The sequence below is a fragment of the Leifsonia sp. ALI-44-B genome (assembly GCF_001984125.1).
Taxonomy (GTDB): domain Bacteria; phylum Actinomycetota; class Actinomycetes; order Actinomycetales; family Microbacteriaceae; genus Okibacterium.
The window spans coordinates 840776-898078 of sequence record NZ_MTQL01000007.1; the positions used below are offsets into that span (position 1 = coordinate 840776).

50 protein-coding genes and 2 pseudogenes (2 of these 52 only partly in view) are annotated in these 57303 nt (G+C 68.4%); 33 read left to right on the forward strand and 19 right to left on the reverse strand.

All coding sequences use genetic code 11. The features are described from left to right. Positions 1-658, forward strand: partial view of an L-fuconate dehydratase gene (locus tag ALI44B_RS11005; protein WP_077054706.1) — the final stretch only. It extends 671 nt beyond the left edge of the window; the window shows 658 of its 1329 coding nt (coding positions 672-1329); its start codon lies beyond the left edge, outside the window; it ends in the stop codon at positions 656-658. Here the strand turns inward: ALI44B_RS11005 and ALI44B_RS11010 are convergent. Beyond that, on the reverse strand, positions 610-1422 hold the full coding sequence (locus ALI44B_RS11010) for a FadR/GntR family transcriptional regulator (protein ID WP_083709893.1): 813 nt from the start codon (positions 1420-1422) through the stop codon (positions 610-612). The two genes, ALI44B_RS11005 and ALI44B_RS11010, sit on opposite strands and share 49 nt — an antisense overlap. Positions 1423-1608: 186 nt before the next feature. Here ALI44B_RS11010 and ALI44B_RS11015 point away from each other — a divergent pair, with 186 nt between their 5' ends. The 8 genes from ALI44B_RS11015 to ALI44B_RS11050 all read left to right on the forward strand — a co-directional run bounded on the left by ALI44B_RS11015 (position 1609) and on the right by ALI44B_RS11050 (position 9650). Further along, positions 1609-2001 (forward strand): L-rhamnose mutarotase, encoded by a 393-nt coding sequence (locus ALI44B_RS11015; protein WP_238592185.1) that lies wholly within the window; start codon positions 1609-1611, stop codon positions 1999-2001. Beyond that, entirely contained in the window at positions 1998-2885 is an 888-nt protein-coding gene (locus ALI44B_RS11020; RefSeq protein WP_077054707.1) for an amidohydrolase family protein, read from the forward strand. Before ALI44B_RS11015 ends, ALI44B_RS11020 begins: the two co-directional genes overlap by 4 nt. Positions 2886-3140: 255 nt before the next feature. Then, positions 3141-4487: an ABC transporter substrate-binding protein gene (locus ALI44B_RS11025; protein ID WP_077054708.1), complete on the forward strand. Its 1347-nt coding sequence runs from the start codon at positions 3141-3143 to the stop codon at positions 4485-4487. Positions 4488-4649: 162 nt separating this feature from the next. After that, positions 4650-5642, forward strand: a complete 993-nt coding sequence (locus tag ALI44B_RS11030; protein WP_083709895.1) for a carbohydrate ABC transporter permease — start codon at positions 4650-4652, stop codon at positions 5640-5642. Continuing rightward, entirely contained in the window at positions 5642-6616 is a 975-nt protein-coding gene (locus tag ALI44B_RS11035; protein ID WP_083709896.1) for a carbohydrate ABC transporter permease, read from the forward strand. Before ALI44B_RS11030 ends, ALI44B_RS11035 begins: the two co-directional genes overlap by 1 nt. 3 nt (positions 6617-6619) lie before the next feature. After that, positions 6620-7882, forward strand: a complete 1263-nt coding sequence (locus ALI44B_RS11040) for a Gfo/Idh/MocA family protein (RefSeq protein WP_083709898.1) — start codon at positions 6620-6622, stop codon at positions 7880-7882. After that, the gene (locus tag ALI44B_RS11045; RefSeq protein ID WP_083709899.1) at positions 7879-8796 is read left to right on the forward strand and encodes a fumarylacetoacetate hydrolase family protein; all 918 of its coding nucleotides are present in this window, start codon (positions 7879-7881) and stop codon (positions 8794-8796) included. Before ALI44B_RS11040 ends, ALI44B_RS11045 begins: the two co-directional genes overlap by 4 nt. Then, positions 8793-9650 (forward strand): SDR family NAD(P)-dependent oxidoreductase, encoded by an 858-nt coding sequence (locus ALI44B_RS11050; protein WP_083709901.1) that lies wholly within the window; start codon positions 8793-8795, stop codon positions 9648-9650. The genes ALI44B_RS11045 and ALI44B_RS11050 overlap by 4 nt, the downstream gene beginning before the upstream one ends. Before the next feature lie 88 nt (positions 9651-9738). Here the strand turns inward: ALI44B_RS11050 and ALI44B_RS11055 are convergent, their stop codons facing one another. Then, positions 9739-11073 carry an MFS transporter gene (locus ALI44B_RS11055; RefSeq protein ID WP_077055550.1) on the reverse strand — a complete coding sequence of 445 codons (1335 nt, stop codon included), beginning with the start codon at positions 11071-11073 and terminating at the stop codon, positions 9739-9741. Between the two features lie 333 nt (positions 11074-11406). Continuing rightward, positions 11407-11979 carry a TM2 domain-containing protein gene (locus ALI44B_RS16425; protein WP_077054709.1) on the reverse strand — a complete coding sequence of 191 codons (573 nt, stop codon included), beginning with the start codon at positions 11977-11979 and terminating at the stop codon, positions 11407-11409. Between the two features lie 257 nt (positions 11980-12236). Between ALI44B_RS16425 and dnaK the strand changes: the two genes are divergently transcribed. From dnaK to ALI44B_RS11110, 10 genes are all read left to right on the forward strand, one after another. Then, on the forward strand, positions 12237-14111 hold the full coding sequence (gene dnaK, locus ALI44B_RS11065) for a molecular chaperone DnaK (RefSeq protein WP_077054710.1): 1875 nt from the start codon (positions 12237-12239) through the stop codon (positions 14109-14111). A gap of 3 nt (positions 14112-14114) precedes the next feature. Continuing rightward, positions 14115-14819 (forward strand): nucleotide exchange factor GrpE, encoded by a 705-nt coding sequence (locus tag ALI44B_RS11070; protein ID WP_077054711.1) that lies wholly within the window; start codon positions 14115-14117, stop codon positions 14817-14819. A 5-nt stretch (positions 14820-14824) separates the two neighbouring features. Continuing rightward, positions 14825-15814, forward strand: coding sequence for a DnaJ C-terminal domain-containing protein (locus ALI44B_RS11075; protein WP_077054712.1), 990 nt, complete (start codon positions 14825-14827; stop codon positions 15812-15814). 107 nt (positions 15815-15921) lie between these two features. Continuing rightward, entirely contained in the window at positions 15922-16350 is a 429-nt protein-coding gene (locus ALI44B_RS11080; RefSeq protein WP_077054713.1) for a heat shock protein transcriptional repressor HspR, read from the forward strand. A gap of 70 nt (positions 16351-16420) precedes the next feature. After that, on the forward strand, positions 16421-17182 hold the full coding sequence (locus ALI44B_RS11085; protein WP_083709902.1) for a DsbA family protein: 762 nt from the start codon (positions 16421-16423) through the stop codon (positions 17180-17182). Positions 17183-17230: 48 nt separating this feature from the next. Continuing rightward, positions 17231-18472, forward strand: coding sequence for a class I SAM-dependent methyltransferase (locus ALI44B_RS11090; RefSeq protein WP_077054714.1), 1242 nt, complete (start codon positions 17231-17233; stop codon positions 18470-18472). Positions 18473-18557: 85 nt separating this feature from the next. After that, a complete protein-coding gene (locus ALI44B_RS11095) occupies positions 18558-19763 on the forward strand; it encodes a mannosyltransferase family protein (protein ID WP_077054715.1) in 1206 nt (401 codons plus the stop codon). 90 nt (positions 19764-19853) lie between these two features. Then, positions 19854-21443, forward strand: a complete 1590-nt coding sequence (mptB, locus tag ALI44B_RS11100) for a polyprenol phosphomannose-dependent alpha 1,6 mannosyltransferase MptB (RefSeq protein WP_077054716.1) — start codon at positions 19854-19856, stop codon at positions 21441-21443. 4 nt (positions 21444-21447) lie between these two features. Continuing rightward, complete coding sequence (gene clpS / locus ALI44B_RS11105; RefSeq protein ID WP_077054717.1) at positions 21448-21744, forward strand: ATP-dependent Clp protease adapter ClpS; 297 nt, start codon at positions 21448-21450, stop codon at positions 21742-21744. Beyond that, positions 21741-22673: a DUF2017 family protein gene (locus ALI44B_RS11110; protein WP_077054718.1), complete on the forward strand. Its 933-nt coding sequence runs from the start codon at positions 21741-21743 to the stop codon at positions 22671-22673. Before clpS ends, ALI44B_RS11110 begins: the two co-directional genes overlap by 4 nt. An 87-nt stretch (positions 22674-22760) precedes the next feature. On the opposite strand, the gene ALI44B_RS11115 is transcribed toward ALI44B_RS11110, so the two are convergent. Further along, positions 22761-23408, reverse strand: coding sequence for an NADPH-dependent F420 reductase (locus ALI44B_RS11115; RefSeq protein ID WP_077054719.1), 648 nt, complete (start codon positions 23406-23408; stop codon positions 22761-22763). 68 nt (positions 23409-23476) lie between these two features. Here ALI44B_RS11115 and ALI44B_RS11120 point away from each other — a divergent pair, with 68 nt between their 5' ends. Next, positions 23477-24745, forward strand: coding sequence for a glycosyltransferase (locus tag ALI44B_RS11120; RefSeq protein WP_077054720.1), 1269 nt, complete (start codon positions 23477-23479; stop codon positions 24743-24745). A 170-nt stretch (positions 24746-24915) separates the two neighbouring features. Then, positions 24916-27075, forward strand: a complete 2160-nt coding sequence (locus ALI44B_RS11125) for an ATP-dependent Clp protease ATP-binding subunit (protein WP_077054721.1) — start codon at positions 24916-24918, stop codon at positions 27073-27075. Between the two features lie 144 nt (positions 27076-27219). On the opposite strand, the gene ALI44B_RS11130 is transcribed toward ALI44B_RS11125, so the two are convergent. The 4 genes from ALI44B_RS11130 to ALI44B_RS11145 are packed head-to-tail and all read right to left on the reverse strand — an operon-like array spanning position 27220 to position 32240. Further along, positions 27220-28242 (reverse strand): LacI family DNA-binding transcriptional regulator, encoded by a 1023-nt coding sequence (locus ALI44B_RS11130; RefSeq protein WP_077054722.1) that lies wholly within the window; start codon positions 28240-28242, stop codon positions 27220-27222. A gap of 43 nt (positions 28243-28285) precedes the next feature. After that, positions 28286-29827 (reverse strand): GMC oxidoreductase, encoded by a 1542-nt coding sequence (locus tag ALI44B_RS11135; RefSeq protein WP_083709904.1) that lies wholly within the window; start codon positions 29825-29827, stop codon positions 28286-28288. Continuing rightward, positions 29824-31344 carry an alpha/beta hydrolase gene (locus ALI44B_RS11140; RefSeq protein WP_077054723.1) on the reverse strand — a complete coding sequence of 507 codons (1521 nt, stop codon included), beginning with the start codon at positions 31342-31344 and terminating at the stop codon, positions 29824-29826. Before ALI44B_RS11140 ends, ALI44B_RS11135 begins: the two co-directional genes overlap by 4 nt. Then, positions 31341-32240, reverse strand: a complete 900-nt coding sequence (locus ALI44B_RS11145; RefSeq protein WP_077054724.1) for an SDR family oxidoreductase — start codon at positions 32238-32240, stop codon at positions 31341-31343. Before ALI44B_RS11145 ends, ALI44B_RS11140 begins: the two co-directional genes overlap by 4 nt. Positions 32241-32461: 221 nt before the next feature. Between ALI44B_RS11145 and ALI44B_RS11150 the strand changes: the two genes are divergently transcribed. The 6 genes from ALI44B_RS11150 to ALI44B_RS11175 all read left to right on the forward strand — a co-directional run bounded on the left by ALI44B_RS11150 (position 32462) and on the right by ALI44B_RS11175 (position 40065). After that, positions 32462-34000: a SulP family inorganic anion transporter gene (locus ALI44B_RS11150; RefSeq protein WP_077054725.1), complete on the forward strand. Its 1539-nt coding sequence runs from the start codon at positions 32462-32464 to the stop codon at positions 33998-34000. Positions 34001-34262: 262 nt separating this feature from the next. Further along, positions 34263-35927, forward strand: a complete 1665-nt coding sequence (locus ALI44B_RS11155) for an FAD-dependent oxidoreductase (RefSeq protein WP_077054726.1) — start codon at positions 34263-34265, stop codon at positions 35925-35927. Between the two features lie 18 nt (positions 35928-35945). Further along, the gene (locus tag ALI44B_RS11160) at positions 35946-37226 is read left to right on the forward strand and encodes an ABC transporter substrate-binding protein (protein ID WP_077054727.1); all 1281 of its coding nucleotides are present in this window, start codon (positions 35946-35948) and stop codon (positions 37224-37226) included. Positions 37227-37229: 3 nt separating this feature from the next. Continuing rightward, on the forward strand, positions 37230-38135 hold the full coding sequence (locus tag ALI44B_RS11165) for a carbohydrate ABC transporter permease (RefSeq protein WP_077054728.1): 906 nt from the start codon (positions 37230-37232) through the stop codon (positions 38133-38135). Beyond that, positions 38125-39078, forward strand: a complete 954-nt coding sequence (locus ALI44B_RS11170) for a carbohydrate ABC transporter permease (protein WP_083709906.1) — start codon at positions 38125-38127, stop codon at positions 39076-39078. The genes ALI44B_RS11165 and ALI44B_RS11170 overlap by 11 nt, the downstream gene beginning before the upstream one ends. Before the next feature lie 12 nt (positions 39079-39090). Next, on the forward strand, positions 39091-40065 hold the full coding sequence (locus ALI44B_RS11175) for an acetylxylan esterase (protein WP_077054729.1): 975 nt from the start codon (positions 39091-39093) through the stop codon (positions 40063-40065). 131 nt (positions 40066-40196) lie between these two features. On the opposite strand, the gene ALI44B_RS11180 is transcribed toward ALI44B_RS11175, so the two are convergent. Beyond that, positions 40197-43289 carry an alpha-mannosidase gene (locus tag ALI44B_RS11180; RefSeq protein ID WP_077054730.1) on the reverse strand — a complete coding sequence of 1031 codons (3093 nt, stop codon included), beginning with the start codon at positions 43287-43289 and terminating at the stop codon, positions 40197-40199. Between the two features lie 58 nt (positions 43290-43347). Beyond that, positions 43348-44856: a hypothetical protein gene (locus tag ALI44B_RS11185; RefSeq protein ID WP_077054731.1), complete on the reverse strand. Its 1509-nt coding sequence runs from the start codon at positions 44854-44856 to the stop codon at positions 43348-43350. Positions 44857-44962: 106 nt separating this feature from the next. Here ALI44B_RS11185 and ALI44B_RS11190 point away from each other — a divergent pair, with 106 nt between their 5' ends. Both ALI44B_RS11190 and ALI44B_RS11195 read left to right on the forward strand, forming a co-directional pair. Further along, the gene (locus ALI44B_RS11190; RefSeq protein WP_077054732.1) at positions 44963-45955 is read left to right on the forward strand and encodes a LacI family DNA-binding transcriptional regulator; all 993 of its coding nucleotides are present in this window, start codon (positions 44963-44965) and stop codon (positions 45953-45955) included. Between the two features lie 179 nt (positions 45956-46134). After that, a complete protein-coding gene (locus tag ALI44B_RS11195; protein ID WP_077054733.1) occupies positions 46135-47433 on the forward strand; it encodes an SGNH/GDSL hydrolase family protein in 1299 nt (432 codons plus the stop codon). A gap of 217 nt (positions 47434-47650) precedes the next feature. Here ALI44B_RS11195 and ALI44B_RS11200 read toward each other — a convergent pair whose 3' ends face one another. The 3 genes and pseudogenes from ALI44B_RS11200 to ALI44B_RS16535 form a co-directional block, all read right to left on the reverse strand. After that, complete coding sequence (locus ALI44B_RS11200; RefSeq protein ID WP_077054734.1) at positions 47651-48244, reverse strand: GrpB family protein; 594 nt, start codon at positions 48242-48244, stop codon at positions 47651-47653. A 15-nt stretch (positions 48245-48259) separates the two neighbouring features. Continuing rightward, positions 48260-48373 (reverse strand): annotated as a pseudogene (locus tag ALI44B_RS16430) (DivIVA domain-containing protein); the annotation flags it as partial. 45 nt (positions 48374-48418) lie between these two features. Continuing rightward, positions 48419-48514, reverse strand: a pseudogene (locus tag ALI44B_RS16535) (DivIVA domain-containing protein); the annotation flags it as partial. A 156-nt stretch (positions 48515-48670) separates the two neighbouring features. On the opposite strand from ALI44B_RS16535, the gene ALI44B_RS11210 reads away from it, so the two are divergent. Beyond that, on the forward strand, positions 48671-49708 hold the full coding sequence (locus ALI44B_RS11210; protein WP_077054736.1) for an ABC transporter ATP-binding protein: 1038 nt from the start codon (positions 48671-48673) through the stop codon (positions 49706-49708). Continuing rightward, positions 49705-50517, forward strand: coding sequence for an ABC transporter permease (locus ALI44B_RS11215; RefSeq protein ID WP_077054737.1), 813 nt, complete (start codon positions 49705-49707; stop codon positions 50515-50517). The genes ALI44B_RS11210 and ALI44B_RS11215 overlap by 4 nt, the downstream gene beginning before the upstream one ends. Before the next feature lie 62 nt (positions 50518-50579). Here ALI44B_RS11215 and ALI44B_RS11220 read toward each other — a convergent pair whose 3' ends face one another. The 5 genes from ALI44B_RS11220 to ALI44B_RS11240 all read right to left on the reverse strand — a co-directional run bounded on the left by ALI44B_RS11220 (position 50580) and on the right by ALI44B_RS11240 (position 55833). After that, entirely contained in the window at positions 50580-51092 is a 513-nt protein-coding gene (locus ALI44B_RS11220; RefSeq protein ID WP_083709908.1) for a DUF805 domain-containing protein, read from the reverse strand. Positions 51093-51138: 46 nt separating this feature from the next. Then, on the reverse strand, positions 51139-54165 hold the full coding sequence (locus ALI44B_RS11225) for a DUF2207 domain-containing protein (protein WP_077054738.1): 3027 nt from the start codon (positions 54163-54165) through the stop codon (positions 51139-51141). A gap of 31 nt (positions 54166-54196) precedes the next feature. Continuing rightward, positions 54197-54643 (reverse strand): hypothetical protein, encoded by a 447-nt coding sequence (locus tag ALI44B_RS11230; protein WP_077054739.1) that lies wholly within the window; start codon positions 54641-54643, stop codon positions 54197-54199. Between the two features lie 137 nt (positions 54644-54780). Next, positions 54781-55131 (reverse strand): hypothetical protein, encoded by a 351-nt coding sequence (locus tag ALI44B_RS11235; RefSeq protein ID WP_077054740.1) that lies wholly within the window; start codon positions 55129-55131, stop codon positions 54781-54783. Positions 55132-55245: 114 nt separating this feature from the next. Beyond that, positions 55246-55833: a DUF1349 domain-containing protein gene (locus tag ALI44B_RS11240; RefSeq protein WP_077054741.1), complete on the reverse strand. Its 588-nt coding sequence runs from the start codon at positions 55831-55833 to the stop codon at positions 55246-55248. Positions 55834-55895: 62 nt separating this feature from the next. On the opposite strand from ALI44B_RS11240, the gene ALI44B_RS11245 reads away from it, so the two are divergent. Both ALI44B_RS11245 and ALI44B_RS11250 read left to right on the forward strand, forming a co-directional pair. Beyond that, the gene (locus tag ALI44B_RS11245) at positions 55896-56489 is read left to right on the forward strand and encodes a sugar O-acetyltransferase (RefSeq protein ID WP_077054742.1); all 594 of its coding nucleotides are present in this window, start codon (positions 55896-55898) and stop codon (positions 56487-56489) included. After that, the gene (locus ALI44B_RS11250) at positions 56486-57049 is read left to right on the forward strand and encodes a TetR/AcrR family transcriptional regulator (protein WP_077054743.1); all 564 of its coding nucleotides are present in this window, start codon (positions 56486-56488) and stop codon (positions 57047-57049) included. The genes ALI44B_RS11245 and ALI44B_RS11250 overlap by 4 nt, the downstream gene beginning before the upstream one ends. A gap of 100 nt (positions 57050-57149) precedes the next feature. Here the strand turns inward: ALI44B_RS11250 and ALI44B_RS11255 are convergent, their stop codons facing one another. Beyond that, positions 57150-57303: the final stretch of a hypothetical protein gene (locus ALI44B_RS11255; RefSeq protein ID WP_238592187.1), read on the reverse strand. It continues 878 nt past the right edge of the window; the window shows 154 of its 1032 coding nt (coding positions 879-1032); its start codon lies off the right edge, out of view; it ends in the stop codon at positions 57150-57152.

A 57303-nucleotide genomic window follows, 5' to 3' on the forward strand; every position in this document is an offset into this window, starting at 1 on the left:
CGACGACGACATCCGCCGCTGCCGCATCGCGCGCGAGGTGTTGGGCGACGACGCCAACCTGATGATCGACGCCAACCAGGTGTGGGACGTGCCAGAGGCCATCGAGTGGGTGAACGCCCTCGCCGAGTTCAAGCCGCTGTGGATCGAGGAACCGACGAGCCCCGACGACATCCTCGGCCACGCGGCCGTGCGCCGCGCCGTCGCGCCCATCGGCGTGGCCACGGGCGAGCACGGCATGAACCGCGTGCTCTTCAAGCAGATGTTCCAGGCCGAGGCCATCGACTTCTGCCAGCTCGACTCGGCCCGCCTCGCGAGCATCAACGAGATTCTGTCGGTCTACCTCATGGCCAAGAAGTTCGGTGTGCCGGTGTGCCCGCACGCCGGCGGGGTCGGCCTCTGCGAGCTCGTGCAGCACCTGTCGATCTTCGACTACGTGGCCGTCTCGGGCTCGCTCGAGGGTCGCGTCACCGAATACGTCGACCACCTGCACGAGCACTTCGTCGACCCGTGCATCGTTGAGAACGGCGCCTACCGCCTGCCCACGCTTCCCGGCTACAGCGCCGAGATGCACGAGGCCTCGCTCGCCGAGTTCGCGTTCCCGGCGGGCAGCTACTGGGCGGGGAGGTCGGCCGCGGCGTCGCTCGTCTCGGCCGGGTGAGTGTGCATGAAGTCCTCGACCGCGAGCAGGTGCGATCCCATCGCCAGGCGCGCGCGGTCGGGGTCTCCCGCCAGAAGGGCGGCGAGGATGGCCCGGTGCTCGCGGTGCGTCTCGCGGATGGCGCCCTGCTCGCTGATCGCTCGCCACATGCGGCCGCGGATGGTGCGTGACGACAGAGCCTCGATGAGCGCCGCCAGCGCGGGGTTCGAACTCGCGCGCGCGATGATGCTGTGGAACGCCAGGTCGGCGTCGAGCACGCGGCGGTGATCGACGGGTTCGTCGCCCAGGGACATGTCCTCGATGCCCGCGAGCACGGTCTCGGCCTCGGCCAGCGCCTCGGGCTGGGCGTGCAGCGCGGCTCGGGCCGCGGCCTCGGATTCGAGCACGCGTCGCACCGATTGCAGGTGCTCGGCTCCATCCGGGGTCTGCAGGTCGACCATGAAGCTCATGGGCGCGAGCAGCAGGCTCGAGTCGAGCGAGGTCACGTAGGTGCCGTCGCCCTGGCGGGTCTCGAGCACGCCCATGATGCAGAGCGCGCGCACGCCCTCGCGCAGCGATCCGCGCGAGATGCCCAGCTCGGCGGCAAGATCTTTTTCGACCGGAAGCCGCGATCCGGCCTGCAGCGTGCCGTCGGTGATCATCTTCTTGATGCCGTGCAGCACGACGTCGGTCTGCGAGCGAGCCGCCGCCGCGGGGCCGGTGTGTGGCGCGCGGGCCGGTGTCGCTGAAACGCCCTGCCCTGCCGAACCGCCCTGTGCTGTCATCCGATCATTCTAGCCAGGGGGCGTCGGCTGGGCTGGAAACCTCGGCGATCGGGTCGCCCTATGGCTAGATTAGACATCCGGATGGCGTGAACGTCAGATGTTTCGCCGTCGGCCGCTCGCGAGGCCCGACCCGCCGCGCTATCCCGCTGCCCCACCCCGCCGCCCGGCCCAACGAAGGAGTTGCCCGTGGAAACGATCGCCCTGCACACCCGACTCGCCCCCGGCAAGGAGGCGGACTACGACCGCATCCACGCCGTGATCCCGCCCGAACTCGATGCCGCCCTGCGCGAGGCCGGCGTGCTCGACTGGCGGATCTGGCGCTCGGGGCTCGACCTCTTCCATGTGGTGGACTGCGAGGACTATGCGGCCATGCGGGCGTTCCTGCGGGAGCATCCGGCGAACATCCCCTGGCAGGCGCGCATGGGGGAGTTGCTCGACGTGCCCGACGATTATTCGGGTGGCGATAGCGGTATTCCGCAGGTGTGGCAGCTGCCGGCCGAGCCGGTCGAACCCGCTGCGCCCGCCGCGTCCGCTGCGCCTGTCGGGCCCGATGCGCCTGCCGACGGGAGCGCCCGGTGATCATCGACGCCCACCAGCACGTCTGGAACCTCGACCGTGCGAGCTACCCGTGGCTCGGCGCGGAACACGGGCCCATCAACCGCTCCATCGAGTTCGACGAACTGCGCCCGCACCTGCGCGCGGCCGGCGTCGACGCCACGGTGCTCGTGCAATCCGCGGACAACGACGCCGACACCGACTACATGCTGGATGTCGCGGCGCGGAACCCCGAGGTCGCGGCCGTCGTCGTCTCGGTTCCGCTCGAGCATCCGCGCCGCGCGGCCGCCCGCCTCGACGAGGTGCGCCGCAACCCGCACGTCGTGGGCGTGCGCAACCTCATCCACGACTTGCCCGATCCCGAGTGGCTGCTGCGCCCCGATGTCGACGAGGGCCTCTCGGTTCTCGAACGAGCGGATGTCACGTTCGACCTGGTTTCGGTGCTGCCGCGACACCTCGAGCTGGTGCCCACGCTGGGGGAGCGGCATCCGAACCTGCGGATCGTGATCGACCACCTCTCGAAGCCGCCCATCGGCCTGGGCGCGGATGATCGCGAGCCCTGGTGGTCGCTCATCGAGCGCGCCGCCGAGAATCCGCTCGTGCACGCCAAGGTCTCGGGGCTGTACTCGGCCGTGCCCGGGCGCATGGCGGACTGGACGCCCGACGACATCCGCCCCTTCTTCGACCGCGCGCTCGAACTCTTCGGTCCCGAACGGCTCATGTACGGCGGCGACTGGCCCATCTCGGTGCTCGCGGGCGACTACGAGCGCGTGTGGGAGGGGCTGCGCGAGGTCACCTCGAATCTCGGCGACACCGATCGCGACCGCATCTTCGGGGGCACGGCGGCCGAGTTCTATCGCATCGACGCCGCGTTGCTCGAGCGCGCGGCCGCCGCATCCGCTGATTAGTCGAATGTCTAACGGGTGGGAGCCGCCGAAAAGCCCCAAAACGGGCTCCACGAAACAAAGATCAACCCTTTGCGGCCGGATTCATCTGATGTATGCTCGCAGCGAGGACGCGATCTTCGCCCCTCACCCGATGTGAACAAACGATTGACCACGCGCATCCCGCTGATATAACGTTTGATCACGCCACACAGATCGGCCCTCACCCCGCGCGCACGAAGCAGTGCCCGCGGTCCCGTTCACACTGAAGGAGCGTCAATGAAGACCTCGAACTCCCGGCACCGCCGGGTTCTGAAAGGCGCTGCCGGAATCGGCGTCGCCCTCACCATGCTGGCCGTCACCGCGTGTAGCGGCGGCGGATCGACAGGCGGCGGCGCCGACGCGCAGACCGACTCGGGCGGAGCCATCACCGTCTGGGTCGACCCGCCCCGCGTTCCCGCGGCCGACGCCTTCAAGAAGGCGCACCCCGAGATCGACATCACGGTCAACCAGATCGACGGAACCGTCGGCGGCAAGAGCGTGCAGCAGCAGTTCGCGCAGTTCGACCAGGCCGGCAAGGGCTGGCCCGACGCCATCTTCTTCCCCTCGAACGACGACATCGCGTGGGCCACGAGCTCGCAGTCGAACTACGCCGCCGACCTCACCGACATCATGGCCGACACCATCGAGGGCTACGACCCGGCGGTGCTCTCCATGTGCAACTTCGACGACAAGATCCGCTGCCTGCGCAACGACGCCGCCCCCGACGTGTTCTGGTACAACAAGAAGTTCTTCGACGAGAACGGCTACACCGTCCCCGCCACGTGGGAGGAGTACTCCGAGCTGGCCGTGAAGATCGCCGCCGAGCACCCCGGAAAGATCTCGGGCTTCACGGGCGACGCCTACGCCCCCGACCGCTACCTGTGGGCCAGCGGTTGCCCCACCAACGACCGCAAGTCCGAGACCGAGGTGCACATCAACCTCAGTGACGAGAAGTGCACCAGGGCCCAAGACCTCCTCGCCACCATGTATGACGGCAAGGCGCTCTCCACGCTCGGCATCTTCGACGCGGATGCCGCGACCGTCGGTCCCGACATGGTCATGAGCCCGGGCGCCCTCTGGTGGGGCGACTACCTCTTCAACCAGACCTGGAAGATCCCGGCGGGCGAGATGTCGGCCGTCGCACCCCTGAAGTTCGACGGCGACTCCAAGCCCTCTGCCGGCAACGAGGGCGGCGGCCTGTGGGGCATGTCGAGCCACATCAAGGGCAAGCAGCTCGAGAACGCGCAGACCTTCATGAAGTTCGTGGCCACCGACCCGGCCTGGCAGGTCGACCTGTCGACCGGTCTTCCCGGCTACGGCCCGGTGCAGGATGCCTGGATCGAGAAGCAGAAGTCGGCCAACTACTTCGCCGACAACGACACCACGTTCGCGGCCTTCAAGGAAGCGGCCGCGGCCGTGCCCGGTGACCACTCCTACATGCTCTACAACACGGGTGGCATCTGGACCGAGACCATGGCTCCGTCGCTCGTGTCGGGCAACTCGTTCGACGACGCGTGGAAGAAGTTCAGCGACGAACTCGTCAACCAGGCGAAGACGTTCGGCTACACGATCACCGAGAAGTAACGCGCGCGTCGAGGCATCCGGATTCCCCCGACCGGATGCCTCGACGCTGCGGCTCTCCCCGCACCACCCGCAACACCGCACCGCCGCAACGCCCGCACCACCGCACGACCCACACCCCACTGCTCCAGCCCGCTTTTCCAGCGACACATCGAGGAAGATGTCATGAGCCAAGGCACCATCGCCCCGCCGCACGCGGAGGCCCAGCCCGAGCCGCCCGGCCGCGGCCTGCGCACCAAACGCCAGAGCGCGGCCGGTCGCCGCAAACTGCACCAGCGGGAGGTGCGCGGGGCCTGGACCCTGCTGAGCCCCTACATGGTGCTGCTGCTCATCGGCGGAATCATCCCCATCTTCTATGCGGTGTACACCGCACTGCAGCGGCCGGCCACGCCCGTGCAACCCGAGGGCGGCTTCGGCGGCATCTCGAGCTTCGTCACGGTCTTCTCCGACTTCCGCTTCTGGCAGACCTTCGGCAACATCTTCAGCGTTCTCATCGTCTGGCTGCCCATCATGATGCTCGGCATCGTGGGGCTCGCGCTGCTCGTGCACGCCAGCCCGGGGCGCTTCGGCAACACCATGCGGTTCCTCTATTACATCCCCGGTGCGCTCGCGGGTATCGCGAACCTCGTGCTGTGGGTCTACCTGTTGAACCCCGCGCAGTCGCCCATCGCCGGGCTCTGGAACGTCATGGGTCTCGACACCATCAAGGCCGTCGTCGCGACCGACGGCAACCTGCCCTTCATCCTGGCCGGCATGCTCTTCTTCCAGGGCATCGGCACGTGGATCGTGGTCGTCAACGGCGGCCTCAACGGCATTCCGGATGAGGTGCTCGAGGCGGCCTCGATCGACGGTGCCAATGCGTGGCACACCGCCTGGCACGTGAAGCTGCCCATCATCCGGCCCTGGATCGGTTATGCGGCGCTCATGAACCTGGCCTACGGGTTCCAGCTGTTCCTCGAACCGCAGCTGCTCGACCAGGTGTCGTCGAACGCCCTGCCCGACCAGACGACCCCCACCCAGCTCGGCTACGCCTTCGCGTTCTCGAACTACAACTTCCCGGCCGCAGCGGCGATGTCCCTCATCCTGCTCGTCATCACCCTCGGAATCGGCCTGCTCATCGTGTTCCGCAGCGGCCTGTTCGGCGAGGAGGAGAAATAATGTCACTCGTCAAGGCCAAACCGCAGAAGCGCGCCAAGACCGCCCACCAGGAGGCGCTCGCCGGCCCCGTCGGCAGCAACCAGATGAGCGTGGGCCGGGTCGCCCGCGTCGCGACCATGCTCTTCGTCGCTGCCATCTTCATCGTGCCCATCATCGGCTTCGTCGCCATGGCGTTCCGCGACCAGGACGAGGTCGCGGCCGGCGAGGGCGGCATCCTCGGGCTCGGCGGCGTCTCGTGGGACAACGTCGTCTACAGCTGGTCGCAGGTCAACGGCTTCGGGCCGGGCGAGGGCGGCCTCTTTATGCAGTGGGTCGGCAACTCCCTGTTCGTCGCCGTGATCGGAGCGATCCTCGCGGTCGTCGCCGCCATCCCCGCCGGATATGCGCTCGCGCGCCTGCGGTTCCGTTTCCGCCGCACCGTGCTCTTCGTCACGCTGCTCGCCATGGTCATGCCCAACACGGTGCTCGTCATCCCGCTGTTCCTCGAGGTCAACGCCATCGGCGCCTCGGGCGAGCTGTGGCCCGTCGCCGTCATCATGGGCTTCTTCCCGTTCGGCGTGTACCTCGCCTACATCCACTTCATGACGACGATGCCTCAGGAACTGGTCGAGGCGGCGCGCATCGACGGGCTCAGTGAAATCGGCATCTTCTTCCAGGTGGCCACGCCCATCTCGAAGCAGGCCGTGGCGCTCGTCACGTTCTTCGCATTCGTCGCCAACTGGACGAACTACTTCCTGCCGCTCGCGCTGCTCAGCTCGGTGCAGGGCAACAAGACCATCTCGATCGGCCTGCAAGAGCTCATCGGGGCGTCGCCGCTGTTCAACCCGACGGTCGCGGCCGGCCTCAACGTGAAGCTCTACATGCCGCAGTTGGCGCTCGCCACGTTCCTCAGCATGATCCCGTTGCTCATCGTGTTCATCGGCGCGCAGCGGTTCCTGATGCGCGGGCAGACCGTCGGCGCGGTGAAGGGCTAGCGGATGTCTGCACACACCGATCCCGTCGGCGCGCCCGCGTCTGCGTCCACCGCCCCGGCCGAGGGCGGGCCTGGCCCCGGGGACGCTTCCGCGCCCGAGTTCGTGCCAGCCCCCGATCGTGCCGAGTTCCACCCGGCCGCCGCCTACACGCTGGCGCTGCCCTCGAACCCGCGGCCCATCGTCATCCTGGGGGCGGGCGGAATCGTGCGCGATGCTCACCTTCCGGCCTACCGCAAGGCCGGATACCCGGTGTTCGGCATCTACAACCGCACGGTCGCGCGCGCCGAAGCGTTGGCCGCGGAGTTCGGCGTGGAGCGCGTGTTCGGGTCGGTGGCCGAGGCTGTGGCGGCCGCGCCATCCGATGCGGTCTATGACATCGCCCTCATGCCCGAGCAATATCTCGAGGTGCTCGAGCAGCTGCCCGACGGCGCGCCCGTGCTCATTCAGAAGCCGCTCGGCAACCACCTGGCCGATGGGCGCGCCATTCTCGAGCTGTGCCGCCGCAAGAACCTGGTCGCGGCGGTCAACACGCAGCTGCGGTTCGCGCCCTATGTGGCCGCGGCCCGCGAACGCATCGCGCGCGGCGACATCGGCGAGCTCTACGACCTCGAGATCCGCGTGCAGGTGAACACGCCGTGGCAGATGTTCCCGCACGTGCTCACGCTCGACCGGCTCGAGATCAACATGCACAGCGTGCACTACATCGACCTCGTGCGGTCGTTCCTCGGCAACCCCGAGTCGGTCGCGGCGGTGACGGTGAAGCATCCCGCTAAGGCGCACGCCAATTCGCGTAGCGACATCATCCTGTACTACCCCGGCCGGCAGATCCGCGTGGTCATCTCGACCAACCACGATCACGACTACGGCGAGAAATACGAGGAGAGCTACATCAAGTGGGAGGGCACCCGCGGGGCCATCCGCGCTCAGATGGGCCTGCTGCTCGACTACCCGACGGGCGGCGAGGACCGCCTCGAGGTGCAGTACGACGACGATCACGCGGCCGGTTGGCAGCCCATCCCGTTCGAGGGCAGCTGGTTTCCGGATGCCTTCATCGGCTCGATGGGCGCCGTGCAGCGTTTCGTCGGCGGCGACGTCTCCGAGCTGCCGACCAGCGTCGACGATGTGTTCGACACCATGGCCATCGTCGAGGCGGCGTATGACTCGTCGGCCGCAGGCGGCATTCGGCCGCCGTATCTCGCGGGAGGGTCGCAAGCCGGCCTCGACGTGGACGCAGACCCGAACGTAGAAGAGGAAGAGAGAATATGAGATTTGCCCGTTTCGGAGTGCCCAGAAGCGAAACCCCCGTCGTCGAATCCGAGGGGCGCCACTTCGACCTGTCGTCGGTGACGCCGTCGATCGACCCGGCCTTCTTCGCCACGCACGCGGCCGACGACTTCGCCACCGTGCGCACGGCGCTCGCCGACGGCACGCTGCCCGCCTTCGACGCGGCCGGCCTTCGCCGCGGCGCCCCGCTCGACCGGCCCGGCAAGATCGTCTGCATCGGCGTGAACTACTCCGACCATGCCGCAGAATCCAACCTGGCCGTGCCCACCGAACCGGTCGTCTTCATGAAGGACCCCTCGACCATCGTCGGCCCCGATGATGAGGTGCTCATCCCCCTGAACTCGACCAAGACCGACTGGGAGATCGAGCTGGGCGTCGTCATCGGCCAGACCGCCCGCTACCTCGCCTCGCCCGACGACGCGGATGCCGTGATCGCCGGCTACGTGGTGTCGCACGACGTGTCGGAGCGCGAGTTCCAGCTCGAGCGCGGCGGCCAGTGGGACAAGGGCAAGAGCTGCGAGACCTTCAACCCGCTCGGCCCCGTGCTCGTCACGCGTGACGAGGTCGGCGACCCCCAGAACCTACGTCTGCGCCTGAGCGTCAACGGCGTTGAGCGCCAGGATGGCTCGACCGCTGACATGATCTTCGGCATCCGACACATTGTCTGGTACCTGTCGCAGTTCATGGTGCTGCGCCCCGGCGATCTCATCAACACGGGCACGCCCGCGGGTGTCGCGCTCGGCATCGAGGGCACGCCCTACCTGCGCGCGGGCGACGTGGTTGAGCTCTCGATCGACGGCCTCGGCGACATGACCAACACCTTCGCGGATGCTTCTGCGACGAGCCCGGCCTCAGCCCCCGCCTCCCCCACCACTCTCGAAGGAGCCGCACGATGAGCACCACCGAATCCATCCCGGCCGGCGTGACTGGCGCGACTGGCGCGACCGACGTGTCGACCGGCAGCGGTTCCGCCTCGCCCTCCGATTCGTCCTCGTCGACTCCCGGCGAGCTGAGCGGCCTCGTCGCCGCCGTCACGGGCGGCGCCTCGGGCATCGGCCTGGCGACGGCCCAGCTGCTGGCTTCGCGCGGCGCCCAGGTCGTCGTGCTCGACCTCAACCCGCAGGATGCCCCCGCCCCGCTCGTGGGCATCGCGTGCAACGTGGGCGACCGGGCCTCGGTCACCGACGCCATCCGCGAGATCGAGACGCGTTTCGGAGCCCTCGACATCGTCGTGAACAACGCCGGCATCTCGGCCATCGGCACGGTCGAGGACAACGACGACGACGAGTGGGCCCGCGTGCTCAACGTCAACGTCGTCGGCATGGCGCGCGTCTCGGCCGCGGCGCTGCCGCTCCTGCGCGCCTCGTCGCACGCGGCCATCGTCAACGTCTGCTCGATCGCGGCGCTCAACGGCATGCCGCAGCGTGCGCTCTACGGCGCAACCAAGGGAGCCGTGCTGGCCCTCACGTTCGCGATGGCCACCGACCACGTGCGCGAGGGTGTGCGCGTCAACTGCGTCAGCCCGGGCACGGTCGCGACGCCGTTCGTCGACCGCATGCTGCAGAACTTCCCCGACCCCGTCGCCGAGCGCAAAGCTCTCGACGAGCGCCAGGCCATCGGCCGCATGGTGTCGCCCGAGGAGGTCGCGCACGCGATCGCCTATCTCGCGTCGCCGGCTGCAGCATCCACCACCGGAACGGCGCTCGACGTCGACGGCGGTGTCACCCACCTCCGCGTGCGACCTCGGTAGCAGCGGTTGCTCCCGGCAGGGGTGCCGGGTGCGGCGGTCGGTCTAGCTGGAGGCCGACCGCCTTTTCGCGCGCCCGGCGTTGAACGCCTCAGCGCTTGAGGCGGCGGCCTACGGGGATGAGGAGCGCGAGGCCGATCAGGACGACGACGATGATGCCGAGGATTCCCCAGTACTGCGCGCCGCCGATGGTCACGCAGATCGCGAAGGCGGTCGGGGCGAGGAACGAGACCGCGCGGCCCGTGGTGGCGTAGAGGCCGAACACTTCGCCCTCGCGGCCGGCGGGGATGACGCGCGCGAGGTAGGAGCGGGACGCCGACTGCGCGGGCCCGACGAACAGGCACAGGGCGAGGCCGAAGATCCAGAACACGGTCTGCCCGCCGTCGTGCAGGAAGAACACGGCGAACCCGGCGACGACGATGCCGATGAGTGCCGCGACGATGACGGGCTTGGGCCCGACCTTGTCGTCGAGCAACCCGACCGTGATGGTCGAGATCCCGGCGACCACGTTGGCGGCGATGGCGAAGATGATGACCTCCCCGGGGCTGAACCCGAACGATCCGGCCGCCAGAACGCCGCCGAATGTGAAGACGCCGGCCAGGCCATCCCGGAAGACGGCGCTCGCGAAGAGGAAGTAGACGGTGGTGCGGCTGTCTGTCCAGAGGTGGCGGATGTCGCCGACCAGTCGTCCGTAGGAGGCGAAGAAGCCCACTTTCTCCCGCCGCGCGCCGACACCCTTGTATTCGGGGACGGCGAAGAGCACCGGCAACGCGAAGATGCCGAACCAGGCGGCGGCGATGAGCATGGAGACGCGGACATCCATGCCGTCGTCGCCCGTTACCCCGAAGAGGCCCACGTCGGGGCTGATGAAGCCGAAGTAGACGACGAGCAGCAGCACGATGCCGCCGATGTAGCCCATGCCCCAGCCGAAGCCCGAGACGCGGCCGAGGGTCTTGGGGGTGGAGATCTGCGCGAGCATGGCGTTGTAGTTGACGCCCGCGAACTCGAAGAAGACGTTGCCGGCGGCGACGAGCAGCAGGCCGAGCCAGAGGTAGTTCTGGTCGGGCTGCACGAAGAAGAGCGCGGCCGTGATGGCGACGACGATGTAGGTGTTGACGCCGAGCCAGAACTTGCGGCGGCCCGAGCTGTCGGAGCGCTGCCCGGTGACGGGCGCGAGCAGGGCGATGAGCAGGCCGGCGCCGGCGAGCGCCCAGCCGAGCTGCGCGGACACGACGGTCTCGCCGCCGAACCCCTCGGCGGTTGTGAGGTAGACGGTGAAGACGAACGTGGTGACGACGGCGTTGAACGAGGCGGAACCCCAGTCCCACAGGCCCCACGCCAACACGATTCGTTTCGGCACGGCGGCCGGCGCTTCGGCCAAAGCCGGCACGAGGGTGGGGGCACCGCTGCCCGCGAGTTCGCTCATGAGCACAGGCTACTGCGCGCGGGTTTCACCACGGTGCCCTGCACCCGAACTTTCGTCGACATTTCACGTCGACAGGAGCGGCTGTTCTAAGATTGACGTGAGAGCCCCGGGATTCACGGCGTACCAGCTACGGCTAGGGAAACCCCCCCCGGGGCCTAATTCTTTAAGAGCTGAGGCAGCGCCAGCTTTTTGAAGAGCCCTGGCAGAGGTTGGGCCGCGCACGTGGCGTCCCCACCCGGTGCGCGGCCCTCGGCGGGTGCCGTGTTCCACGTTAGGGCAGCAAAACGGCCGCAGTTCGAGGGGTCGAACTGCGGCCGAATTGGTGCGAAAAGATTAGTTGTCGCGCAAAGGGCGACCCGATGCATCCGTGGCGAACGACTGCGCCTTCACGAGGATCATGATGCCCTCGATGAAGCCCCAGAGGGCGCCGAAGCCGAAGGTGAAGAGCGTGACCAGAATCTGGGCGATGCCGATTCCCACATAGCCGAGGTAGAAGCGGTGGATGCCGAGGCTGCCGAGCAGAATGCCGAGCAGGCCGGCGACCAGGCGGCTCTTGGCCTCGGGGTCGTAGTAAGCCGGCGGGTAGGCAGGCTGGCCGTAGGGCTGCTGCTGCGGGTAGCCATAACCCTGCTGGTTCGGGTCCTGCGGGTAACCCTGCGGCCCCGGGCCCTGCTGGAGGTAGCCGTAACCCTGATGGTCGGGCTGCTGCGGCTGGCCGTAACCCTGCTGATCGGGCTGCTGCGGGTAACCCTGCGGGGGATACCCATAACCCTGCTCGGGCTGCTGCGGATAGGCGGGGGCGCCGTAGCCGGTCGCGCCCGGGTTCTGGTCGTCGGCGGGCGGCTGCTGACCGGCACCGTTTGCACCATCGGGGTCGTGCTGCGGGGTCTGGTTGTTGTCGCTCATGCGGTCATCCTAGCGAGACGGCGCGAAGAGCAGTTCCGTCCTAAGGAAAGGGTTGGGTTTCGCAGCGGGCACGGCCGTGCGGGCGCAAGCAGGCAATCGTCCCGTTCCGGGTGCCGCGCCGAAGTTGAGTCGGCAAGGCTCAAGATTCGCCGTGAGAACTTGACGCTCGCAGGCATCCGAGTAAACTTGAGTCATCGGCGCTCAACTACTGAGCAGCCGGAGAAACTTTGTTCCACCCCCTAAGGAGATAAACACACATGGCTCGAGCAGTAGGAATCGACCTCGGAACCACCAACTCTGTGGTGGCCGTCCTCGAAGGTGGAGAACCCACCGTCATCGCCAACGCCGAGGGTCTGCGCACCACCCCCTCGGTCGTCGCTTACACGAAGGATGGCGAGACCCTCGTCGGCGAGACCGCCAAGCGTCAGGCCGTCACCAACGTCGACCGCACTATCGCGTCGGTCAAGCGCCACATGGGCACCAACTGGACCTTCGCGGTCGACGACAAGAAGTACACGCCGCAGGAGATCTCGGCCCGCATCCTGGCCAAGCTGAAGCGCGACGCCGAGCAGTACCTCGGCGACACGGTCACCGACGCCGTCATCACGGTTCCCGCCTACTTCAACGACGCCGAGCGTCAGGCCACGAAGGAGGCCGGCGAGATCGCGGGCCTCAACGTGCTCCGCATCATCAACGAGCCCACCGCCGCCGCCCTGGCCTACGGCCTCGACAAGGGTAAGGAAGACGAGCTCATCCTCGTCTTCGACCTCGGTGGTGGAACGTTCGACGTCTCACTGCTCGAAGTCGGCAAGGACGAAGACTTCAGCACCATCCAGGTGCGCTCCACCTCCGGTGATAACCGCCTCGGTGGAGACGACTGGGACCAGCGCGTCGTCGACCACCTGATCAAGCGCTTCAAGGAGTCGACCGGTGTCGACGTCTCGAACGACAAGATCGCGAAGCAGCGCCTCAAGGAAGCCGCCGAGCAGGCCAAGAAGGAACTCTCCTCCTCGACCAGCACGAGCATCCAGCTGCCTTACCTGTCGCTCACCGAGAACGGCCCCGCCAACCTCGACGAGACGCTCACGCGTGCCCAGTTCGAGCAGATGACCTCCGACCTCCTCGACCGCACCAAGAAGCCGTTCGAAGACGTCATCAAAGAGGCCGGCGTGAAGGTCCAGGACATCGCGCACGTCGTGCTCGTCGGTGGATCGACCCGTATGCCCGCCGTCTCCGAGCTCGTCAAGAAGCTCACGGGCGGCCAGGAGCCCAACAAGGGTGTCAACCCGGACGAGGTCGTCGCCGTCGGTGCCGCCCTGCAGGCCGGCGTGCTGAAGGGCGAGCGCAAAGACGTTCTGCTCATCGACGTCACCCCGCTGTCCCTCGGCATCGAGACCAAGGGTGGCATCATGACGAAGCTCATCGAGCGCAACACGGCCATCCCGACCAAGCGCAGCGAGACCTTCACGACGGCCGACGATAACCAGCCGTCCGTCGCCATCCAGGTCTTCCAGGGTGAGCGCGAGTTCACGCGCGACAACAAGAACCTCGGCACCTTCGAGCTCACGGGTATCGCTCCGGCGCCCCGCGGCGTTCCGCAGGTCGAGGTCACGTTCGACATCGACGCCAACGGCATCGTGCACGTGTCCGCCAAGGACAAGGGCACCGGCAAGGAGCAGTCGATGACCATCACGGGCGGCTCGTCGCTCGCGAAGGAAGACATCGAGCGCATGGTTCGCGAAGGCGAAGAGAACGCGGCCGAAGACAAGAAGCGCCGCGAGCAGGCCGAGACGCGCAACACGGCCGAGCAGCTCGCCTACTCGATCGACAAGCTCATCAAGGAGAACGAAGACAAGCTCCCCGCCGACGTCAAGAACGACGTGCAGGGTGATGTCGACGCGCTCAAGTCCGCCCTCGCCGGCGACGATGAAGATGCCGTGAAGACGGCCTACGACAAGCTCAACGAGTCGCAGGTCAAGCTCGGCGAAGCCATCTACGCGCAGGCCCAGGCCGACGAGTCCGCTCCGGCCGCCGATGAGTCGGCACCCACCGAGCAGGAGACCTCCTCTGACGAAGACGTCGTCGACGCCGAAGTGGTCGACGACGAGGACGACAAGAACGAGAAGAAGTAAGCAATGACCGACCAGAACCCCACCCCCGAAAACGAGGGGTCTGACGACCCCATCGTCAACGACAAGCGCAAGATCGACCCCGAGACCGGGGCGGTTCGCGAACCGGGCGAGGGTCAGGTTGGCGGGGCGTCGGGCACCACGCCCGGCGCCCAGGACGACCAGGCCGTCGCCGACGTGCCGGGCCCCGACATCGAGGCTGAAGAGCTCATCGAAGCCGAAGGCCCCGACGTCGAGACCTCTCTGAGTGACGCCGACCTCGACTTCCTGTCGGGTCAGTCGAGCGCAGAAGATCTCGCCAACGAGCGCCTCGTCGACCTGCAGCGGGTCACGGCCGAATACGCGAACTACCGCAAGCGCACCGAGGCGAACCGCGAGGTGGAGCGCGAGCGCTCCGTCGGCGACACCGTCAAGGCGCTGCTTCCGGTGCTCGACGACCTCGACCGGGCGCAGAAGCACGGCGACCTCGAAGAGGGCGGCCCGTTCACGACCATCGCGCAGAAACTGCGTGCGGCCGTCGAGCGACTGGGCGTCACGCCCTTCGGTGCCGCCGGTGAGGCCTTCGACCCCACCATCCACGAGGCGATCTTCCAGCAGCCGAGCCCCGACGTCACGAGCGAGCAAATCGCGGATGTCGTCGAGACCGGCTACTACGTCGGCTCCACCCTGTTGCGCGCGGCCAAAGTGGTCGTCGCCGTCCCCGCTGGGTAGGCGCGATGGCAAGTCAAGACTGGTTCGACAAGGACTTCTACAAGGTCCTCGGCGTGAAGAAAGACGTCACGCCGGCGGAACTGAAGAAGACATATCGCAAGCTGGCCCGGCAGTACCATCCTGACTCCAACCCGGGAGACACCAAATCGGAGTCACGCTTCAAGGAGATCAGCGAGGCCTACTCGGTTCTCAACGATGCCGAGCAGCGCAAAGAATACGACCAGATCCGCGCCATGGGCTCGGGGGCACGCTTCACCGCCCCCGGCTCGGGCGGCGGCGGCAACGGCGGTTTCGACGACGTCTTCGGCGGCATGTTCGGTGGGGGTGCCCGTCAGGGGTACAGCTACCAGCAGAACGGCTTCGAAGACATCCTCGGTGGCATGTTCAACAACGGCGGCGGCTTCGGCCAGCCGTCGGGCGGCTACCGCGGATTCGGCGGGCCCAGCCGCGGCCGCGACGTCACGGCGCACACCACGATCGACTTCATCACCGCCACGCAGGGCGACACCATCACCCTGCAGGGCGCCGACGGCAAGTCGATCAAGGTCAAAATTCCGGCCGGCGTGAGCGACGGTCAGAAGATCAAACTGCGCGGCAAAGGTCAGCCGTCACCCGACGGCGGCGAGCCGGGCGACATCGTGCTCACGGTGTCGGTGCGCAAGCATCCGGTGTTCGAGCGCGACGGGCTCAACCTGCGCGTCACGGTTCCGATCACGTTCGTCGAGGCCACCCTCGGTGCCACGATCGAGGTTCCGACGCTGGGTGGCGACCCCGTCAAATTGCGGGTCGCGCCGGGCACGCCGTCCGGCCGCGTGCTGCGCGTCAAGGGTCGCGGCGTCACCACCTCCAAGGGCACCGGCGATCTGCTGGCCGTCGTGCAGGTGGCCGTGCCGTCACACCTCAGCGCCGAAGCACGCGAGGCGCTCGAGAAGTTCCACGCCACCGAACCCGCCGAGAACCCGCGCGAAGATCTGCTGCAGCGGGCCAAGGGCTAGAGGCAACACTGCAACGGGCGGTGCACCAGAGGATGTCGACACGAGTCGTCGTTCCCCGGTGCGCCGCCCCTCGCGCATCCACGACACGCCGTTGAGAGAGGACACCGATGGACGAGAATTCCCCCGTTTTCGCGATCGCGATGGCGGCTGAACTGGCCGGGATGCACCCCCAGACCCTGCGCCAATACGACCGCCTCGGGCTGGTCTCGCCCACCCGCACCGCCGGCAAGTCGCGCCGCTACTCGATGCGCGACGTCGCCCAGCTGCGCGAGATCGCCCGGCTCAGCGCCGAAGGTGTCAGCCTCACCGGAATCTCGCGCATTCTCGCGCTCGAGAACCAAGTCACCGAGCTCACCGGCCGCGTCAGCGAGCTTGAACACGCGCTCGCCGACGCCCTGCTGCGCACCCCCGGCCGCCGCATCTTCGCCGCCGGAGCCGCAGGCGACGTGGTCTCTCTGCGCAGCGGAACCCGCGCCCAGCGACGCACCGAACTCATGGTCTGGCGACCCCGCGGAGGCTCGCACCCCACGTCCTAAGTGGTGAAACTTCGGTAGGTCACAATGTTAGCGTGTGCGAAAGCAGCGCCGACCGAGACCGGAGAAGCCCATGACATCCGCCGCCACGCCCGCCCCCGAGTTCTCGCCGGGCCCGCACCCCGCCGCGCTCGCCCTCACGGCCCATGCCGCCCGGGCCGTGGCACGACGTCGGGTCATCGCGGCGGCGGCACTGCTGCTCGCCACCGTCATCAGCGTGTCCGGATGCGCGGCCGTGAAGCCCGTGGCTCCCGCCATCCCCACGACCGTGCCCTCGCCGACGTCACCCGTTGTCGACCGCGCCGTGCTCGAGGGCGACGCGCACAACACGCTCACCACCTCGGATGCCGACACCGTCACGCTCGTGGAATATGCCGACTACCAGTGCCCGCCGTGCGCGCAGATCTCGGGCTTCGTCGAGCGCATCGCGAACGAGTACGACGGCCGCATCACGATCGTGGTGCGCAACTTTCCGCTCGAGATGCACGACAAGGCCGTGACAGCCGCGCGCGTGGCCGAGGCGGCGAGTCGGCAGGGCAAGTTCGCCGAGATGTATGCGGCGCTGTTCAGTGGGCAGCAGTCGTGGAAGGACCTGCCCGAAGCCGAGGCGCTGCCCATTTTCGCGGGGTTTGCCGCGGACCTGGGTCTCGACATGACGCGATACGCCGCCGATCTCGCCTCGCCCGAGGTGGCCGCCGTCGTGGAGAAGGACCTGGCCGACGGCACGCTCTCGGGCGTCGAGGGCACACCCACGATCTTCCTCAACGGCCAGCGCATCAACCTGTGGACGTATGAGCAGATGAAGTCGACGATTGATCGCGTGCTGAGCGAGTAGGCGTTCGGCCGCGGCTGCTGCGGGGGCGTGCGGCGGCTAGCCTGGAGTGTGCCCGAGTTCAACTTCGACGCCCTGCGCCGCGCCCCCGATGTGGAGGCGCCCAACCTCTTTGCCGTCGACCCGACCGACCGCTTCATCCTCGACGAGGCCGCCGAGCTGATCGAGGCCGCGCCCGCCGGTTCGGTCGTGGTCGCGAATGATCGCTACGGCGCGCTCGCCCTCGGGGCCATCGCCGTGCACGGCGCACGCGCGGTGCGTGTGCACCAGGATGCCTACTCGGGTGAGCTTGCGCTCCGCCGCAATGCTGAAGCGCAGGGCGTCGAGTCATCCGCATTCCGGTCCATGGATGTCGAGCCCACGCTCGTCGACGGCGCCCGCGTCGTCCTCCTCCAACTCCCGCGCCAGCTGTATGCCCTCGACGAACTCGCCGCCCTCATCGCGCGAGCGGCCGACCCCGACGTCGTCGTCATCGCCGGCGGACGCATCAAACACATGAGCCTGGCCATGAACGAGGTGCTCTCGAAGTACTTCGGCGACGTGCGCGTGTCTCGGGCGCGCCAGAAGTCGCGCCTGCTGATCGCGAGCAAGCCTCGGGTTGTGGGTGCGGCTACAGCTGGTGCTGGTGCTGGTGCTGGTGCTGGTGCCGACGCCGACGGGACCACGACCGGAACGGCCACAGGCGAGGACGCCAAGGGTCGATCCCCTCTCACCCTCGCCTCCCGCCACGACGCCGCCCTCGACCTCTGGGTCGCCGCGGCCGGCGCCGCTTTCGGTGGCACGCGCGTCGACATCGGCACGCGCTTCCTCCTCGAGTTCCTGCCCGACATGGCGCCCGACGCGCATCACGCCATCGATCTGGGTTGTGGCACCGGCATCCTGGCGACCTCACTTGCCCGCGCCCGGCCCGAACTGCGCGTGACCGCCACGGACCAGTCAGCAGCGGCGGTGCGCTCGGCCCGAGAGACCGCCCGCCTGAACGGCGTCGAGGACCGCGTGGAGGTGGTGCGCGACGACGCCCTCGCCTCTCAACCCGATGCCTCGGCCGACCTGATCGTGCTGAACCCGCCGTTCCACGTGGGCTCGACGGTGCACGCAGGCATCGCGCTCAAACTCTTCGCCGACGCATCCCGTGTGCTGAAGCCCGGCGGCGAGCTCTGGACGGTCTGGAACACCCACCTCGGCTACCGCCCGGCCCTCGAACGCCTCGTCGGCCCCACCGAGCAGTGCGGCCGCAACACCAAGTTCACGGTCACGCGCTCGCGCGCGGTCGGCGAGCTTGTGTCGAACTAGGAGCTCAGTGCCAACGCCGGCAACGCCTGTCATCACGGCCTCCCGTGTCAGAACCAGGCCTATCGGTATGCTTCATCAAGTGTCAATGCCGTCGGATGTGAAGAGCAGCTCACTGATTCGTTCCCGAGTCTCCGTCTCGACGGCACGGAATGAGCTCTGGACATCGTGGATCGCCGTCGTCGTGCTCTTCGTCCTCAGCCGGGTGCCCGCCATCATCGGGTTTCTCGCCGCCCAGCGTGCCGAGGGCGTTCCCGCGTCCCTCGTCGCGGCGCAGCAGCGGTGGGATGGCTGGTGGTATCTCTATCTCGCCGAGTTCGGCTATCCGAGCGACCTCAACCTGCCCGATCGGCCCAGTTACGGGCCGTGGGGCTTCTTCCCCACCTGGCCCATGATCATCCGTGTCGTGTCCCGGGTTCTGCACGTGGACCACGCGGTCGCGGGTCTGGTCGTCGCTTCTCTTTTCGGTGTCGCACTCGCACTCGTCCTGCGCCGATTTGCCGCTCGTTTCGTGGGAGACCGCACCGCCCTGGTCGTCGTGGCGCTGTTCCTCTTCTTCCCCGGCGCCGTCGTTCTCTCTCTGCCGTACACCGAGGCCGCCTTCCTGTTCTTCGCGGTGGCGGCGCTCGACGCGCTCGTGCGAGAACGGTGGGTCATCGCATCCCTCGCCGTGTTCGGAGCGTGCTGCATCCGCTCGACGGGTGTCGCGGTTCTGGCGGCCGTGGTCGTGCAACTCGTCATCGTCGGCCGCCGGTGGTGGATGTCGGAACCGCGACGTGCCGTGCCGTGGCTTGCCGCGCTGCCCCTCGCCGCGGGCGCCGTCGGCTTCGCACTGTCGTTCGGGTACGCCTACGTGCGCACGGGCCGGCCCTTGATCTGGCTCGAGGCGCAGCGCCAGTGGAACCAGACCCTCGACTTCGGTGTCGAACTCATCAGCCGCTTCGGCGGAGCCATCGTCGGCACCGAGCCCGACCGCATCAACTACCTCGTGATGCTGGCCAGTCTCGTGCTCTTCGTCGTGCTCGTTGCCCTCGGCATCCGCTTCTGGCGCGTGTTGCCCTGGCCAGTCATCGCCTACGCGGTCGTGCTGCTGGGGTCGGTCTTCCTGTACAGCAACGTCGGCCCCCGGCCCCGCATGCTGCTGTCGATCGTCCCGCTCTTCGTGCTCGTCGGCCTCGCAGTCACCACGTGGCGCCCGCGCATCATCGTGCCGATCGTGTTGGTCGCCTTCGCCGCGCTGTCCGGGTATTACGCCTTCACGATCATGTACACGCCGTTCCACGTCACCGCATAGCGGCTCCTTCGCCGCGGCGCGGGTGGGACTGAGGCATCCGCGTCGGCATATCAGAATGACCTCGCGGCGGCGAACGTGGTAGGAACAACTATGTTCCCCCTCTCTCATCGCGTGCGCCTGCTGATCGGTCTGGCCGGCTCCCTGGCCGTTCTTGCGGGCTCGATGGGGGTCGGATGGCTCGCTCCCGCGTCGGTGCTGCGCACGCTGCCACTCTTCGATCTCGTGCGCACGTCGCGCACCGCCGTTGTGCTCTGCACGTTCCTCCTCGCCGCGGGGCTGCTGCTGCTTCTCTTCGCGTGGCTGTCGCTCGGCCTCGCCCTGCGGCCGAATGCCCGCACGCGCACCCGCGCGAATGCGCCCAGCCCCCTCCGCCAGGTCGTCGCATCCACCATCGTCTGGGCGGCGCCGCTGATCGTCGCGCTGCCGCTGTTCAGCCGGGACATGTTCGCCTACCTCGGGCAGGGCCGCATCCTGGTGGCGGGCCTCGACCCCTACGCCGACAACATGGCCGATGTGCCGGGCTGGTTCGAGGCGGGCGTCGACATCAAGTGGGCCGAAACGGTCACGCCCTATGGTCCGCTGTTCGTGTTGTTGGCGCGCATCGTGGTGGTCGCGACATCCTGGCTGCCCATGGAGGCGGCGCTCATCGGTGTGCGGCTGCTGGCGGTGGCTGGCCTGGCCATGATCGCGTATTACGGATGGCGCATCGCCCGGCTGCGTGGTTTCAACGAGGCCGCGGTGCTGTGGGCGGTGGCGTGCAGCCCGCTCGTGCTGATGAACTTCGTGCTCGCGGGGCACAACGACGCGCTCATGCTGGGCCTCATCGCCGCGGGCGTCTACTGGGCGATGCGCGACCGGCCCATCCTCGCGACCGTGTTGGTGACGGCCGCCATCGGCATCAAACCGATCGCCATGATCGCGCTGCCCATCATCGGCATCATCTGGGCGGGGTCGACGGCAACGTGGGGCGCGCTCATCCGCCGTTGGGCCGCCGTCGCCGGGCTCGCGCTCGTGGGCCTGTTGGGGCTGGGTCTCGGGTTGGGCGTGGGCATCGGCTGGGTGGCCGGCCTCGGAACCCCCATCGAGATCGGCTCGTGGTACTCGATTCCGCGCATCGTGTCGTTGTTCGCGCGCGACTTCGGCCCGGGCCTGGGGCTCGACGGCGATGTGGCGCGCACGGCCGTGGTGCGAATCTTCCTCTTCCTCGGATGCCTCGTCGCCGCCTACCTGGTCACGGTGAAGCGTCGCTCCGACCCGCTGTGGTTGCTCGCCGGCGTCTTCTCGGCGCTCGTGCTGTTCTCGCCGCTGCAACACCCCTGGTACGGCCTGTGGCTCATCACGCTCTTCGGCATGGCGGGCCTCGGCCGCGCGTGGCAGGTGCGCCTCCTTATCTATGTCACCGCGTTCCTCATGTTCATCGGAATCTCGGGGGAGCAGGTCGATCTCATCGAGAGACTGCGGGCGGATGCATCCATCCCCGTCGTTTATGGCTGGATCGGTGTGGTCGGCATCGTGCTCGTCGTGGCGGCCTTCGAGTTCGAGCTGTTCCGGCGCTATACGCGACCGGGTCTGCCGCTGCCCATGTTGGCGCGCGCGAGACCCGTCGACTCGGAGGCGGCTGCGGATGCGGCGGCGGGAACGCAACCCGGTCGCGCCGTTCCGCCGACCGTGCAAAGCTGAAGACATGGATATTGCCACGCCCGACCTCGACACCGAACAGGGTGTCGACCTGGCCTCGGCGCTCTCGCGGCCGTGGCAGGTCGTGGTGTGGAATGACCCGGTCAACCTGATGTCCTACGTCTCCTACGTGTTCCGCAGCTATTTCGGCTACAGCCGGGAACAGGCCGAGGCCCTCATGCTGGCCGTGCACAACGACGGCCGCGCGGTCGTGGCCACGGGCAACCGCGAAGAGATGGAACGCCACGTCGAGGCGCTGCACGACTTCGGCCTGTGGGCGACGCTGTCGCGGGTCGAGGAGTGAAGGGTTTCAGTGCCCTCGCCGACGGGCTGCTCGCGGCCGAGTTGACGCCGGGCGAGGTCATGTTGCTGGCCGACCTGGGCATGCAGTTCCGGTCGCTGCTCGAGGCCGTGAGTGAACGGGCTCGGGATGACTCGGCCGACGGTTTTCACGAAGACGAGGCGGCGCGCATCCTGGGGTCACAAGGGTGGGGTTCCGGTTCGGCGGGCCTGAGCGGCGCGGCCGGCGTCGATGGTTCGGTCAGCGGCGACGCCGCGCGCGGCGCCGACGACGGCTTTGCGGCGGGCGAAGGGTTTGGCGGCCTGGATGACGGGCGGCGCAGGTCCGACACGGCTGACGGTTCGAACCGAAACGGCGACTCCGAATCGTCGAGCGACTCTGACTTCGATTCGGAATCCGGTTTCGGCGCGGATTCTGACGCCGACGCGGATTCTGGCACGTATTTCGAACCCGACGCCGAATTCGGCGACGACGATGGTCGCATCTTCGCGGATGTGTCCGAGGGGGACCTCGACCCGGTCTGGGACGACCCGGCCGTGCGGCGGCTCTTTCCGGATGCCTATCCGGAGGACCCCGAAGCATCCGTCGATTTCCGGCGTTACACGATCGAGTCGTCGACCGATCGCAAGCTGCAGAACGTGGAGGAACTGATCGCGTCGTTGGTGAACGGGCGCGACCCGGAGGCCATCGCGGCGACCCTCTCGGGAGCCGACGATGTGCTCGTGCGGCTGAACCCGGCGCAGGTGCAGGCGTGGATTCGCTCGCTGACCGACCTGCGGCTGACGCTCGCCGCGCGCCTCGGCATCGAGGAAGACGGCGACGAACCCGAGCCGACCGACGAAGATGCCGCGGCGATCTTCGACATCTACGACTGGCTGGGCTGGGTGCAGGACTCGCTGGTTAATGCGCTCTCGGAGGGCCTGCCGGCCTGACTCAGCCCCACGAAAACAGGGGCCCGACGAGCACTATTGCCCGGCGAACCCCTGCTGCGTCATGAGCCGTGCGGCTCAGACATCCGATTACATGTCGCGGTAGCGCTTGGCCTCGGCGAGCTTCGGGTGGACCTCTTCGGCCGTCATGGGCACACCGTAGGAGGGGGTGTCGCGCTGGAAGCGCCATCCCTCGGCCAGCGGTCCGGCGTCGACGACGTCGAAGCCGAGCTTCTCGATGAACGTGACGACGCTCGCCTTGGAGTCTTCGTCGTCACCCGCGATGGGCAGCGCGCGGCGGTCGTCGGCGTCGGCCGGACGGGCGTCGGCGGTGAGGTCGGCGGCCGCGATGTTGTTGAACGCCTTGACGACGTAGCTGCCCGGCAGGAGCTTCTGCAGCATCTCGGAGACGGTCGTCGACTCGTCGTCGAGCTCAGCGATGTTGCCGTCGCGCTGCGGGTAGTAGTTGTTGGTGTCGATCACGATCTTGCCCTCGAGTTGCTCGACGGGCACCTGGTCGATGGCCTTCAGGGGGATGGTGACCACGGCGATGTCGGCGGCCTCTGCGGCCTCGATCGGGGTGGCCGCACGAGCGTTGTCGCCCAATTCGTGGATGAGGTCGCTGAGCGTGTCGGGGGTGCGCGAGTTGCTGATCACGATGTCGTAGCCGTTGGCCGCCGCGAGGCGGGCGAGCTGGGAACCGATGTTGCCTGCGCCGATAAGTCCGAGAGTAGTCATGTGGGGTGCAACACGGATGCCGCGCAGGGTGTTCCCGCTAGGCTGGCGAGGTCTTCCGGAGGTTCTCGATGCACATTCTGATCGTCACCGATCAACACGCCGATTCGCTCGGGGGCGTGCAGGTCTCCATCCGGCTGCAGAAGCGTTTTCTCGAGCGGGCGGGGCACACCGTCACGGTCGTGGCGCCGCGCATGCACCGCCAGCATCCGGGCGATGCGGGTTATCTCGACCTGCCGTCGGTGCCCGTGACGGTGGATCGCGAATATTCGCTCACGTTGCCCGGGCGTGGCACAGATCGATACATCGATGCGCGCATCCCGGCTCACGCGCCCGTCGATCTCGTGCACGTGCAGGGCGACTTCTGGGGCGCGCTCATCGGCTATCGCTTCGCCGAGCGGCACGGGCTGCCGGTGGTGCACACCATGCACAACCACATGGAATTCGGCATCGAACAGGTGGTGCCGTTCCCGCGCCTCGCGATTCGGGGGTTGCTGTGGTGGCAGCACCGGGTGTTGCGCAAACGATCGACGCTGGCGCCGTCGGCCTGGAGTTATCTCAACGAGTTGGCGCTGCGAGCGGATGCCGTGACCGCGCCGTCCGGCCATTTCGCGCGGTTGCTCGAGCAGAAGGGTGTGGCCCCGCACGTCGAGGTGATCTGGAACGGCGTCGACGACGAGGTCGTGGAGCAGGTGTTGGCGCGGGATGTCGAGGGCGAAGCAGCGGGGTCGGCCGGATCCGAGCCCGAGCTCTCCGGCACGGCTGAGGTCGTCGGGGCGCTCGTCTCCCCGCGGGAGCGCCGCCCAATCTTCTTGTGGACCGGGCGCATGAGCGCCGAGAAGCGCTTGATGGAGTTTCTCGAGGCCGTGCGGCTGGCCGATGCGGATGCCGAGTACCGGCTCTATGGCGGCGGGCTGCTGTTGGCGAAAGCGCGCGCCTTCGTCGAGCGGGCCGAGGCCGCGGGGCTGCGCTCGACCGTTCGGTTCATGGGCAAGGTGCCCTACGCCGATTCGCTCGCGGGCATCCGTGCCGCCGACGCTCTCGTGCAGACGTCGATCGGTTTCGAGACGCAGGGTATGACGGTCTTCGAGGCCGCGGCCGTCGGCACTCCCTCGATCGTGAGCGACCCCAACATCGCGGGCGAGCTGCCCCCGGGAGTCTTTCGGCAGCCGCAGGATGGTTCGGTGCGGGCGCTCGCCGATGCGCTGGTCGCTGTGGCAGGCGACATCCGCTCGGGTTCGTGGCCCACGATCGTGCCGGCCGAGGCCGTCGAGTTTCGCCAGAGCTACCAGACGGGCCGGATGCTGCGCCTCTACGAATCCGTTCTCCACAGTCGCTGATCCCGCAATTTCTCCACAAATCGCCTCTTTCTGATGCCGCGGCGACCCGCCTCCGGATAACTTGAGCCTGTCGGACTCAGGTTTTTTCGTTGGCGCTACCATTCTCGGTCGGCGCGAGGTAAAATTGAGTCACAACGACTCAACTTATCTCTGGGAGGAGATCAACAAACATGCAAGCTGGGCAGATGCCGCCACAAGAAGACCAGAAGAGTGCGCTCGAGCAATACGGCGTCAATCTCACCGACGTTGCGGCATCCGGCAAACTCGACCCCGTCATCGGGCGAGACGCCGAGATCCGGCGCGTCAGCCAGGTTCTCACGCGACGCACCAAGAACAACCCCGTGCTCATCGGTGAGCCTGGCGTGGGAAAGACGGCCGTGGTCGAGGGGCTCGCGCAGCGCATCGTCGCGGGTGACGTGGCCGACTCGCTCAAGGGTAAGCAGATCGTTTCGCTCGACCTGGCCGCGCTCGTGGCCGGCGCGAAATACCGCGGCGAGTTCGAAGAGCGCCTCAAGGCCGTGCTGAAAGAGATCAACGACGCCGACGGCCAGATCATCACGTTCATCGACGAGCTGCACACGCTCATGGGCGCCGGAGCGGGCGAGGGTTCGGTGGCGGCCGCTAACATGCTCAAGCCCATGCTGGCTCGCGGCGAGCTGCGCCTCATCGGAGCCACCACGCTCGACGAGTACCGCGAATACATCGAGAAAGACGCCGCTATGGAGCGGCGCTTCCAGCAGGTCTTCGTCGGTGAGCCGTCGGTCATCGACACCGTCGCCATCCTGCGCGGTCTGAAAGAACGCTACGAGGCGCACCACAAGGTGACGATCGCTGACTCGGCGCTCATCTCGGCGGCCTCGCTGTCCAACCGATACATCCCGGCCCGCCAGCTGCCCGACAAGGCCATCGACCTCATCGACGAGGCCGCGAGCCGGCTGCGCATGGAGATCGACTCTGCCCCCGTCGAAATCGACGAACTGCGCCGCAGCGTCGACCGCTTGAAGCTCGAAGAACTCGCGCTCAAGAAGGAGAAAGACGAGGCATCGAAGCAGCGCCTCGAAAAGCTGCGCGAGGATCTGCGCACGCGCGAAGCCGAGCTGCTCGAGCTCGAGGCCCGGTGGGATCGCGAGCGGTCGCAGCTCAACCGCGTGGGCGAGCTGAAAGAGAAGCTCGACGCCGCGCGCATCAAGGCCGACCGGGCGCAACGCGAGGGCAACCTCGAGCAGGCGTCGCGCCTGCTCTATGGCGAGATCCCGGTCATCCAGCGCGAGCTGGCCGAAGCCGAGCTGGTCGAGAACACCGAGCCCCGCATGGTCAACGACCAGGTCACGAGCGAAGACATCGCGGCCGTCATCGCCGCGTGGACGGGCATCCCCGTCGGCCGTCTGCTGCAGGGCGAGACCGAGAAGCTGCTGCACCTCGAACAAGAGCTCGCCAAGCGGCTGATCGGGCAGAAGCGTGCCGTGCGGTCGGTGTCCGACGCCGTGCGCCGCACGCGCGCCGGCATCTCCGACCCCGACCGGCCCACCGGGTCGTTCCTGTTCCTCGGGCCCACCGGTGTGGGCAAGACCGAGCTGGCCAAGGCGCTCGCCGAGTTCCTCTTCGACGACGAGAAAGCGCTCGTGCGCATCGACATGTCCGAATACGGCGAGAAACACTCGGTCTCGCGGCTCGTCGGTGCCCCTCCGGGATACATCGGCTACGAGGCGGGCGGTCAACTCACCGAGGCCGTGCGGCGGCGCCCCTACTCGGTCGTGCTGCTCGACGAGGTCGAGAAGGCGCACCCCGAGGTGTTCGACATCCTGCTGCAGGTGCTCGACGATGGGCGGCTCACCGATGGACAGGGTCGCACGGTCGACTTCCGCAACACCATCCTGATCCTGACGTCGAACCTCGGTTCGCAGTTCCTCGTCGACCCGACGCTCGACCCGGCCGCGAAAGAGGAGGCCGTGCAGCAGATGGTGCGCCAGGCGTTCAAACCGGAGTTCGTCAACCGACTCGACGACATCGTCGTGTTCCAGACGCTCAGCGAAGAAGACCTCGGCCAGATCGTCGAGCTCTACATCGAGCGTTTGCAGCGCCGCCTCGGGGAACGCCGGCTCGAGCTCGCCGTCACCCCCGACGCCCGCAGCTGGCTGGCCGAGCGTGGCTACGACCCCATCTACGGGGCCCGGCCGCTGCGACGCCTCATGCAGAACGAGATCGACGACCGGCTCGCCACGGGCATCCTCGCCGGCCAGATCCGCGACGGCGACACCGTTCGGGTCGACCTCGACCCGGTCGCCGACGCCCTCACCGTCTCGGCGGTCGCGCCCGAGCCGGTCGACTAGTCGGGGCGACGGCGGCGTCATCCCCCGGAGGCGCCGCCGTTTCGCTTTTCGTGGCGCCGTCTCTTTCCGGCGCGAACCGAGGTGCGTCACGTTTCCAGCGCGCACCCAGGGGTGTCACGTCTGCCGACGTTCACTTCGCCGGAATCAGACCGTGCCGCGGCGGACGACCGAGGTGGGCACGAGCGAGCCCTCGAGCGAGACTTCCTCACCGCGCAGCTGGGCGAGCAGCACCTCGGCGGCGCGCTGGCCCACCGCGGCGGCCGGCTGGTGCACGGTCGTGAGAGGCGGATGGCAGCGCAGCGCCCAGGCCGAATCGTCGAAACCGACGAGCGACACGTCGTCGGGAACGCGGCGGCCCGAGACGCGCAGCGCCTCCAAGGCACCCGCGGCCACGGCATCCGATGCGGCGAACACACCGTCGATCGACGGGTCGCGGCCGAGCAAAACGCTCATGCCCTCGAAACCGTCGTCGTAAGAGTAGAGGGGGACGTCGACCACGAGGGAGTCGTCGAAACGGTCGCCCAGGGCATCCCGAAAACCGGCGAGGCGGTCAGAGCCCGAGTCGCGGTCGAGCGCCGCGGCGATCATGCCGATGCGACGACGGCCCCGGCCCACGAGTTCGGCCGTGACATCCGCCGCGGCCTTGCGGTTGTCGATGCCGACGAAGGGCAGGGCGCGCAGATCGGGCGGGTGGCCGACGAATGTGGCGGGCAGACCCAGGCGCTCGATGACGCGCGTGATCGGGTCGTTCTCGCGCGCCGACACCATGATGACGCCGTCGACGAAACCGCCCGAGAGGTAGCGCGTGATGCGGTCGGTGTCGCGCTCGGAATCGACGACCAGGCATACGAGCTGATGGTCGGCCTCGCTCAGGGCCTCGTTGGCACCGAGCAGAATGTTGCCGATGTTGGGGTCGTCGACGAACAGGCTGTGCGGCTCGTGCACCACGAAACCGACGGCCTGCGTGCGCTGCATGACCAGGTTGCGGGCCGCCGTGTTCGGCACGTAGCCGACCTTGGCGATCGCGGACTCGATGGCCTCGCGCGCCTCTGCCGAGACATAGCGCTCGCCGTTGACCACGCGGCTGACCGTGCCGCGCGATACCCCCGCCTCGATGGCGACATCGTGAATCGTCGCGCGTTTGCGGCGAATCGGCGGGGTGCTCACGGCTCCACCCTAGCGCGGGGGTGGAATCGCCTGGCCGACACGGTCAGCGCAGCATCCGATTGGCCGTGCGCAACGACAGAGCCATATGGATGAGGCCGGGGTTGGCGCTGAGGGCGCTCGGGAACGTGGAGTTGTCCGAGATCCAGAGGTTCGGGATGTCGTGGCTGCGGCCGTTGGCGTCGACGACACCCTCGGCGGGGTCGACGCTCATGCGGCACGTTCCGAGCGTGTGGGCCGTGCGGGCGAGAACCCGCGTGTCGAGGGCCCCGGCCGCCTCGAGGATGCGGGTCATCGTCGCCGTGGCGTGCTTGTCGATCGCCTTCTCGTTGTCACCCGGCGTGAACGACACGATGGCGCGGGGAACACCCCAGTCATCCCGCTCATCCGACAAAATGAGGCGGTTGTCCTCGGAGGGCAGGCACTCGGCGTTGATGCCGATACCCGCCGAATAACGGGAGGCATGCAACGCATCGACCAGCTCGTCGCCCCACAGACCGCCGCCGCGCACGAGCGAGGTGGCATAGGTGAGTGGCATGGCGCCGAGGCTCTGGATGAGGTAGCCACCCGCGAAGTCCGCGTCGGACGGGCGCACGAAGTCCTCGCTGATCAGGGCGGACGGGTAGCCGCGATAGCCGCGAACCTGCTCCTCGAAACGGCCCCACACCTGCACCGCGCCGTGGGCCAGGAAGTTGCGCCCCACCTGCCCGCTCGAGTTGGCGAGGCCCGTGTTCAGCAGCAGCCGCGGGGTCTCGACACCGCCGCCCGCGAGCACGAGGGTGGCACAACGCTGCCGGTGTTCGCGACCATCCTGGCGGTAGACGACGGCCGACACGCGGCCGAGTGCGTCGAGTTCGATGCCGTGCACCATGGCATCGGGCCGGATCTCTGCGCCGTTCGCGACGGCGGCCGGCAGATAGGTGATGGCCGTCGTGGCCTTGGTGCCGTAGCGCTCACCCTGGTGGATCGACCCCAGGTTGTTGCTGGCGGCCCGGGCGCCGAAGTGCGGCTGGTCGCGCTCGCGGCTCAGGATGGCGGCGGGCGCATCGGTGGCGAGGATTCCGAGTCGCTCGCAGCCGATGGCGACGAGATCGGCGGAGGCGTTGCGGTCGACGGGCGGCTCGAGATATTCGCGCTCGGCATCCCACGGGTAGGGCGTGGGGCCGGAGACGCCGATGACCCGTTCGACCTCGGCGAGATAACCGGTCAGTTCGGCGGGGTCGACGGGCCAGTCTTTGCCCTCACCCGTCTCGGTGTGCAGCGCCAGATCGCGCGGGTCGGGGCGCGGCGTGAAAGCGCCCCAGTGCAGGGTGCTGCCGCCGACGCCGAAACCGCTGTTGTTGGGGCCGAACGCCGTCGGGGTGTCGCCGCCGCTCAGGCGCTCCGACATCCAGTTGATGCGGGGCGCCTCGACCTCGTCGTTGGTGTAGGCGTCGGGGTCGAAGTTGGGCCCGGCCTCCAGCGCCACGACGCGCAGGCCGCGCTCGGCCAGGCGGGCCAGCAGGGGTGCCCCGCCCGCGCCCGTGCCGACCACGACCACATCGACGACGTCGTCCTCGGCATACGTGCGCATGTCGGTGAGGTTCATGCGGCGTTCTCCGTATCGGGGGTTTCGGATGCATTCGAGGTGTTGGCCGAGCGGGATGGCGTCGCTGCGGCGTGCGGCGACCTTGAGGTGTCGGCGTCGGCGTCCGCGTCGGTGTCGGTGTCGGCGTTCCCGACCGCGCCCAGCTCGCCCAGGTCGGCGGGTTCCCACGGGTCGCGTCGGCCGGCCGCGAGGGCCACATAGCCGGCGGGCCGGGCATGATCGCCACTCGTCGCGAAACCGTCGTAGCCGACGCGCGCGAGCGAGGCCGGATGTGCGAGCCACAGCCGCGTCAGATCGTTGCGCACGTCTTCGAACCAACGCCTGACGATGTCGCCCTCCCACGGGCCGCCGCTGATGCCGTCGCCGTCGATGATGCCGCGGATGAGATCATCCTGCTCGGCTGCGGCGTGCGGCCAGACATCGGCCAGGGCGCTGAGGCCCAAGCGGTAGGCAATGGGGTCGTCGGGCAGTTTCGCGGGGCGCCAGCCGTCGGTGCGGCCGTCCGCCAGGTCGCGGTCGATGCGCGCCGCGAGGTCGATGTGCCCGGTGCCATCCTGCGGCAACAGCCGGTCGGCGAGCGAGCGCAACGTGTCGAGTTGTCGCGGCGTGAGGGCGCGCGGCCGGTAGTCGGGGTCGTCCGCGAGCATGCGGCGCGCGAGCAGTCCGCGGGCTTCGCGGCCCGTGCGGCCCGACGCGATCACGAGACCCCAGTCGCGAGGAACCGTCGGGGATGCCGCGGCTACTTCCTCCCAGAGGCGCACCACTTCGGCCGCCACCTCGGTGGGCCGTTCGTAGGGCAGCAGGTGTCCGGTCCCGGGCAGCGACACGAACCGTGCCCGCGGGTAGACGTGTGCGACGAGGCGCGACTGCGCGAGCGAACCCAGGTCGTCGTCATCCTCGCCGCCCAGCACGGTCACGGGCAGGTCGAGCGTGCCGACCTCGGCCGAGACGTCTTCGTGGCTGCCCTCGTCGAGCCAGCGGCGCCAGGACAGGGCGGATGTCTGGCGCACCTGTTCGATGGCCCGGTCCTCGTCAACGCCCGACAAACCGGTCGCCACATTCTGCGCAACGAACTCGCGGGCAGCGGCCTCGTCGAGCGGGCCGTCGGCCGCCCACGCGAGCATCTCGGCGCGCTTGTCGTCGTCCATCGGTTCGGGCGTCGGAGGCGACGGTGCGAGCAGCACGGCGCCGGCGAGCCCGAAGACCTCGGCGCGGCCGTCGAGGGCACGGGCCGCCACGAGGGCCGCGATCTTGCCGCCCATGCTGTGGGCGACGAGCATCCAGGGCCCGCCGTCGATCTCTGCCTCGATGGTCGCCACCGCGGCGTCGACCTGGGCAGCAACAGATCCGTCGGCCGCGTCGGCAGCCGAGCCCTGGCCGGGCAGGTCGATCCCGACGACGCGGAAACGGTCGCCGAGCACCGCGGCCAGGGGTGCAGCAGCGGCCGCGCTGAAACCCAGGCCGGGAAGGAAGAAGACGGTGCAGTCGTGGTCGAGGTCGTTCGCGCCCGCGGTCACGGAGTGACCATGCCGCCGTTGACGTTCAGCGTCTCACCCGAGACGTAGCTCGACTCGGCCGAGGCCAGGAACACGTAGGCGGGCGCGAGCTCGGCCGGCTGGCCGGAACGCTGGTAGGTGCTCTCGTCGTCGAACGCCTTCATCTGCTCGTCCGACACGCCACCCGATACCTGCAGAGCGGTCCAGACGGGCCCGGGGGCAACGACGTTCACGCGGATGCCGCGCGGCGCGAGCTGCTGCGACAGACCCTTCGAGAAGTTGTTGATGGCGGCCTTGGTGGCCGCGTAGTCGAGACGGTCGGGCGCGGGCTTGTAGGCCTCGAGCGATGCCGTGTTGACGATGCTGGCACCCGCCGGCAGGTGGGGGAGTGCCGCCTTGGTGAGCCAGAAGTTGGCGAACACATTGGTGCGGAACGTCTGCTCGAACTGCTCGTCGCTCAGGTCTTCGAGCCGGTCGACGGCCACCTGCTTGCCGGCATTGTTGACGAGGATGTCGAGGCCACCGAGCACGCTCACGGTCTCGTCGATAATGGCCCGGCAGCGGGCGGGGTCGCTGATGTCGGCGGCGATCGCGTGACCGGTCTGGCCGGCCTCCTTGATCAGGCCGAGGATGTGGTCGGCGTCTTCCTGTTCGGCGGGCAGGTGCACGATCACGACATCCGCCCCCTCGCGCGCGAAGGCGATCGCAACCGCGCCGCCGATGCCCGAGTCGCCGCCCGTGATGAGCGCTTTGCGACCCGCGAGGCGGCCGCTGCCGCGATAGGTTTTCTCGCCCAGATCGGGCACGGGCGTCATCTGCGCCTGCACGCCGGGCTCGGGCTGGTGCTGCACCGGCGGCTCGACGCGGCCGTATCGTTCGACGGGGTTTCCGAAGGTGTACTGATCGCCAGAAGTCATACCTTCACACTAGGTTTCGTCGCCGGGCTGTGCCGGGCCTTGCGCTTCGCCCCGGCGAGTATTAGCGCCCGCGTAGAGTGGGGATGTCGTCACCACCTCTTCGACGACCCTCTTCTTTCCCCACCGCATCGGCCGCCAACGGCCCGGTGGGCCGCGCAATGGGGCGCCCCGACACGTTAACAACGGCCCCTCGCGAGGTGCCCCAGCATGAAGGAGCCGCTATGGCTATCACCCAGAAAAAGTCCCCGTCAGACGCCAATCGCTATCGGCCCGAGCCGTCCGTGCTCACGGCCTTGAAGACGCCCCGCATCCTGACCCGCGAGGTGCTCGCCGGCCTCGTCGTCGCGCTGGCTCTCATCCCCGAGGCGATCTCGTTCTCGATCATCGCGGGCGTCGACCCGCGCGTCGGGCTCTTCTCCTCGTTCGTCATGGCGGTTTCTATCGCGTTCCTCGGCGGACGCCCCGCCATGATCACGGCGGCCACAGGTGCCGTCGCGCTCGTCATCGCGCCCGTCGCCCGCGACTACGGCATGGACTACTTCATCGCCACCGTCATCCTGGCCGGCATCTTCCAGGTGCTGCTCGCCGTGCTCGGTGTGGCCAAGCTCATGCGCTTCATCCCGCGCAGCGTCATGGTCGGCTTCGTCAACGCGCTAGCCATCCTCATCTTCACGGCGCAGGTGCCGCACCTCATCGGCGTGCCGTGGCTCGTCTACCCGCTCGTGGCGATCGGCCTCGTCATCCTGGTGTTCCTGCCGCGCCTGACCAAGGTGGTGCCCGCCCCGCTCGTCGCGATCGTGCTGCTCACGGTGGCCACGGTCGTCACCGCGCTCAACGTTCCGACCGTCGGCGACCAGGGCGAGTTGCCGCGCAGCCTGCCGTCGCTCTTCATCCCCAACGTGCCCCTCACGGGCGAGACGTTCGCGATCATCGCGCCCTACGCGCTCGCCATGGCCCTCGTCGGTCTGCTCGAGTCGCTCATGACCGCCAAGCTCGTGGATGACGTGACCGACACGCACTCCCGCAAGACCCGCGAGGCCTGGGGTCAGGGTGTGTCGAACATGCTGTCGGGCGTCTTCGGCGGCATGGGCGGCTGCGCCATGATCGGCCAGACCATGATCAACGTGAAGGCGTCGGGCGCCCGCACGCGCATCTCGACGTTCCTCGCGGGCGTGTTCCTGCTCATCCTCGTCGTCGTGTTCGGCGACATTGTGGCCGTCATCCCGATGGCCGCGCTCGTGGCCGTCATGATCATGGTGTCGGTGGGCACGTTCGACTGGCACAGCATCAAGCCGTCCACGCTGAAGGCCCTGCCCAAGAGTGAGACGCTCGTCATGGTGGTGACGGTGGCCGTCGTCGTCATCACGCACAACCTGGCCATCGGCGTCATCGTGGGCGTGCTGGCGGCTATGGTGTTGTTCGCGCGGCGGGTGGCTCACTTCGCAACCGTGACGCGCGACATCCGCGAGGTCGATTCGGATGCGGGCAGCGAGGCCACGGCCTACTACCGCGTCGAGGGTGAGCTCTTCTTCGCCTCGAGCAACGACCTCACGACCCAGTTCGAGTACGCCGACGACCCCGAGCGCGTGATCATCGACATGTCGGGATCGCACATCTGGGATGCCTCGACCGTCGCCGCGCTCGACGCCATCATCAGCAAATATGAGCGCCACGGCAAAACGGCGACCATCGCGGGCCTCAACGACGCGAGCACCTCGCTGCGCACGCGCCTGGCGGGCAACCTCGGCGGCGGTCACTAGCCGGCCGGTCCGACGCCCCGACGGCTTGCGTGTCGGCCTCTGCCCGCCGGTCAGCCCGAGCTCGGCCCGGCCGCCCCGGCACAACCGTCTAACTGCCAGGCGGCGCGCTGCCCCGGCGGCAGGGTCCCGATCGAGGCTCCGGCCGGGCAATGAAGATTACCTCCGCGGGTTGCTTTGCTCCGGGTATTCGAGCGGTTAGAGTCGCACAGGACCGACCCCGATCGGCTCACAATACGAATTACCTGCGAAGGGGCAGTGAAATATGGCGACCAGCCTCACGATCACCACAGATGTCGTGATCATCGGCGGCGGACTCGGCGGCGTGGCCGCGGCCCTGGCCGTCGTGCGCTCCGGTCGCCGCGCCGTTCTCACCGACGAGTTCGCGTGGCTCGGAGGCCAGCTCACCTCGCAGGCCGTTCCGCCCGACGAGCACAAATGGGTCGAGCAGTTCGGTGTGACGGCGTCCTATCGAGCTCTCCGTGACGGCATCCGCGATTACTACCGCGACAACTATCCGCTCACGGCCGAGGCCCGCCTCAACCCACGCCTCAACCCCGGCGCCGGCCTCGTGAGCAAGCTATGCCACGAACCGCGCGTCGCGGCCGCGGTCATCGAGCGGATGCTCGCACCCCACCGTTCGAGCGGCCGGCTCGTCGTGCTGCAGCCCTACGTGGCGACCGCCGCCGAGCACCACGACGGAACCGTCACGAGCGTCACCGTGACCCGGGTCGGCTCGCACGCCGACGGCACGAGCACCGGCACACCCACCACCGCCACCGGCACAGGCGCCGCCGACACCATCACGATCGAAGCCCCCTACATCCTCGACGCCACCGAGACGGGCGAACTCCTGCCCCTCACGGGCACCGACTACGTCACGGGAGCCGAGGCCCGCTCGGAGACTCACGAGCCGAGCGCCCCCGCATCCGCCCAACCCGACAATGTGCAGGCCATCACGTGGTGCTTCGCCTTCGACCACACCGACGACGACAACACTATCGAGCGCCCGGTCGACTACGACTTCTGGCGCAGCTACGAACCGCCGTTCTGGGGCGACCGCCTGCTCTCGTTCACGGCGCCGAACCCGCGCACGCTCACGCCCGAAAAGCGCACCATGGTCGTGAACCCGCCGCTCGTCGACGGCCGCGACTCCGACCAGAGCCTCTCGGGCGGCGACACCGACCTGTGGATGTTCCGCCGCATCCTGGCCCGCTCGAACTTCACGCCCGGCGCCTACGACAGCGACATCGTGGTGGCCAACTGGCCCATGCTCGACTACCTCGAGGCGTCCATCCTCGACAACGCGGATGCCGCCACCCACCTCGAGGCCGCCCGCCAGCTCTCGCTCTCCTACTTCTATTGGTTGCAGACCGAGGCGCCTCGCCCCGACGGCGGAGCCGGCTGGCCCGGGCTGCGGCTGCGCGGCGACGTGCTCGGCACCGCCGACGGTCTCGCCCAGGCGCCCTACATCCGCGAATCGCGCCGCATCCGGGCGCTCACGACCATCGTCGAGCAAGACATCTCGGTGTCGAGCCGCGGCACGGCCGGCCCCGCGACGTTCGACAAGTCGGTGGGCGTCGGCATGTACCGCATCGACCTGCACCCCTCGACGGGCGGCGACAACTACATCGACGTCGAGTGCAGCCCGTTCGAGATTCCGTTGGGCGCGCTCATCCCCTCGTCGACGTCGAACCTGATCGCGGCGTCGAAGAACATCGGCACCACGCACATCACGAACGGCGCCTACCGGCTACACCCCGTCGAGTGGAACATCGGCGAATCCGCCGGCCACCTGGCGGTGTTCTGCCTCGACGCCGGCACCACGCCCCGCGCCGTGCACGACGACGACCACCTGACGTCCGACTTCCAGGAGCACCTCCAGGCGGCCGGTATCGAGATCCACTGGCCCGAGATCCTGGGCTACTAGCGAGAAATGAGAGAGGCAATGAAAACAGCAAAGAAGCTGACGACGATCGCCGCGATGGCGGCGAGCGCGTTGCTCATCACGGCGTGTTCGGGCGGCTCCCCGTCCACGGCGCCGACGACGGCCGCAGCGGGAAGCGTCGACCTGCGCATGTCGGTGTGGAGTTCCGACGCGAAGCAGCTCGAACTCTTCAACTCCGTCGCCGACGAATACAAGAAGAGCCACCCCGAGATCGGCTCGATCACGTTCGAGTCGCTGCCCTTCGCCGACTACAACACGACGCTCACCACGCAGATCGCCGGTGGCAACGCCCCCGATATGGCGTGGGTGGGCGACATCGCCAAGGACCTCATCGTCTCGGATGCCCTCGTGCCGCTCACCGAACCCTTCAAGGCCACCGACGGCTATGACTTCGACGACATCCTCCCGAGCGTGGCCAAATCGTTCTCGCAGGACGGGCAGCTCTACGCCTACCCCTTCTCCAACTCGCCCTTCGCCCTCTACGTCAACAAGACGCTGCTGGCCGAGGCGGGTCAGACCTTCGATCCCGAGGGCCTGACGTGGGACGACGTGTCGACCATGGGTTCGGCCGTCAACCAGAAGACGGGCAAGGCCGGTTTCGTCATCCGTGACTTCGACTACTCATCGTGGTTGACCCTGCCGAGCGTGTGGACCGGCTGGGGCGCCGAGGCCTGGAACGCCAAGGGCGACACCTGCCAGATGAACACCCCCGAGATGGTCGACGCGTTCCAGTTCTTGCACGACGCCATCTACGTGGACAAGTCGATGCCCGGCCCGGGCGTGACGGCGGACTTCTTCGCCGGTGACTCGGCCTTCACGACGGCTCAGGTGTCGCGCGCCTCGCTGCTCGACGGCTCGTTCGAATATGACATCTACCCGTTGCCGGCCGGACCCGCCGGCGAGTACTCGGTGCTCGGCCAGGCCGGCATGGGCGTGCTCGCCTCGAGCAAGCACCCGCAGGAGTCCACCGAGTTCCTCGCCTTCCTGACCAACCCGACCAACTCGGCCAAGCTCGCCCAGTTCTTCCCGCCGCCCCGCGAATCGCTCCTCACGGGCGAGAAGCTGGCCGCCGTGAACACGAAGCTCTCGGCCGAACAGCTCGAGCGCGTCGTCGTCGACGAACTGCCCGAGGCCGTGTCGCCTCCCGTGCACACGGGTCCCGCCAAGATCGCGCAGACCGGCAAGACCGTGCTCGACCGCATGTGGACGCCCGACGCGGATGTCGACGGGGTGCTCGACGAGATGTGCGTCGCCCTCAAGCCGCTGCTGACAGCCGAGTAGACCATGCCGACAACGCGTCAGCGCAGCTTCTGGACCACCAAACGGCGTGACGTCGTTGCCGGGTACGTCTTCATCGCGCCACAGTTCGCCGGGATCATCGCCTTCGTGTTGATCCCGGTGGGCCTCGGCATCTGGTTCAGCCTCAACGAGTGGAACATCTTCACGGGCAACCTGACGTTCGTCGGGGGCGACAACTACGCCCGCGCGATCGCCGACCCCCAACTGCCCGCGGTGCTCGGGGCCACGGCCATCTTCTCGGGCGGCGTCGTCGTCCTGAACCTGGCCGTGGGCCTCGGGCTCGCGGTGCTGCTCAACCGCAAGATCCGCGGCGGCGCACTGTTCCGCACCCTATTCTTCTCGCCCGTCGTCATCTCGGTCGTGGCGTGGACCCTCGTGTGGGGATTCCTGCTGCAGGACAACGGCGCCATCAACAACCTGCTGCTCATGTTCGGGGTCGACGGCCCCAACTGGTTGCAGCAGGGCCCGACGGCCATGTTCGCCGTCATCGTCACGCAGGTCATCCGCAGCGTGGGCGTCAACATGATCCTCTTCCTGTCGGCGCTGCAGGGTGTGCCGCGCGAGCTGTACGAGGCCGCCCGCGTGGATGGTGCGAGCCCGGCCGCGGTGTTCTTCCGCATCACGCTGCCGCTCATCTCGCCCACGCTGCTGCTCACGGCCATCATCACGATCGTCGGCTCGCTGCAGGCGTTCGCGCAGGTCGCGGTGCTCACCGAGGGCGGCCCCGACCTGTCCACCACCGTGCTCGTCTACTACGTCTTCCAGCAGGCGTTCCAGTTCAACGACATCGGCTACGGTTCGACCCTCGCGTTGATGCTCCTGAGCTTCGTGCTCGTGCTCACGGTCGTGCAGTGGCAGCTCCGACGAAAGTGGGTTTTCTATGAAGACTGAGCCGACACTCAGAACACGGTCGGATGCTCGGGGCCCGGGTGCAGGTGCAGGCCGCGGGTCGCGCCGCCCGATCGAACCCGACCCGCTCGTGACCACGCGGGAGCGCCGCATCCGCAGCCGTTGGCGTTCGGTGATCCTGATCGGCGCGTTGATCGTGCTGGTGATTCCCTTCGCGGTGCCGACCATCTGGATGATCACGTCGTCGTTCAAGCCGCTCAACGAGATCTTCGCGTCGCCGCCCACGCTCTTCGCGGCGAACCCGACGGTGGCTGCCTATGGCGAGGCCTTCACGTTCCAGCCGTTCGCGCAGCAATACGCCAACAGCCTCTACATCGCCATCGCGGTCACGGTCGTCACGATGCTGGTGTCGAGCCTGGCGGGCTACGCATTCGCGCGCATCCCGTTCCCCTTCAAGAACACGCTCTTCCTGATCGTGTTGCTGGGGTTGCTCGTGCCCAGCGAGGTGACGATCATCCCCCTGTTCCAGATCTTCAAGACGCTGGGGCTGATCAACACGCACCTGCCGCTGCTGCTCGTCCCCGCGTTCGGCGCCCCCGCGGTGCTCGGAACCTTCATCATGCGGCAGTTCTTCATCTCGCTGCCCGTCGAGCTGGAGGAGGCCGCGCGGCTCGACGGCCTCGGCCGCGTGGCGATCTGGTGGCGCATCTGCCTGCCGCTCGCCAAACCGGCGCTGTCGGCGGTAGCCATCCTCACGTTCCTGGGCTCGTGGAACATGTACCTCGAGCCCACGGTCTACCTGACGAGCCCCGAGCTCTTCACGTTGCCGCAGGCGCTGACCCGCTTCACCGATGCCTATGGCGGCGAGATGTGGGACACGCAGCTCGCGGCGGCGACCATGACCGTGGTGCCCGTGCTGATCGTGTTCCTCATCGCCCAGCGGCAGTTCGTCGAGGGGCTCGCCCATTCCGGGCTGAAAGGCTGAGAGGATCGCTGCATGTTCACCGATCTGCCCGAGGCGGCGCTGCGAGAGTTTCGCAGCGCCGTTTCCCGCCCCGACGACTTCGACGCGTTCTGGGCGCGCACGCTGGCCGAGTCCCGCGCCGCGCGCGCCCCGCAGACGAGCCGACCTTTTCACAGCCCGCTGACCGCCGTCGAGATCAGCGACCTCGAGTTCTCGGGGTTCGGGGGTGACCGCATCCGTGCCTGGGTGATTGCGCCCGCCGGTGCCGCCGACGGGCCGCCGCTGCCCGCGGTCGTCGAGTATCTGGGTTACGGCGCCGGCCGCGGCAATCCGCTGTCGCACCTCTTATATGCGTCGGCGGGGTTCGTGCACGTCGTCGTCGACTCGCGCGGGCAGGGTGCCGGGCGCGGGCAGGCCACCGGCCACACGCCCGATCCGCACGGCGCGGGGCCGTCGTTCCCCGGCAAGATGACGGCGGGCATCGAGCATCCCGCTACCTATTACTACCGGCGGCTCATCACCGATGCCGTGCTGGCCGTCGATGAGGTGCGCGCGCTGCCCATCGTCGACGCCGCGCGCGTCGGGGTCGTGGGTGGAAGTCAGGGCGGCGCGCTCGCCATCGCGGCTGCGGCCCTGTGCGACGATCTGCGCGCTGCCGTGGCGTTCGTGCCGTTCCTCTCGGATGTCATGCGCGCCACGACCATCACGAACGAGAACCCCTACGCCGAGATCGCGCACTTCCTGGCCAACCAGCGGGCACGCGTCGAGGATGTCGCCACCACGGTCGCCTATGTGGACGGCGTGAACTTCGCCCGCCGCGCGCAGACGCCCGTCTGGTACACCGTCGCTCTCATGGACCCCATCTGCCCGCCGTCGACGGTCTTCGCCTCGTTCAACGAGTATGCCGGGCCGAAGCACATCACGGTGTGGCCGTATAACGGCCACGAGGGCGGCGGCATCGAAGACCGAGCGCTGTCGCTCGAGGTTTTCACGACGGCTCTGGCCTGACCGCCTTCTCGCGCACCGCGCATCGCAGGCCGCACACCGCGCACCGCACGCCGGAACGCCGAAACGCCTGGCCCATCCCTCTCGGGGGACAGTCCAAGCGTTTCGTCGTATCGCCTGCGCGAACCGGGTGACTACGGCCGCACGAAGCGCAGCGTCACGATCTGGAACGGTCGCACCTCGAGCTCGGCCGATGACCCGTCGGTGCCGACGAGCCCGTCCGCGGCTGCGAGGGTGCGTTCCAGCAGGTCGGTCTCGTCGATGCGCGCCACGTCGAATGCGGCGTCGAGCGTGCCCCGGGCGCGGGCCCCCGTCGACTCGTACAGCCGCACGATGACGTCGCCGCTGCCATCCTCGGCGAGCTTGACGGCCTCGACCACGATGGCCGGGTTCGACGACGCGACGAGCGGGGCGATGGATTTTTCGGCCACACCGGTGAGCGTGCGCAGCGGGAGGTTGCGCTGATAGCCGGCCTCGACCGCATCCGGGATCGTCGCCCCGATGCCCACCGAGACGTTGAGCGTGTGCAGGCCCTGGTCGGCGGCGGGGTCGGGGAACACGGGCGCGCGCAGCAGCGAGAGGCGCACGGTCGTGGCATCCGAGCGCGTGCGACGGCCCTCGGAGGTTTCGCCCCGCGTCCGACCGATGTCGTGGCCGTAGGTGGCGTCGTTGGCGATGACCACGCCGAAGTCGCGCTCGCCGACGTGCACCCAGCGGTGGGCGGAGGTCTCGAAGCGCGCCGCATCCCACGACGTGTTGGTGTGGGTGGGGCGGTAGACGTGCCCGAACTGGATCTCGGAGGCCGCGCGCTCGGCGTGCACGTCGAGCGGGAACGCCAGCTTCAGCAACTTCTGCGATTCGTGCCAGTCGATGGTGGTGCGGATGTCGATGGTCGCCGCATCGGCGGGCACCGACACCAGCTGCTCGACCGTCGACGAGCCGAAGGAGCGCGAGATCTTGAGCGCCTGACCCGAGTCGCCATCGAGCGACACGATCTCGACGGAGTCCGCCGCGGTCAGGTTCTCGGTGTGGCGGCGGTAGTGGTCGTCGATGTCCCAGGCATCCCATTTGTTCGGGGTGTCGCGGTGCAGCTGCAGCAGGTTGGCGGTCTGCCCGGCGGGCACGACCTCGCGCTGCCGGCGCTTGTCGACGATCGACGTGATGAGGCCTCGGCCGTCGAAGACCACGCGTACGTGCTCGTTCTCGATCACGTACTGAGCGGTGTCGGCACCGCCGTTGCTGCCGACAACGCCGTCTGGGCGGGTGATGGCGGCCGTGCCCGTCGGCTGAGCGAGCGGCGCGCCGCCCCCGAGCGCGGGCACGCCGTCGACGGCGAACGGCGACGCGTTCACCCGCACGGTTTCGGTGCCGCTGCCCGCGAGGGCGGCGATCGACGCGGCGATGATGTCCTCGAGCACGGCGGCCACGCGCGCGTAGTTGCGCTCGGCCTCCTGATGCACCCAGGCGATCGAGGTGCCGGGCAGCACGTCGTGAAACTGCTGCAGCAGCACGGTGTGCCAGGCCTCGGTCAGCGCCTCGACGGGGTAGGCGGCGCCCGCCCGCACGGCCGCCGTGGTTGCCCAGAGTTCGGCCTCGCGCAGCAGGTGCTCTGACCGCCGGTTGCCCTGTTTGGTGCGGGCCTGCGACGTGTAGGTGCCGCGGTGGAACTCGAGGTAGAGCTCGCCCGACCAGACGGGCGGCGCGGGGTACTCGGCCTCGGCCTCTTCGAAGAACCGTCGGGGGCTCGACAGCTCGACGGTCGGCGAGCCTTCGAGGCTCTCGGTGCGGGCGGCCGTGGCGAGCATCTCGCGCGTGGGCCCGCCGCCGCCGTCGCCATAGCCGAAGGGCACGAGCGACATGGTGCCGCGGCCCTTCTCGGCGTATTGCCGCTCGGCGCGCGCGAGGTCCTCGCCCGAGAGGTCGGAGTTGTAGAGGTCGACGGGCGGGAAATGCGTGAAGATCTGAGTGCCGTCGATACCCTCCCAGCGGAACGTGTGGTGCGGCATGACGTTGGTCTCGTTCCACGAGATCTTCTGCGTCAAGAACCAGCGGGCTCCGGCCGCCGCGGCGATCTGGGGCAGGGCCGCCGAGTAGCCGAACGAGTCTGGCAGCCACACCTCCTCGGTGTCGATGCCGAATTCCTCGAGGAAGAATCGCTTGCCGGCCACGAACTGCCGCGCGAGCGCCTCGCCGCCCGGCAGGTTGGTGTCCGATTCGACCCACATGCCGCCGACGGGCACGAAGTTGCCCGTGGTCGCATGCGCGCGCACGCGCTCGAAGAGCTCGGGGTAGGACGCTTTCAGCCAGGCATACTGCTGGGCGGATGACGCGGCGAACACGAAGTCCGGATTGCGATCGATCAGGTCGCACACGTTCGAGAACGTGCGCGCCACCTTGCGCACGGTCTCGCGCGTCGGCCACAGCCAGGCCGAGTCGATGTGGGCGTGCCCGACGGCGTGCAGGTGGTGGGCGCTCGACGACGCGGGCGCCGCCAGCGCGGGGGCGAGGATCTCTCGGGCGGCGTCGGCCGTGCCGCGCACATTCGCAGGGTCGAGCGCGTCGACGGCCCGGTCGAGGGCGTGCAGAATCGATGCCGCGCGCTGCGACGCCTCGGGCAGTTCGGCCGCGAGCTGCACGAGCACGCGCAGGTCCTGTTCGAGCTCCCACACGGCGTGGTCGCGCAGGCCGATCTCCAGCCGCGCGAGCCGGTAGATCGGGTCGGTGCCGGCCGTGGCCTTGTCACCGTAGGGCGTCGGGGCGAACGACCAGTCGCCCGTCACGTTGGGGTTCGAGGCGGCCTCGATGAAGAGGTCGACCGAGGTGGCGCCGTCGAGCGGGACGGCCTGGTTGAAGGGTTCGACGGCCTTCACGATGCGCCCGTCGGGGGAGTAGACCGTGCCCTCGGCCTCGAAGCCCGACTGCGCACCCGTGTAACCGAGGTCGACGACGAGTTCGGGGTCGCTGCGGCCCTCGTCGGCCCAGCCCGCCGGAAGCTCGCCCGTCACGCGGAACCACACCGTGCCCCACGGTTTGCCCCATGCCTCGCCGATCGAGAAGGGCCGGAACTCCCCGGTGTGCTCGCGCATGGTCTCGAAGGGAACGGGTTCGTCCGGGACATCCCAGGCGGTGATGGTCAGCGGCGACCGTTCGCGGTAGAGCGCCGGAAGGATCCGCTCGGATCGGAAACGGGCAACGCGGAGTTCGACCTGGGAACGACTGAAGTGCATCGGGGGACTTTCTGGTGAGAAGGATGTGCGGGGAAGAACGTGGGGCAGAAAAACGGGGTCAGGATGCGATGGTGACGCGACGTCCGTCGGGGAAAACGGCCACCTTGCGCCATCCGCTGCCGTTCTGCTCCCAGCCCTCGTTGACCGAACCCGCCGCGGGCGTGGGCACCGAGCCCGCGAAACGGTTCTGCGTGGTGTAGCCGGCGGCCGTCATGCTCGTGTAACCCGGCAGGTCGAAGGATGACCGGTAGCCGTTGTCCACGATGAGGGATGCCTCGTCGTCGACGCCCGAGCCCAACTCGATGGTCGGCGTGATGAAACGGGTGGAACGCGCATCCGGTCCGAGCACGATGGCCTTGGCGGTGGGGAACTGGCTGCGGATGACGCCGAAGTAGCCGCCCACGACCGTGAGGTTGCGCACGTAGAAGTCCGAGCCCTGCCCATCGACGCCGACGCCGAGACAGTGCGCGCCCGAGGTGGGGAAGAAGTTCGGGTTGACGATCATGTGGCTGATGCCCGCGTCGATCTTGATCTCGTAGCCGTTGCGCGACCCCTCGGAGCGGAAGTTCAGCAACGTGAGCCCCGAGTTCACGGATTTGCGATTCTGGTTGCGCACCGACTGCAAACCGACCGTGCCGCCAATGGCCTGGCAGTCGAGCAACGTCATGTTGGTGGGCGCCAGCAGGAACCCGCCGAGCCCCGGGCTGATGGCCTCGACGTTGGTCATCGAGCCGCCGATCGACGCCAGGCCCGAGTCCTGCACGCCCCAGCCGCCGGGCGACACGATCTTGATCTTGTTGAATGCGTTGGCGTAGGAGTACTCGTCGTTGACGCCCGAGACGAAGGTCGCGCGCTCGCGGAAGATGCCCGATTTGCCGGTCTTCTGGATCCAGAGGTTGCGGAACTCGCAGTTCACGAGCGAGCGCAGGTAGAGCCCGTGGCCGCCGCCCGTCGTGCCCGTCATCTCGAAGTCGGCCAGCACGACGCCCGTCGCCTTGTTGTTGTTGGCGGGGCCGGCCTTGTCGCCCACCTGCCCCGTGACGGTGAAGATGTCCTCGGTGGCGCCGGCGATCTGGATGATCTTCGTCTGACGCATGCCCGCGCCGATGATCTTGGGGCCCGCGTAGCCGTAGGGCTGGCCGTTCACAGGTTGCACGGGGCTGTTGCGGTAGTCGACCGACAGACCACGCACGTGGATCTGGCCCGCGGGCAGCGACACCTCGCCGCCCGGCGCCGTCATGGCTTTGTTGATGGCGGCCTGCACGGCGGATGTGTTGTCGGCCCCGGCCACGTCGACGAAACCGAACTCGGGGTCGAGGGGCGAGATGGGGCCCTCGTTGACCGTGACGGCGGTGGCCTTGGGGCCCTTCGGCGGCTTCGGCTTGCCCGCCAGGGACGTGTCGGTGGCGGCGTTGGCCGGCGACCCGATGCTCGCGACCGAGGCGACGGCTCCGGCCGCGGCCACCGCCGAGGCGGTCAGGAAGTTGCGGCGTGCCGATCCCTGTCCCGTCGTGGCTGGTGCGTTCTCGTGGGTGGTCTCGCTCGAGCGTGGTGTCTTCTTTGACATCGTCGTAGCCTTTCAGTCCGGGGGCGCGTGCGGCCTACGAGGAGCCTGAGGCATCCATCTGGTACCGTCAAGATGTAATACCTATTACTCGACGAAGAGGGTGGTCATGAACTTCCGGGTCACGCAGCGCGACATCGCCAAGCTCGCGGGTGTCAGCCAAACGGTCGTGTCGTTCGTGCTCAACGAGCGCGACGAAAACCTGGCGCGGGTGCCAGAGGCCACGCGTGCGCGGGTGCTGCGCATCATCCAGGAGACCGGCTATGTGGCCGACCCGATCGCCCGGCGCTTGAAGCAGATGGGCAATCGGATGATCGGCGTCTACACGTATGAGGCGCTGTTCCCGGCCGACCGCGAGGACTTCTTCTACCCGTTCCTGGCGGGCATCGAGGAGGAGGCGCAGCGCCTCGACCACGACCTGCTGCTGCTGACGAGCGGGCGGGCCACGGGCTCGAACCTCGGGTTGAGCGCCGGGGTGACTCGGCTGAGGCTCGCGGATTGCTGCATCCTGCTCGGCCAGAACATGCCGGCGCAGGAGCTGCAGTTCTTGATGGGCAGCGGTTTTCCGTTCGTGTCGATCGGTCGCCGCAACGATGTCGGCGGCCCCGTGCCCTACGTCGCTGCCGACTACGAGAACGCGGTGGGCGGCCTGGTCGAGCGGGCGCGCGGGCTCGGGCACGAACGGTTCGTCTACCTGGGTCACGGAACGGGCCCCGAGTCCTACGTCGACCGGGCCGCCGGTTTCGACACGCACGTCGGCCAGGCCGGCACGCATGTGGCGCCCGAAGGCGACCCGCACGAGTGGATCCGCGCCATCGAGGCCGCGCGCGCGACGGTCGTCTTCGTCGAGCAGGATGACTTCCTCCACCGCCTGGTCGCGGCGCTCGACGAGCGCGGTCTGGCGGTTCCTGAGGTGTTCTCCCTCGTCAGCCTGTCGGGGTCGATCGACGCCCCGGACGGCCTGACCGGCTTCCGCCTGCCGCGCCGCGAGATGGGCCGATTGGCCGTCGATATGCTGTCGAGCCCGGCTGATCATCCGCGCCAATCGCTGCTGTCGTGCGAGCTCGTGGAGGGGCGCACCCTGGCCCGCGTCGCGAGCTGAGCCGGCGGGCCGTGTCTCGCGGGCCGTTCGAAATCCCCTATTCCGCTCGCGGCGATCGTGACCTATGGTGGCCTTCGCAGGGGGAGTGGAGCGACGCCGACGGGCCACGGATGATCGTGGGGGGCGGTGCTTGTCGATCCCGCGCATCCATCATCGGGTCGACAGACAGCGGGGAAAACATGTCCACGAACCACCCATCCGAGGCGCCGGGCCGGGCCTTCACACGACGATCGCTCCTCCAGGGCGCGGCGGCCGGAGCGGCCGGTCTGCTGCTCGCCGGCGGTGTCGGGCAGCCGGCTTTTGCCGCCGCCACGCGGCCCTACATCCCGGCGAGTCTCACCTATGCGCCCACCGATCCGCTGGCCGGATTCTTCCAGAAAGTGGCCGCGGGGACGGCGAGCATCGTCTTCAACGGTGACTCCATCACCGAGGCCTATGGGGCCGCCAACCCGCAGGAGGGTTACCCCGCCCTGCTCCTCGACCGGTTGCGTCGCTCGAAGCAGCAACCGTTGGGTGGCCTCGGCTATGTGCCCGCGCGGTATCAGTTCTCGGGGGCTGTGCCGAAGCCCGTGACCGCAACGTATCTGACGTATTACGGGCCCAGCGACAATGTCATCGACATCCAGGCCAACACGTATGCCCTGAAGCGCAGCACGCAGGAGGGCCTCGGGCGACGCTCGCTGCTGTTGGAAAAGGGCATCATCAAGGCGACGTCGTTCACGCAGAAGTTCACCTCCGTGCGTGTCTCCTACCGGGCGCAAACGACGGCCACCGTCTTCTTCGTGCAGATCGGATCCGCTGCGCCGCAGAAAGTCACGCCCGCGTCGATCGCCGAAGGGCAGCTCACGCTGGGGCCCTTCAGCTCTGCGGTGCGGACCGTGAAGGTCACGGCCGAGACCAGCGGCGTGTACCTCGAGGGATTCGACATCTACGACGGAGACGAAGCTGCCGGTTTCCACGCCGTCGAGTCGAGTCAATCGGGTTCGATGACGTGGCAGTTCTCGGCGGCCTCGGGAGCGCCAGTAGGGCTCGGCACGGGGACGGGAAGTAGCGGATGGGCGAACAGCCTCGTGCGCTATGAACCCGACCTCATCGCCTCGATGTGGGGCACGAACGACTACGCGAACCAGATCCCACCCACGGATGTGAAGCAACACACAATGAACTACTTGGCGCTCATGCACGCCAAGAAGCCCACCGCCACGAAACTCGTCATCATGCCTTACGAGTTCGGGGCGAAGCGGACTCTGCCCTGGTCGGACTACGTGAAGGCGCAAAACGACGCGGTCAAGGACTTCGTGACGGCGAATCCCACGGCCAAGGTAGGGTTCTTCAACCTCGGCACCTACATCCCGAAGTACTTCGGGGCGGCTTCGGCCACGACCGAGTTCATGTCGGACGGTATCCACCCCAACAGTCACGGATACGACGTCATCGCCGCCATCCTCTACGTCTACTTCACCTCGAAGCCGGCCTAGTCCGCGCCCGCGCGTGTCGCGGGCGTCACCTTTTCCGCCTCACGGGGGAAGAGGGGCGCCCGCGAGCGCCCGTAGTGTTCAAGACATGAGCGCACCCATGATTTTCTGGATCGTCTTCACCGCCGTCGGCGTCGGCATCAGCATTGCCACCGCGATCGTCGTAACAAGGCGCGCGAAGAAGCGCTGAGAGTCCCCGGCGTGGGGCTGCGGCCTCGCCTCAGTCCGGCTGTGTGGCGGTGCGAGCGCGCGCCCGCGCCTTGATCTCGAGAATGACGTCGGTCTTCGCGTCGGCATAGGCGTTCATGTCGTCCCATTGCTGCGACAGGAGGGCGCGCTTCGTGCTCTCGTACAGCGCGCGATCGGCAGTGTGGGAGCGCAGGTGATTGCGCAGCAGCAGGTATTCGTCGATGGCCGCGTCGCCGCGTTCGTAGACGTGCACGTGGATGTCCCGCTCCGGCGTGCGCACCATGCGATGTCCGGGCTCCCGCACGCGCAGCTCGTAACCGGCCGCGAGCAGGGCGTCGAGGTAGTCCTCGTCGGCCGTGATGTCGGCGACGGCTACGACGATGTCGACGATCGGTTTCGCCGCCAGGCCGGGCACGGAGGTCGAGCCGATGTGTTCGATGTCGACGGATGCGGGGGAGAGGGCATCCGCGATGCGCCGGCGGTGCTGCTCGAAGATCTCGGGCCAGCGCTCGTCGTAATCGTGCAGGCCCACGCGCAGGGCCTCGGGGCCGCCCACGAGCTCGAGCTCGGAGACATCCGCTCGACGAGGGCCCGAGCCCGGGTCGGCGTGCGAGTCCTCGGCCATTCAGCGTGCCTCGTGCTGCCGCAGCGCCGCCACGATCTCGTCGAGGTAATCGTCGACCTCGTTCTGGTCGTAGCCCGTACGGAACCTCGTCGGGCTGAAACGGGAGACGACGACGTCATCCCCCCTGATGGGGTCTACTGACCGGCGCCGTTCATAGCCGGCGAGCGTCTCGCGCACCTGGTCCATCAACTCGTCGACTTCGCGCGGCTCGTAGCCCTCGCGCCACCGCGTCATACCGAACTTCTTGGCCGCGACATCCTCTGAACGCATGCATCCCCCTCTGGTCTTCCTCGATCCTGCCACGCGTCGAGTACGAACGTGTGGCGCACGCGGCGGGCCGTGTTTCGCCAGAACGATGCCCCTCGGCGGAGGCCGCTCCGCCTGCCGGTGGAGGTGCCGCGCGCGCCGCGTCGGTAGCGTCCGAGTATGGGGATCAACGAGGACCGAGCGGGCCACGACCCGCGGCACGAAGCCGCCATCGAGGTGCGTGCGCTGACCAAGAGTTTCGGCGACACCGAGGTGGTGCGCGGCGTGGACCTGGCGATCGCGCGCGGCGAGGTGTTCGGCATCCTGGGGCCCAACGGCGCCGGCAAGACGACCACCATCGACTGCCTCGCGGGCCTCAGCGCCGCCACATCGGGCACCGTGCGCGTGCTGGGCCTCGACCCCGTCGCCGACCGGGCCGCCTTCACCGCTCGCGTGGCCGTGCAGCCGCAGGCGGCCAGCCTCTTCGACCACCTCACCGTCGCCGAGACGCTGCGCCTGTTCGCGTCCTTTCATGAGCGCCCGGCCGCCCTCGAGCCCCTCCTCGCCGAGGTCGGTCTGACGGCCGATCAGGGCATCCGCGCCAGGCACCTGTCGGGCGGTCAGACGCGCCGGCTACTGCTGGCCGTTGCCCTCATCGGCGACCCCGAGCTCGTCATCCTCGACGAACCGGCCGCGGGCCTCGACCCGAGCGCGCGCCTGCACCTGTGGTCGACCATTCGGGCTCTGCGTGACCGCGGCGTCACGGTTCTGCTCACCACGCACGACATGGAGGAGGCCACGGCCCTCTGCGATCGGGTGGCCATCCTGGTGCGCGGCGAGATCGTCGCGTCGGGTTCGCCGGCCGACCTCGTGCGTCAGAGCGCGGGCGAGAGCACGGTGCGCTTCGTGGTGGCGGCGCGCACCGACCTGGGCCCGGTCGAGCGGATGGAGGGGGCCAACGCGGTGTCGTCCGAGAACGTGGCGGGCGGCATCCGTGTCGTCGTGAAAACGGATGACCCGGACGGCTTGTTGCGCGCAATCACCTTCACGCCGGGGCTGCAGGCGCGCGAGTTCGCGGTGCACCGCAGCTCGTTGCAGGATCTGTTCGTCGAGCTGGCGGAGAACGGATCTGCCGGGCCCGCGTCGACCAACACCTCGTCGACTAACACCTCGTCGTCCAACACCTCGTCGACGAACACCGAGGGGAGCGCCGCATGAGCGCCGTCACGTCGCCCACCGGCCGTCCGCGCGCCGCCGAACCGGCGCGCCGATCCCCCTTCGTCGAGGTCAGCCGCGCGAGCGCCCTCGAGCTGCTGCGCAACGGCAAGATCGTGGCGTCGATGATGTTCATGTTCGGCTTCTTCCTGCTGCTGATCGTGTGGCTCAACGCGGTTCTGGCCGACAGCCCGGATGTTCCGGGCGGCGACTATCTGCGCCTCAACCTGGCCACCTGCATCGTCGTCGGCTATCTCGCCATCGCCATCACGGGAACGACCGTGCCCCTCGTCGCCCTGCGCGAACGCGGAACCCTGCGCCTGCTCGGCACCACACCCCTCAAGCGGCTCACGTTCCTGCTGGCGCAGACCCCCGCCCGTTTCGCGCTCGGAGCTGCCGAGGCCGTCGTCATCCTGGCGATCGCCATCGCGCGCGGCTACCTCGATCCGCTGCAGACGCTGCGGCTGAGTGTCACGCTGCTGCTCGGGCTCGTCATGCTCTTCTCGTTCGGCTACCTGCTGGCGTCGCGGCTGCGCAATGCCGAGGTGGCGAACCAGTTCACGGGGCTCATCCCCATCATCGTGCTGCTGACGTCGGGCACCGTTTTTCCGCCGTCGCTCTTTCCCGACTGGCTGGTGCCCGTGCTGAACGCCATCCCCACCGCCTGGTTCATCCAAGCGGCCGGTGCCGACCTGTCGGGGTACACGCCCTTCGCGAGTGTCTACGTGTTGTGGGGCCTCATGGCCGCGGCCACGGTCGTCGCGACGCTGCTCGCGGCGCGGTTGTTCCGCTGGGACATCCGCGAGCGGTGAGTGGGCGGGTCGTCCGCGGCGGGGCTCGCCGGCAGGTTACGAGGCCTGATCCAGCGCGCCCGTCAGCGGGCCGGGCGGTCGTAGCGCGCGGCGTAGGGGCTGCCGGGGAAGGCGGCGAAAACGAGGAGCGCGAGGCCGCCGATCGTGGGCACGAGGCCCAGCAGCACGAACCATCCGGACAGGTTGAGGTCGTGCAGTCGGCGCACGGTCAGAGCGAGGTTCGGGATGAGGGTGCCCAGCAGGTAGAGAACGACGATGAAGCCCGTGAGGCCGGCCGGGAACGTGATCTTCTCGCTGACCTCGCCGTACTGGTCGATGCCGGCCGTGAGCCGCTGCAGCACGACGGCGAGGATGGGGCCGCCGATCAGGACGACCACGTTGAGCAGAGCGATCCACCAGTACTCGCTGCGGCTCGATCGTCCGGCGAAGGTGGCATAGCGGGCGAAGAAGCGCCCGATCGCGACACCCGGGGATGCGCCGGGTCGGGGAGCGTCGCCGGGGCGTCCCGGCGGGATGGGCGCGGGCCCGGGTGTGTGGGCGCCGGCGGTGGTGGCGGGGTATGCGGGGTAGGTCACGGCGAGTCCTTCTGGTCGTTCGAGTCGGGCGGGTCGTGTCTCGAGACTAGGTCGGGTCGCCGTCGGAAGCGATGGGGAGAAGTGCCCGCCGGGTGAGCACGAGTCCCGTCACGCCGAGCACGACGGAGGCGAGCGTGACGAGCGCGAGCGGCAGGAACGACGGTTCGTCGCCGGGCATCTGGGCGCTGAGCCAGCCGAAGAGGATGGCGCCCGACAGGACGACGGCGGGCAGCAGCCACCGGGCGAGATCGCGGGGGACGCCGCGGCGGAACACGCGTGGGTTGCGCAGGGCGCCGGCGATGGCGGCGGCGAGACCGAGCACGGAGCCGAGGCCGCCGAGCACGAACACGGCGAGCGTCACCGCGGCTGCCGTCTGCTGCTCGGGTGTGCGCGCCTGCTCCGTGTTCGGGCGGTCGAACGTGCCGGCTGGGAAGTCGAGGGTTGCTCCCGCATCGGCATCCGTGAGCTCGGAGGGGTAGCCCGACTCACCATTTCGCTTCAGGTCGAGTGCGTGCGTCTGGATGCCCTCCGCCTCCGAGGATTCCTCGACAGAGGGAACCTTCGTGCCGGGCGTCGCCTCGAACTCGCCGAAGGGGATGACCGCGTCGCCGGGTGCGCCAGAGATGTCGGATGACGCGCTGCCCGAGGTGTTCCAGCCACCCGAGGTCTGCTCGGCGGCAAGCTCGTCGGGCACGCGCAGCTCGAGCCGCAGCGGAGAGGGAGCGGGGTCGCCGCCCCAGTTCGCGTCGTTCGCCCACCCGGTCAAGAGCGCGCCCCACGCCATCCGATCGACCGCTATGCCTGAGGAATCTTCGGCAGCCACGATCGGTGACGTGAGGGAGTATTCGATGCGGATGTCGTGAGTTCCTGTCAGCACCTGCGAGAGCTCGGTGGCGAGCAGGAGGGTGTCGGCATCCGGGGTCACGGAGAATTTCGCGGGCGCGCCATCGACGGTCACGCTCGACACCTCGAGGCCCAGGTCATAGCCGTCGATGCTGCCGCGCCACTGCTGGGCGAATTGGGGCACGCGGGCGCCCTCGTCGCCGAACGATACCGAGACCTCCTCGGTGACCGCGAGCCGGGCGCCCCCGTCATCCGCGCGCGTGAGTTCGGCGGCGGCCTCGAGGGACTGCACCTTCGTGTAAAGCGTGCCGGGCACGTCGCCGCTGTAGGAGCGGTACTCGGCGGGGCCGGGGTAGGGGTTGGGCAGCACGGCGACGGCAACGATCGAACCGGCGACGAGGAGGAGCGAGAGACCACGGATCGCCGTGCGGGCTCCCGCCGAGAGGGATGACGCCGACGAGAAGTCGCCCCGGGATTCGCGCGAGCGCGCCGTCTCGCCGATGCTGCCCTCGATGAGCGCGCTCACGCGCTTGCCCGCCTGGCGGGGCGGCCCGAACAGCACGGCGTAGGGCAGGAGCCGGTCGCCGATGGGACCGCGCGCGGTCAGCTGCGTGCGCTCGGAATACACGCCCACGCCGCGCAAGTGCTGCTTGACCAGCGCGCCGCGGCGGGTGAGGGGCCGCGCCGACAGGGCGATGGCCAGCACGAACACCGCGAGAACGGAGGACAGAACGACGAAGGCCACGGGCCACCACACCACCGAAAGCGTGGCCTGATAGGAGAGCTGGCGCAGCAACCCCCACTGCAGGACCGTGAGCGCGAGCGGGGCCGCGATGAAGAGATCGCGCACGAAACCGCGCGGGATGCGGCGCAGTCCCATCGTCAGCTGGGTGCGGCGTTCCGTGGCGACGGCCGATCGCAGCAGCGCAAGAGGGAGGTCGCCGATGGTGCCGGTGCCCCGGGCGACGCGGGCGGCGGCGGCAAAACGTGAGGCGCGCTCATCCGGATCGAGCCCGCGCCGTTGGGCGGCGCTGAGTGCTGCGGCGAGCTGGGCCGCACGGGGACGGCGCAACACCTGGGCCGCCAGATGTGGGCTGATGCCTGACGGCGGGTCGTGCTGCGCCACGAACCAGGGCCGACCGCGCGCGTCACTCCACGCCACGGCGCGCGCCGCGAAGGCGAGCAAGAAGGTCAGGGCGAGGAAGACGAGCGGCGCAATCGGGCCATAGACCTGAACCCAGTAGAGCGGCGTCTGTGGGGGCATCGCGAAGGTGCCGGGCTCGAACGACATCACGAAACCGGCGTGCGCGTGTGGCGGCACGTTCTCGTCCGAGATGAAGCGGTAGGTGACGTCGTCGGGTGAACCCGTCGCCGACCGCGGCTCCGGGTCGAGCCACACGCCGCCCGCCGCCATGAGCCACGTCAGGCTGCTGCGCGGCTGGCGGATGAGCTGCGCGTCCACGTCGCGCGGGATCGTGACCGAGACGTCGAGCCCCGAGAGTCCCTGCGGCCAGGAGGGGCCGAAGACATCCCATTTGAGCAGATCAACCGGGCGGCCCGTGTCAGCGTCGGTCGACGAAAAGGCCAGGTCGTGCAGGTTATAGCGCAGCACGAATTCGTGGGTGCCCTGCAGGGTGTCGTCGCCCTCAAGCGTGAGCTGCACCTGGGTGGGCGTGTCCGATCGGCCCACGTCGAGTGTCTTGCCATCCAGTGTCGCCTCGATGGCGTCCGGTGTGAGCGCATGGCCCTGGTACTGGCTCGCGAGAGTGCGCTGGATGCCGCGCTCGCCGCCCGCACCGCCGCCCGCACCGCCACCCGCGTCGCCCGAGGCATCCGGAAATTGCGCGGTGATGCGCTCTTCGACCTGCACGTCCATGCGGCCGTCGTCGGTGCGCGTGACGCGGTAGTCGGCGGTGAACTGCCGCGCGATCCACGTGTCGGTGACGTTGGAGGCCGCCTCGGTGATGTCGTCGAGGGTGAGGGGTTTGTTGATGACCGGCCCCACGAGCAGCACGATGCCGGCAAACGCCACGAGCGCCCAGAACCCGCGCAGGCTGTAGCGCAGCCCGGGGCCGCCCCTCGATCGCAACCAGGTCTCGAGCGCCAGCAGCCACCGCGACAACACGACCCACAACGGGCTGTGCTTCGGGGCCGGGTCGAGGATGCGTTCGTCTGAAGCGTCAGCCCCCGCCGCGTCTGCGGGCGGCTGTGCCGGGTCCTCGGTCGTCACTCTTCGAGTCTGGCACAGCGCCCGCGGTGGCTCAGGCCTCTTGGCTGCCTCTCGGTAGCGGGGCCTCGGCCCGGGAACGCATCAGCGGCGAGCACAACGCGCCGCACAGTGCCGCCCAAGCGATGTAAACCGCATAGTCGCGCAAGCTCAGGAAAAGCGACGACGCCGACTGGTGAACGCCATTGAGCGGGCTCAGATTCAGGGCCATGAACAGCACGAACGGCAGGATGAGCGCCACGCCGGATAGCGCGCCCGCGAACCAACTCGGGCGAGGGAACAGCAGCGGAATCGTGAACATGCCCCCGGCGTAGAAGAGTACGCCGAGCGCGCACCAACCGAACAGGGGGATGAACAGGAGGAAAGATGCGAAAAGAGACGTCCCCGGTCTTTCGTCGAAGCCGCCCGCGACGATAGCGATATTCCAGGCGACCAGCCCCAGCCAGGTCGCCGCGGTCGCCGCCACTGCGAAGACAGACATATTGACTAGTCGCATGTAATCCCCCCGACAATGGTCGCACGCCAGTCAGCGTTTACGACTACAGCGATTCCGCGGGCCTCGCCTGTCGTTCGAGTGCGGGCTGGGCCCCAACGCCAACGTCAACGCCCGCGCTCTCGTCAGAAGTCGCCGTCGTAATCCGAAGGGGCGGTGTCGTTGTCGTCGTCCGCGCCGTCGGTGGCTTCGCGCGGCTTCGGGGGGCGCAGGTTGCGGGTCTTCTCACGCATTGATTCCAGCGCGGCCTCGTCGTCGAGGTCGACGGCCCGGTCGAGCGCCGGCGAAGAGAACAGTTGGCTCGCGGGCCCGAGAAGCAACCGGGCTTCGCCGCGCAATGCTTCATCCGACAAGGCGGGGACGGTCACCAGATCCGACTTTCCGACGTTGGCCAGGGCCCGCGCATACTCGACGACGGCCGTGCAGATATCGTCTCCCAAAATGACGTATCCGCTCGCGTAGAAAAGTTTTTGCATCGTGTGGCCTTCCCCCGGTCCTCTACCAGATCTCTCTAAAACGGTAGATGACGGCCCGGCGCGTGCGTCAGGGGTTGACCCGCAAGGGTCCGGAAGCTATTTGGCGCCTCCGGATCAGTGCTCGGGATGCAAGTTCGCGTCGGCCTCGACGATGCGCCACGACGTGAAGTGAACCGTGAGGTCGGCTCGCGATGGCGCGCAGCACATGGGGCCCGCCGTGACCGTCGCGTCGGGGTCGAGGGGTGCGACGCGAACGAGCCGCCAGGCCTCGTCGTCGACGCGGGCACGAATGGTGAGGGCATCCCCCGATCTGCTGGCGCGCACCGTGACGAGCCGGCCGTGCCAGCCGGGGATGGGGGAGAGTGACCAGTCGGACATGCCGCGCGTCACGACCGCGCCGAGGCTGTCTTCGCCGTCGCTGCGTTCGACGCCGGTCTTGATCCAGGTGGTGTCGTCGACCTTGACGAAGATGCCCGCTTGGTCGAACTGGGCCGAGAAGTCGAGGTGGAACGCGACCTCCATGGCCGAGTTTTGCTCGAACGGAACGAGCAGCGCGTGCTCGGTGTCGTGGATGAAGCCGTAGGACGTGATGCGCCAGGCGTCGCTCTCCTCGACCGCGGTCACGCGCATGCCGTCGTCGTCGATCTCCACGCGCGCCGGCGGTGTCGTCCAGGTGCCCGAGTTCCAGTCGATATCGGTCATGGCGGATGTCCTCTCCTCAGCGCGGCCCGGCCGGCCACGGCCCCCAGCGTACACTTGTACACATGACGATCGACCACTTCCCCGGAGATTCCCGCAGCAACTACGAGCGGATGCTCGCCGGTGACGACTACATCGCCGACGACCCCGAGATGGCGCGCCGGGCCGGCCGTGCGGATCGCCTGGCCGACGCCTACTATCGAGCCACGCTCGCGGACGAGGCGGCCGCCCGTCCCCTGCTCGTCGAGCTTCTCGGCTCGCTCGGCCCGGACGCCGTCGTCAAGCCGCCTCTCTTCGTGGACTACGGCGAGCACATCCGCATCGGCGCGCGCACGTTCGTCAACTACAACCTCACGGCCCTCGACGTCGCCGCCATCACCATCGGCGAGGACTGCCAGATCGGCCCGAACGTGCAACTGCTCACGCCGACGCATCCCGTCGAGGCGCAGCCCCGCCGCGACAAGATCGAGGGCGCCAAACCCATCACGATCGGCGACAACGTGTGGCTGGGCGGCGGCGTCATCGTGTGCCCGGGCGTGACCATCGGGTCGGACAGCGTGATCGGCGCCGGCTCGGTCGTCACGCGCGACATCCCGGCCGGCGTGGTCGCGGTCGGCAACCCGGCCCGCGTCATCCGCGCCATCGACGAGTCGCGGTGACGTCGGCAGGCCCTGAGCGGGCCACGCGCCGCACCGACCCGCACCGACGGGAGCGCGTCATCGAAGCCTGCCTCGACGTCATCGCCGACGTCGGGGTCGACGGCACGACCCACCGTCGTGTGGCCGCCGCGGCCGACGTCCCACTCGGGTCCATGACCTACCATTTCACCGGCATGGACGAGCTCCTGCGCGAGGCTTTCACGCTCTTCGCCGATCAGGTCGCAACGCAATTCGCGCGCCGACTGGACAGCGCGACATCCGACGAGGGCGCCGAACGCGCCGTGGTCGACATCATCTTGCACGACACCTTCGGCACCGACCGCGATCTCGTCCTCACCCACGAGCTCTACACGCTCGCGGCCCGCCGGCCCGAATACCGAACGATCACGCAAACGTGGATGGCTCGCAGCCGCGCGGCTCTCGAGCGGCACTTCGACCCGTCGACCGCGCGCCTGCTCGACGCCCTGATCGAGGGGCTCACCATCCACCGCGCCCTCGACGTGACGCGGCCGGATGATGCACTCGTCGTCGAGGCCGTGCGCCGCATCCTGCGCCCTTGATCGGCCGGGTGCGGTCACCCATCGGCCACGACAAGGCCGAGGATGACTGGCTCCCAGGCGTTCGAGGTGCTCGCTCGCCGGGAGGCCAGACCGCAGGGGGTCAGGCTGCGGTCGTGACGGTGCGGTACTGAGGCTGCGCGCGGAGCAGGATGCTCGCCGCGCCCACGAAAGCCGCGACGGTGACGACCACCGCCGCCACGAGAACCGCCCCCGCGGGGTGAGCGACAGACTGGCCGACGAAAGCCTGATAGGTG

Bases quoted from the DNA above. Each gene is read 5' to 3' on its own strand.
- ALI44B_RS11010 (WP_083709893.1), bottom strand. From the start codon at position 1,422: ATGACAGCACAGGGCGGTTCGGCAGGGCAGGGCGTTTCAGCGACACCG.
- ALI44B_RS11025 (WP_077054708.1), top strand. From the start codon at position 3,141: ATGAAGACCTCGAACTCCCGGCACCGCCGGGTTCTGAAAGGCGCTGCC.
- ALI44B_RS11030 (WP_083709895.1), top strand. From the start codon at position 4,650: ATGAGCCAAGGCACCATCGCCCCGCCGCACGCGGAGGCCCAGCCCGAG.
- ALI44B_RS11035 (WP_083709896.1), top strand. From the start codon at position 5,642: ATGTCACTCGTCAAGGCCAAACCGCAGAAGCGCGCCAAGACCGCCCAC.
- ALI44B_RS11040 (WP_083709898.1), top strand. From the start codon at position 6,620: ATGTCTGCACACACCGATCCCGTCGGCGCGCCCGCGTCTGCGTCCACC.
- ALI44B_RS11045 (WP_083709899.1), top strand. From the start codon at position 7,879: ATGAGATTTGCCCGTTTCGGAGTGCCCAGAAGCGAAACCCCCGTCGTC.
- ALI44B_RS11050 (WP_083709901.1), top strand. From the start codon at position 8,793: ATGAGCACCACCGAATCCATCCCGGCCGGCGTGACTGGCGCGACTGGC.
- ALI44B_RS11055 (WP_077055550.1), bottom strand. From the start codon at position 11,073: ATGAGCGAACTCGCGGGCAGCGGTGCCCCCACCCTCGTGCCGGCTTTG.
- ALI44B_RS16425 (WP_077054709.1), bottom strand. From the start codon at position 11,979: ATGAGCGACAACAACCAGACCCCGCAGCACGACCCCGATGGTGCAAAC.
- dnaK (WP_077054710.1), top strand. From the start codon at position 12,237: ATGGCTCGAGCAGTAGGAATCGACCTCGGAACCACCAACTCTGTGGTG.
- ALI44B_RS11070 (WP_077054711.1), top strand. From the start codon at position 14,115: ATGACCGACCAGAACCCCACCCCCGAAAACGAGGGGTCTGACGACCCC.
- ALI44B_RS11075 (WP_077054712.1), top strand. From the start codon at position 14,825: ATGGCAAGTCAAGACTGGTTCGACAAGGACTTCTACAAGGTCCTCGGC.
- ALI44B_RS11080 (WP_077054713.1), top strand. From the start codon at position 15,922: ATGGACGAGAATTCCCCCGTTTTCGCGATCGCGATGGCGGCTGAACTG.
- ALI44B_RS11085 (WP_083709902.1), top strand. From the start codon at position 16,421: ATGACATCCGCCGCCACGCCCGCCCCCGAGTTCTCGCCGGGCCCGCAC.
- ALI44B_RS11095 (WP_077054715.1), top strand. From the start codon at position 18,558: ATGCCGTCGGATGTGAAGAGCAGCTCACTGATTCGTTCCCGAGTCTCC.
- mptB (WP_077054716.1), top strand. From the start codon at position 19,854: ATGTTCCCCCTCTCTCATCGCGTGCGCCTGCTGATCGGTCTGGCCGGC.
- clpS (WP_077054717.1), top strand. From the start codon at position 21,448: ATGGATATTGCCACGCCCGACCTCGACACCGAACAGGGTGTCGACCTG.
- ALI44B_RS11115 (WP_077054719.1), bottom strand. From the start codon at position 23,408: ATGACTACTCTCGGACTTATCGGCGCAGGCAACATCGGTTCCCAGCTC.
- ALI44B_RS11120 (WP_077054720.1), top strand. From the start codon at position 23,477: ATGCACATTCTGATCGTCACCGATCAACACGCCGATTCGCTCGGGGGC.
- ALI44B_RS11125 (WP_077054721.1), top strand. From the start codon at position 24,916: ATGCAAGCTGGGCAGATGCCGCCACAAGAAGACCAGAAGAGTGCGCTC.
- ALI44B_RS11135 (WP_083709904.1), bottom strand. From the start codon at position 29,827: ATGAACCTCACCGACATGCGCACGTATGCCGAGGACGACGTCGTCGAT.
- ALI44B_RS11145 (WP_077054724.1), bottom strand. From the start codon at position 32,240: ATGACTTCTGGCGATCAGTACACCTTCGGAAACCCCGTCGAACGATAC.
- ALI44B_RS11150 (WP_077054725.1), top strand. From the start codon at position 32,462: ATGGCTATCACCCAGAAAAAGTCCCCGTCAGACGCCAATCGCTATCGG.
- ALI44B_RS11155 (WP_077054726.1), top strand. From the start codon at position 34,263: ATGGCGACCAGCCTCACGATCACCACAGATGTCGTGATCATCGGCGGC.
- ALI44B_RS11160 (WP_077054727.1), top strand. From the start codon at position 35,946: ATGAAAACAGCAAAGAAGCTGACGACGATCGCCGCGATGGCGGCGAGC.
- ALI44B_RS11165 (WP_077054728.1), top strand. From the start codon at position 37,230: ATGCCGACAACGCGTCAGCGCAGCTTCTGGACCACCAAACGGCGTGAC.
- ALI44B_RS11170 (WP_083709906.1), top strand. From the start codon at position 38,125: ATGAAGACTGAGCCGACACTCAGAACACGGTCGGATGCTCGGGGCCCG.
- ALI44B_RS11175 (WP_077054729.1), top strand. From the start codon at position 39,091: ATGTTCACCGATCTGCCCGAGGCGGCGCTGCGAGAGTTTCGCAGCGCC.
- ALI44B_RS11180 (WP_077054730.1), bottom strand. From the start codon at position 43,289: ATGCACTTCAGTCGTTCCCAGGTCGAACTCCGCGTTGCCCGTTTCCGA.
- ALI44B_RS11185 (WP_077054731.1), bottom strand. From the start codon at position 44,856: ATGTCAAAGAAGACACCACGCTCGAGCGAGACCACCCACGAGAACGCA.
- ALI44B_RS11190 (WP_077054732.1), top strand. From the start codon at position 44,963: ATGAACTTCCGGGTCACGCAGCGCGACATCGCCAAGCTCGCGGGTGTC.
- ALI44B_RS11195 (WP_077054733.1), top strand. From the start codon at position 46,135: ATGTCCACGAACCACCCATCCGAGGCGCCGGGCCGGGCCTTCACACGA.
- ALI44B_RS11200 (WP_077054734.1), bottom strand. From the start codon at position 48,244: ATGGCCGAGGACTCGCACGCCGACCCGGGCTCGGGCCCTCGTCGAGCG.
- ALI44B_RS11210 (WP_077054736.1), top strand. From the start codon at position 48,671: ATGGGGATCAACGAGGACCGAGCGGGCCACGACCCGCGGCACGAAGCC.
- ALI44B_RS11215 (WP_077054737.1), top strand. From the start codon at position 49,705: ATGAGCGCCGTCACGTCGCCCACCGGCCGTCCGCGCGCCGCCGAACCG.
- ALI44B_RS11230 (WP_077054739.1), bottom strand. From the start codon at position 54,643: ATGTCTGTCTTCGCAGTGGCGGCGACCGCGGCGACCTGGCTGGGGCTG.
- ALI44B_RS11235 (WP_077054740.1), bottom strand. From the start codon at position 55,131: ATGCAAAAACTTTTCTACGCGAGCGGATACGTCATTTTGGGAGACGAT.
- ALI44B_RS11240 (WP_077054741.1), bottom strand. From the start codon at position 55,833: ATGACCGATATCGACTGGAACTCGGGCACCTGGACGACACCGCCGGCG.
- ALI44B_RS11245 (WP_077054742.1), top strand. From the start codon at position 55,896: ATGACGATCGACCACTTCCCCGGAGATTCCCGCAGCAACTACGAGCGG.